General features: G+C 62.1%; 23 protein-coding genes and 1 tRNA gene (1 of these 24 running past the window's edge). 15 read left to right on the top strand and 9 right to left on the bottom strand.

Features of this window, described 5'->3' with window-relative positions:
* The 6 genes from AC24GY_RS25955 to AC24GY_RS25930 all read left to right on the top strand — a co-directional run.
* Window positions 1-365 carry the 3' portion of an NfeD family protein gene (locus AC24GY_RS25955; protein ID WP_487689003.1) on the top strand. It extends 106 nt beyond the left edge of the window, so 365 of the gene's 471 nt are visible here — the last part of the coding sequence; the start codon falls outside the window, past its left edge; it ends in the stop codon at window positions 363-365.
* Window positions 366-402: 37 nt separating this feature from the next.
* Complete coding sequence (gene floA, locus AC24GY_RS25950; protein ID WP_422316261.1) at window positions 403-1413, top strand: flotillin-like protein FloA; 1011 nt, start codon at window positions 403-405, stop codon at window positions 1411-1413.
* Between the two features lie 21 nt (window positions 1414-1434).
* On the top strand, window positions 1435-2082 hold the full coding sequence (locus AC24GY_RS25945; RefSeq protein WP_487689001.1) for a hypothetical protein: 648 nt from the start codon (window positions 1435-1437) through the stop codon (window positions 2080-2082).
* Between the two features lie 19 nt (window positions 2083-2101).
* Window positions 2102-2188: transfer RNA gene (locus AC24GY_RS25940), tRNA-Leu, on the top strand.
* A 435-nt stretch (window positions 2189-2623) separates the two neighbouring features.
* On the top strand, window positions 2624-29911 hold the full coding sequence (locus tag AC24GY_RS25935) for an autotransporter-associated beta strand repeat-containing protein (RefSeq protein WP_487688999.1): 27288 nt from the start codon (window positions 2624-2626) through the stop codon (window positions 29909-29911).
* Window positions 29912-30092: 181 nt separating this feature from the next.
* A complete protein-coding gene (locus AC24GY_RS25930; RefSeq protein WP_487688997.1) occupies window positions 30093-30995 on the top strand; it encodes a DUF4159 domain-containing protein in 903 nt (300 codons plus the stop codon).
* Window positions 30996-31388: 393 nt separating this feature from the next.
* On the opposite strand, the gene typA is transcribed toward AC24GY_RS25930, so the two are convergent.
* The 4 genes from typA to AC24GY_RS25910 form a co-directional block, all read right to left on the bottom strand.
* Entirely contained in the window at window positions 31389-33230 is a 1842-nt protein-coding gene (gene typA / locus AC24GY_RS25925; RefSeq protein ID WP_422316255.1) for a translational GTPase TypA, read from the bottom strand.
* 234 nt (window positions 33231-33464) lie between these two features.
* Window positions 33465-38450: a beta strand repeat-containing protein gene (locus AC24GY_RS25920; protein ID WP_487688995.1), complete on the bottom strand. Its 4986-nt coding sequence runs from the start codon at window positions 38448-38450 to the stop codon at window positions 33465-33467.
* A 1094-nt stretch (window positions 38451-39544) separates the two neighbouring features.
* Window positions 39545-40807: a glutamate racemase gene (locus AC24GY_RS25915; protein WP_487688993.1), complete on the bottom strand. Its 1263-nt coding sequence runs from the start codon at window positions 40805-40807 to the stop codon at window positions 39545-39547.
* A 64-nt stretch (window positions 40808-40871) separates the two neighbouring features.
* Window positions 40872-42296: a nucleoside recognition domain-containing protein gene (locus tag AC24GY_RS25910; RefSeq protein ID WP_422321605.1), complete on the bottom strand. Its 1425-nt coding sequence runs from the start codon at window positions 42294-42296 to the stop codon at window positions 40872-40874.
* A 98-nt stretch (window positions 42297-42394) separates the two neighbouring features.
* Between AC24GY_RS25910 and AC24GY_RS25905 the strand changes: the two genes are divergently transcribed.
* The 6 genes from AC24GY_RS25905 (at window position 42395) to AC24GY_RS25880 (ending at window position 47243) form a co-directional block, all read left to right on the top strand.
* Window positions 42395-43354 (top strand): MerR family transcriptional regulator, encoded by a 960-nt coding sequence (locus AC24GY_RS25905; protein ID WP_487688990.1) that lies wholly within the window; start codon window positions 42395-42397, stop codon window positions 43352-43354.
* A gap of 43 nt (window positions 43355-43397) precedes the next feature.
* Window positions 43398-44225, top strand: a complete 828-nt coding sequence (locus AC24GY_RS25900; protein WP_487688987.1) for a fumarylacetoacetate hydrolase family protein — start codon at window positions 43398-43400, stop codon at window positions 44223-44225.
* Between the two features lie 99 nt (window positions 44226-44324).
* A complete protein-coding gene (locus AC24GY_RS25895) occupies window positions 44325-45101 on the top strand; it encodes a hypothetical protein (protein ID WP_487688985.1) in 777 nt (258 codons plus the stop codon).
* Window positions 45102-45167: 66 nt separating this feature from the next.
* Window positions 45168-45353 carry a hypothetical protein gene (locus AC24GY_RS25890; RefSeq protein ID WP_422321601.1) on the top strand — a complete coding sequence of 62 codons (186 nt, stop codon included), beginning with the start codon at window positions 45168-45170 and terminating at the stop codon, window positions 45351-45353.
* Window positions 45338-45646: a type II toxin-antitoxin system RelE/ParE family toxin gene (locus AC24GY_RS25885; RefSeq protein ID WP_422321600.1), complete on the top strand. Its 309-nt coding sequence runs from the start codon at window positions 45338-45340 to the stop codon at window positions 45644-45646. Before AC24GY_RS25890 ends, AC24GY_RS25885 begins: the two co-directional genes overlap by 16 nt.
* Before the next feature lie 13 nt (window positions 45647-45659).
* Window positions 45660-47243 carry an aldehyde dehydrogenase (NADP(+)) gene (locus AC24GY_RS25880; RefSeq protein WP_487688980.1) on the top strand — a complete coding sequence of 528 codons (1584 nt, stop codon included), beginning with the start codon at window positions 45660-45662 and terminating at the stop codon, window positions 47241-47243.
* A gap of 176 nt (window positions 47244-47419) precedes the next feature.
* On the opposite strand, the gene AC24GY_RS25875 is transcribed toward AC24GY_RS25880, so the two are convergent.
* Window positions 47420-48925, bottom strand: coding sequence for an SEL1-like repeat protein (locus tag AC24GY_RS25875; RefSeq protein WP_487688977.1), 1506 nt, complete (start codon window positions 48923-48925; stop codon window positions 47420-47422).
* Window positions 48926-49140: 215 nt separating this feature from the next.
* Window positions 49141-50577, bottom strand: a complete 1437-nt coding sequence (locus AC24GY_RS25870) for an AAA family ATPase (RefSeq protein WP_487688974.1) — start codon at window positions 50575-50577, stop codon at window positions 49141-49143.
* 111 nt (window positions 50578-50688) lie between these two features.
* Here AC24GY_RS25870 and AC24GY_RS25865 point away from each other — a divergent pair, with 111 nt between their 5' ends.
* A complete protein-coding gene (locus tag AC24GY_RS25865) occupies window positions 50689-51411 on the top strand; it encodes a hypothetical protein (protein ID WP_487688971.1) in 723 nt (240 codons plus the stop codon).
* Window positions 51412-51490: 79 nt separating this feature from the next.
* Here AC24GY_RS25865 and AC24GY_RS25860 read toward each other — a convergent pair whose 3' ends face one another.
* The 3 genes from AC24GY_RS25860 to AC24GY_RS25850 all read right to left on the bottom strand — a co-directional run bounded on the left by AC24GY_RS25860 (window position 51491) and on the right by AC24GY_RS25850 (window position 54627).
* Complete coding sequence (locus AC24GY_RS25860) at window positions 51491-53884, bottom strand: DEAD/DEAH box helicase (protein ID WP_487688969.1); 2394 nt, start codon at window positions 53882-53884, stop codon at window positions 51491-51493.
* A gap of 144 nt (window positions 53885-54028) precedes the next feature.
* Window positions 54029-54349, bottom strand: coding sequence for a hypothetical protein (locus tag AC24GY_RS25855; protein WP_487688966.1), 321 nt, complete (start codon window positions 54347-54349; stop codon window positions 54029-54031).
* A complete protein-coding gene (locus AC24GY_RS25850; protein ID WP_487688963.1) occupies window positions 54346-54627 on the bottom strand; it encodes an addiction module protein in 282 nt (93 codons plus the stop codon). Before AC24GY_RS25850 ends, AC24GY_RS25855 begins: the two co-directional genes overlap by 4 nt.
* A gap of 275 nt (window positions 54628-54902) precedes the next feature.
* On the opposite strand from AC24GY_RS25850, the gene AC24GY_RS25845 reads away from it, so the two are divergent.
* Window positions 54903-56690 carry a 2-oxoacid:acceptor oxidoreductase subunit alpha gene (locus AC24GY_RS25845; protein ID WP_487688960.1) on the top strand — a complete coding sequence of 596 codons (1788 nt, stop codon included), beginning with the start codon at window positions 54903-54905 and terminating at the stop codon, window positions 56688-56690.
* Window positions 56691-56734: 44 nt separating this feature from the next.
* Window positions 56735-57643, top strand: coding sequence for a thiamine pyrophosphate-dependent enzyme (locus AC24GY_RS25840; RefSeq protein ID WP_487688957.1), 909 nt, complete (start codon window positions 56735-56737; stop codon window positions 57641-57643).
* Window positions 57644-57671 lie beyond the last annotated feature (28 nt).

Raw genomic sequence — 57671 nt, 5'->3', positions numbered from 1 at the left:
TCACCGCCATCTGGCTTGCCTTGATGTCAGAAGAGCTGATCGGCTGGACTTCCAACCAGCGTGTGGCGCTTGCGCTGGGCATCGTGGTGTTTGCCATGGCGGTCTTGATCGTCTGGCTGCGCTGGTTTGCCGTGAAGTTTTTCCGCCGTGCCCTGACCCTCACCACGAGCATTGACACCCCGCCTCCCGCCGGAGCTGCTCCAGGCAGCCAGGGAGTGGCGCTCACGGAGCTTCGCCCGCTGGGCCGTGCTGAAATTGACGGCCAGCGCTACGAGGTGCGTTGCCAGAACGGCCTCGCCGCCGCCGGCACTCGTGTGGAGGTGATCGCTGCCGAACCCGGCAATCTCCTGGTCCGCATCGTCTGAAACATTCTTTTGTCTTTAACCCTCATACCACCCGCTCATGTCCACTCTCGAAATATTCCTCATCGGCGCTGTCATCATCGTCGCGCTTGTCCTGTTCCTGATGGTTGCGAAGTTTTTCAATCTCTGGCTTCGTGCCCGCATCGCCAATGCGCCGGTCAGTTTTCCCACACTGCTGGCCATGTGGCTGCGGGGCGTGCCGAATGCCTTGATCGTCGATACCCGCATCACGGCTGCCAAGGCCGGCATCCCCATCGGCACGGACCAGCTGGAAGCGCACTTTCTGGCCGGTGGTGAAGTGACGCATGTGGTGCTCTCCTTGATCGCCTCCGACAAGGCCGGCATCCCGCTCGATTTCAACCGCGCCTGTGCCATCGACCTCGCTTGTAAAGGCACCAGTAAAACGGTGCTCGAAGCCGTGCGCACCAGCATCAATCCGAAGGTCATCGACTGCCCGCATCCCGACATGGGCCGCGGCGGCAAGATCGACGCTGTTGCCAAGGACGGCATCTCCCTGCGCGTCCGTGCGCGAGTAACCGTGCGTACGAACCTCGACCGCTTCGTCGGTGGTGCCACGGAGGAGACCGTCATCGCCCGTGTGGGTGAGGGCATCGTCACCTGCATTGGCTCCTCGTCCTCTTATAAGGACGTTCTCGAAAATCCTGACGCCATCTCCAAGCTCGTGCTGCACAAAGGCGTGGACGCCGGCACGGCCTTTGAAATCCTTTCCATCGACATTGCCGACATCGACGTGGGCGAAAACGTCGGTGCCAAGCTCCAGACCGAGCAGGCCGAGGCCGACAAGAAGATCGCGCAGGCCATGGCCGAAATGCGCCGCGCCGCCGCCGTGGCGCTGGAGCAGGAAATGTCCGCCCGCACCCAGGAAATGCGCGCACGCGTGGTGGAAGCCGAAGCCCAGGTGCCGCTGGCCATCGCAGAAGCCTTCCGCAATGGCCAGCTCGGCGTCATGGACTACGCCAAGTACAAAAACGTGCTCGCTGACACGGACATGCGCAGCAAGATCGCCGGGGAATCCTCCGGCGCCAAATAACCCCGCAGGCGCTTTTTGACCATGCATCCACTACTGCTGAGCAGCGATGTCGATCCTTTCCAGGTGGCGATCATTGTCATCGCGGTCTTGGCGGGCTTCGTGAAATGGCTGTGGGAGACCTGGCAGCAGAAGACCGGGGCGGTGCCAGCGCCGCCACCCGACCCCGAAGAGCAGCGCCTGCGCGAAGCCGCCTGGCGCAAGCAGACCGGGCAGTCATCGGCTGCTCCGCCACGCCCTGCACCCGTGGCGGCGCCGTCCGCCTGGGATGAACTGCGCAAGGCATGGAAAGAGCTCCAGGACGTGGCCAAATCCAGCCAGGCACCAGCGCAGCCCCGCCGACAGCCCCCCCCGGCGCAACGCCAGCAGCCTCAGCGCCCAGCGCCCCCCCTGCCGGCCCAGCGTCAGCAGCCCCAACGCCAGCATCCGCAGCAGCCCGCCCGCACTGCAGCACCCGTGGAAGTGCCCACGGTGGCCGCCGTCAAAACTCCCGCTGTGACGGCTGAACCGCCTGCAGTTGTCCTGTCCAAGCCCGCCGCTCCCGCCGGGTCCATTCTGGCCAGCTTGCGTCAGCTTCGCCAGGATCCCGCGCTCATGCGGCAGGCAATTTTGATGCAAGAGATACTTGGTCCGCCAAAAGCCTTGCAATCCTCCCGCGATTTAGCTATCTAAGGATCCTTCTTTGAGAAAGGCCGGCGTGGTGAAATTGGTAGACGCGCTAGACTCAAAATCTTGTATCCGTGAGGATGTGTCGGTTCGAGTCCGACCGCCGGTACCATCAAAGAAGAGAGGCTGAGGTGTGCGGGGAGCGACCCAAGGGGGGCAAGATGATCTGCACTCATTCGGACCAGAGGCTAAAATTCCTCCCCCGGTTTCCATAAATAAGGCCCACGCGTGTTCTGAAGAATTGGCACGGGTGCACAGGCGAATTGCAAAAAGGCACAAAAGTACCAAGGTGCACAAATAGCGTCTAATTAGCGGAATTCGGGGTCTTGGAGAACCGGGGATTGGATCAGCCTATGCTGAGGTGAGAGGCGCTCGTCCCCCCACTATGAAGCGCTTCTCTTCTGTTTTTTCCTGGCATGCTCATGCCTTGCACGGCTTAACACTGTTCAAGAAAAGAGGTGATTTGCACCGTCCAAGACCTTTGGATGCACGTCTATCTCCACTGGCTCGTTTGACTGGCATCTGCCTGTGCTTGCTGATTCCTCTCATGACGCTGCCAGTTCCATTGAACGCAGCGATCTTCGTTTGGGATCCCGCTCAAGATCTGACGGGCAGCGGCGGTGACGGCACCTGGGACCTGTCCACTCCCAGCTGGCTGACCGGCGGAGCCGACGACCTCTGGACGAATGACGGTGGCAACACGGCGTCCTTTCAGGGCACGGGTGGTCTGGTCACCTTGGCCACAGGAATCACCGCCGACGGGCTGAGCTTTGATGCGCCCGGTTACACGCTGGGCAGCAACGGCTCGGCGCAGGTGCTCACTCTTGGAGCAGGTGGGATTGTGGTGGGGTCCTCAAGCGGGACGATCACGATCGGAGACAGCAATCTGACTTTGGCGCTGGGGGCCGCCGGATCATTCACCAACAGCTCCAGCGGTCTGCTCTCCGTGGTGGGGAGCCTCAGCAACGGCGGCAATCTGCTCACTCTCGCCAACACATCCACCGGGGGCATGACGCTCAGCGGTGGCATCAGCGGAACGGGTGGTCTCACCGTCAACAGTTCGGGTGCGGGCATCGTGACACTTTCTGGTATCAATTCCTACACAGGAGCCACCAGCATACTGGCGGGTACTTTGAAAGCAGGAAGCGCCTACGCTCTCAGTTCGGGCTCGGCGCTGTCGCTGGCCAATGTTGCCGGAGCCACGCTGGATCTCAATGGCTTCAATCAATCCGTGGGCTCTCTCTCTGGCGGCGGTGCTCTGGGGGGCAATGTGGTGCTCGGCAATGGCGCAGTGCTCACGCTCGGTGGCGCGCTCACCTCGGCGGTGGGCGGTTATTCAGTGAATGCCAACATCGCCAACTCCAGCTCATGGAACACCTTTGCCGGCCTGCTGTCCGGCAGCGGTTCCATCGCGCTCACGGGAGGTGGCGTGGTTTACCTGACCAACAACAACAACAGCTACACTGGCTTTACCAACGTCCTCGGCGGCACCCTGGTCGTCAGCAACATGGGGCAGCTCGGGGCTTCCACCACCACGATCACGGTTTCAGGATTGAACAGCTCACTGGCTGGCGGTGCGCTGGTGGTTCAGGGCGGCACCACCGGCATGAACTTTACCCGCAATCTCAGTGTGGCCGGCTACGGCATCAGCGGTGCGAACAACAGCGCCGGTTATGCGTTGGTAAACATCGGCAACAACACTTACAGCGGCATCTTCACCTCGGCGTCGAACACTGAGACGCGTGTGGGGTCTGTCGCCGGCACCATGACGTTTAGCAATACGTCCACCATCAACATTGCAGGCAGCACTGACCTGATGGTCAATGGTTACGGCAATTTCCTCTTCAACGGTTTCGTGACCGGGGGGGCGGTGGGCGCGCTTTCTTTCTACCGCTGGAGCGGTGGTGGCCTGCTCGGGCAGGTGACCCTGGCCAATCCCTACAACAACTTCCTCGGTGCGGTGGAAGTGACAGGCTCGTTTCTGCGCGCCTACTCCCCGGGTGCCTTGGGCGCCGCCGTTGACAACAAATCCATGTATTCCTATGCCGGCACCTACGAGCTGCGCGTGGACCCAGGCAACACGGATTTCTCGAAGAAGACAGTTTCCTATGTCAGTGCCTCAGGCACCGCTATCTATGCAGGTCGCGCCGTGGGCGGCGTGGGCATCAATCAAACCGTCACCCTTGGTGGCGCTAGTGTGAACGGCGTCATCTCACCAGGTCTCAATGAAGCACTGACATCCACCAGCGCGCTCGTCACCACTTTCAACGGCAATGACGGCTATGGAATCACGATCGGATCCGGTGGGACGATCGCTTACGGCTTCTCTGCCACGACAGGCAACAACCACAGCTATACCAGCAACCTCAACGGCTTGCTCACCCTGAACACCAGTTTCCTCTCCCAGGACAGCTCAGCCACCCGCACCTACACCATCACTGCCAATGGTGATGTTCTGCTGACGGGCAATCTGATGAGCTCCGTGGGCAATGTGGATCAGATCTGGTCCAAGGCCGGGTACGGTGCACTGGCCATTCAAGGCACCGCCTCCACCAACGTCGGCGCGTTTAACATCACCAACGGCAGCGTATACGTCAATGCGCTGAGCGCGCTCAACGTCAACACCACCACGGGCACAGGCAGCGGCGGCATCCAGATCGGCAGCACCAGCACCAACGGCATTCTGAATTATCTGGGATCAGCCGCAGGCGGTGCCGGGGAAACTTCCAACAAGGCCGTCCTGCTCTCAGGCACGACAGGCGGCGCGGTCCTGTTTGCCAATCAGCAGCAGGCAGCGGCAAACACGGGCGCCACGGCACTCGTGCTCACCAGCAACATCGCCGCTCCGGGAGCGGGAGCCAAGACGCTCTACCTCGAAGGCTACAACAACACCCTCAACACTCCTGCGGTGATCAATCAGATCACCGGCGTCATTCTGGACAACGGCACTCTCGCGGCCAACCGGACATCATTGATCAAGGGCGGCTCCGGCACCTGGCTCTATGCGCCCACGGCCTCCTCCTATGTGGCCGCTGCGGTCGCTGCAGGTGCCACGGTGGCCACCAACAACACCACCTCCAGCGGCGGAACGGTGCTTAATTTTGCCAGCACCACCGGGCTGGCGGTCGGGCAGCAGGTTTTCGGCACCGGCATCGCTGCGGGGACTTATATCAGTGCGCTGACCACCAACACGGTCACGCTGAGCGTGGGCACTTCCGGATCCATCGCCAGCGGTGCCTCGATCGTCTTTGGTGGAGAGGCCTCATCGGCGTCCACCATTCCCACCATCACCACCAGCGGCGCCACGGCTTCTGGCAGCACCACGATCACGCTGGCCAGCACGGCGGGGCTCAATGTGGGGATGGTCGTCACCGCAGGTGCCGGACTTCCGGCGGGCGCTTCCATCACCGCGATCAACAGCACCACCAACACCATCACGCTCAGTGCCCCGACAACGGCCATCATCACCGCCTCCACCGCGCTGACCTTCAACGGCGCCGTCAATACCAATGTGGTCACCTTGACCAATGCTTCGGGCTTGGTCGTGGGACAAAGCGTGACAGGAACCAATGTGCCTGCCGGGACGATCATCACGGCCATCTACGGCAACAACATCGTGCTCAACAACACCCTCGCCGCCACCATTGGCGCGGGCAGAACGCTCTACTTCGGCAGTGTTGGGGCGGCCGGTGTGGCGCAGAGTTTCAGCGGCACGGTCACGGTGGCCGGAGGCACGTTGCAGGTCCAGCCCACCGCCGCCAGTGGCAGCGGCTCTGCACCGCTGACCAGCAGCAACAACCTGGTGTTCTCCACGGATGTGCTGACAGGAAACGGCTATGCTGGCGGAACTTTCCAAATGCTCGGATCAGCCGATGCAGGCACCACGGCGATGACCGTCGGGCAGCTCATCCCCACCGCAGGGCAGGGGAACATCATCACCACGGCCAATGGTGGCACGCCCACGCTCACCTTTGGCAGTGCCACCCCCATCGGCGCGCGCGGTGCGGGTGCGGTGCTGAACTTCAGTCCCGGCGCTGACACCTCCATCCGGTTCACCACATCGCCCACACTGGTCAACGGCATCATCGGTCTCACCACCAACAACGGCTTCGCCTACTACACCAATCCCACCACGAGCGCGGTGGACTTTGCCACCGTCACGGGCACCGGGCCGTACGTGGTTTCAGCCTACTCGGGTTATGTGGCCGGCCTGCCCGCCTCGCTCTCCACCGCCACCAGCACCTACTGGCTCAGCAGCGGCAGCGTCACCACCACGGCGGCGGAAACGATCAATGCGCTCAAGATCTCCGGCAATACCACGTTGACGCTCGGCGGCGTGCTGACGCTCGGCACGGCGGGCAGCACCAGCGGCGTGCTGTTTGACAACTCCACCGGCTCCGCAACGATCGGTGCGAGTGCCGCCGCCAATACTCTTGGCGGAGCAGGCAGTGAAATCATCGTCTACACCGGTGGCAGCACCAATGCCAACACCCTCACCATCCGTGCGGCCATCAGCAGCGGCGCAGGTTCGCTCACCAAAGCAGGCGCAGGCAAGCTGATCATCAGCGGGGCCAATGCCTTCACCGGCAACGTCAACATCGACGCCGGCACTCTGCAGCTTTCGGGTGCTACGGCCACGTTGGGCGCCATCACCACCGTTGGGAACATCACCGCCGTCCGTCAGGATGCCGTGCTGGATCTTAATGCCGCCGGCGCGGGCAATACCATCACGATCGGCGCGCTCACCGGTGCGGGCACCATCACCAACAGCGGTGGCGGCAGCAACGCGGCATCCACGCTGAACATCGGCACGTACAACGTCACCACCACGGCCAGCGCCACTTTCTCCGGCCTGCTCCAGGATGGTGCCGGTGTGCTCAATGTCACCAAAAACGGCTCGGGCACCCAGTATCTGAATCCTCTCAACGGCGCAGTCGCCAGCACCACTCCCACCGGTCAGACCTTGGGCAGCATCGGCTACAACACTTACAGCGGCGTGACCACCATCGCCCAGGGGACTCTGGCCGTGACGCTGCTGGCGGACTACGGCAGCGTCAGCAGCATCGGCACCGGCAGCGCTCAGGGAAATGCCGCCAGCCTCGTGCTCGGCAGTTCCGCAGGCACTGCGGTGGGCGTGCTTCAATATGTGGGCCAAAACAACAGCTCCTTCCTCACGACCATCCAGGCACCGTCCGTGCAGACGAACCGCCTGTTCACGCTGGCGGGCAATGGCGCTTTGGATTCCTCCGGTGGCTTCGGGAACTCCGCCGTCGGCACCGGCAACCTGAACCACGCGGCCATCTGGTTCACCAACACCGGCTCCATCGCCTTTTCCACTTCAGGAGCCAAGACACTGACGCTGCAGGGCTCCTCCACGGGAGACAATGAAATCGATCTGAAGCTCATCAACAACACCATCGACAGCACGGCGCTCAGCGTGACCAAGGCCGGCACGGGCTTGTGGATCCTCGGCAACACCGCCAACACCTACAGCGGTGCCACCACCATCTCGGCGGGCACCCTGCGCGCTCAGGATGCAGGCTCCACTCTCACGACCGCCACCACCATTTCCAATGCCACCGCCTCCACGGTGCTTGATCTCGCCAGCACGACCGGACTCGTGGTGGGCCAGACGGTTACAGGTTCCGGCATCGCCCCCGGCACCACGATTGTCAGCATCCTCGGCCCCTTGCAGATCCGCCTGAGCAGCGCAAACACCCTGGCCAGCGGTACGGCCCTGACCTTTGGCAATGTGGGCAGTCTTTCTGCCAACAGTAATCTGGTATTGGCAGGCGGCGTGTTGGAAACCTCCGGCACTTTCACCCGCAGTCTCGGCACCGGGGCCGGGCAGGTGCAGTGGCTGGCGGGCACCTCCAACGGCGGCTTTGCTGCATCAGGCTCACCGCTTGTCGTTGCCATCGGTGGCGTTTCCACACTCTCGACGCTGACTTTTGGCAGTTCCAGCTTCACCAACGGCACCTTGATGCTGGGCTCCGCCACCGCTCTCTCAGACACGACCATTCTGAACCCCATTGATCTTAATGGTGGCTCCAGAACCATCACTGTCACGGACAACGCCACCACCGCCGCAGACATCTACACGCTGGCCGGTAACATCAGCGGGGCCATCGGCAGCTCGCTGACCTTGTCCACGCCCGCCAGCACCATGTTCCTCATCAACGGGGCGAACACCTACACCGGCAACACCACCATCAGCGGAGGTGGTGCCTTTGCGGTTCAAAGCATCGGCGCAGGCGGCGCATCGAGTTCCTTTGGTGATGCCACAGGCCAGTTGAACCTCGGCAACGGCACCACCACCGGCGGTTATCTTCTCTACGTCGGCACTGGCGAAACGGTCACCCGCACCATCAATCTCAACACGACCACCGGAACCAACACCATCGACTCCAGCGGCAGCGGAGCCTTGAACATCACCAAAGTCGTCAATCTTGGCACTGGTACGAAGACCCTGACTCTGACGGGCGAAAGCCGTGACGCCAACATCATCACCTCCGTGCTGGCGGACAACGGTGGCGCTCTCGCGGTGAGCAAAGGAAACGGCGGTGTCTGGATTCTGAATGCCGCCAACACCTTCACCGGCGGCGTGACTGCCATTGACGGTTTCCTCGGCATTGGCCCCGGCTGGAGCACCATCTCCGCCACCAGCGCCAATCCGCTGGGAATGAGCGCCGGCACTCTGCTGACCTTGGGGGCCACTGGCGGGATGTTCACGCTGACCGCGGGCGGCACCACCATCGCCAGCACCGTTTCGCTCACCGGCACTTCCGGCATCAATTTCACCTTCAACGGCCTGAACTCCATTGCCTTCACCGGCACGACCATCATCAACCTGGGCGCAGCAGGCTCCATCTTCAACAACATTGCCCCCAGTGGCACTCTCACCTTCGGCGGTCCCTTCAGCGTCACCGCCAGTGCGGCGCTGACCATCGGCGGTACGGGGAGCACCATCTTCAATGCAGGACTGCCTTCCAACTATACCTCACTGCTGACTTTCAACACCCTCGGCAACGTCACTCTGAACGCTAGCAACGCACACACCGGCGGGGTGAGCTTGACACAGGGCAACGTCGTCGTGAACGCCAAGAATCCCTTCGGCACCGCAGCGGGCGCCTTCACCTTTACCGGAGGCACACTCAGCGCCGGATCTCTGGCGCTGACGGGAGCCAATGCCATCGTCAATCCAATGACCATCGCCTCTTCGGTGGCGGTGCTCTCCGGGAGCAATTCCATTGAGTTTGCCGGTGTCGTGGCTCTGGGAGCCAGCCGTGTGCTGACCAACAACATTGCCAGCGGTTCCTCCTTGATTCTGTCCGGCGGAATCACCAACACCGCCGCCTCCACACTGATCATCGCCGGTTCTGGCAATGCACTGATCAGCGGGGTTTATAACGCAGGCACGGGAGCCAACGCTCTCGCCTATTCGGGCACCGGCACGCTGACGCTGACCGCGACCAATCTCTACACCGGCGCGACTACGCTGAACGGCGGCACGACAGTCATCAGCGGTGCGGCCGGAGCCCTGAGCGCCACCTCCGCCATCACCGTGAATCCTTCCGCGACACTCACGCTGGACAACAGCGGATCCGCTCTGACCAACCGCCTGGCCAACCGTGCGCTGACGCTCGCCGGTGGCACGCTCAACTTCATCGGCAACAGCGCAGGATCCATCGAAGGTACGACAGGCACAACCGCAGGCATCTTGACCATGGGGGCCAGCGGCCAGAGCGCCATCAACATCACCAGCAACGGCGGCACGACCAAGCTGAACTTCTCCTCATTGACCGCCAGCGCCGGCAGCACGCTGGACGTCACTTCCAATGTGGCTCTCGGCACTGCCACCAATCAGGTGAACTTTGGCAGCTTGTTGAATACAAGCGCGGCCGCCGTGACAGGGACCACGCTCACCTTTGCCTCGACCACCGGCCTTGTCACTGGTCAGGCCGTGACGGGTGTCGGCATCTTGAACGGCACTACGATTGCAAGCCTTACCAGCACCACGGTCACGCTGAACCAGGCCGTGGCCGCCTCTGGCGTGGCCTCCGGCAGCGCGATCACTTTTGGTGTGCCTTCCTATGGAGCGATCACCACTTCCGCCAATTCACTGCTTCCGCGTATCACCATCGGCGGCACCTCCTGGGCCGCCATGGGCGCCAGTGGTCTCACCACCTTTACGAACTACAGCACGCCTACAGATGTCACCCTCGCCAGCCTCATCGCCACACCGACGGTCACGCTGCAGGTATCTGGCACCACCACCAATGCGCTCTACTCCGCCGGGGGTGCTCCGGGTGGACGCGTCCTCAATGCGCTCTCCATCAATGGCAGCGGCCTCACCGTTGGGGTGGGCAACGATGCGGCGACAGGTCTGGCCAGCGATCTCTCACTCACCCTGAGCAGCGGTGGCATTTTGGTGAACGGCGGCACGAACACGCTGAACGCCACACGCATCGTGCTCGCGCCGGTGAACGTCACCACCACCGTCAATCCCAGCACGACGGGTGGAGAGGCCATCATTCAAGTTGCCAGCGGCGCTACCTTGAATCTTGGCGGCACTCTCGTCGGCACTCTGATGACCAATCAAAATCTGGCAGGCACCAATTTCTTTCAGAACAGCGCGAGCCCCGTGGCCAGCGTGGCCACGGGTGGCCTGACCAAAGGACTCAGCGGGAACCTCAACATCACCGCCCGGCAGTTCTACACCGGGGCCACGATCCTCAACGGCGGCACCACGAAGCTCTCAGCCGGGAACAACACCTTGTTCGACAACGGCGGCGCACTGACGGTGAACTACGGAGCCACGCTCGATCTGAACGGCACAGTCCAATACGTTGGCAACTTCACCAGCAACGGCGGTGCGGTTCCAGGTGCCGGCGGTACAGTCACCAGCAGCAACGGTTCCGCCCTGCTGGTCACAAACGCCACCACCAGCATCTGGGCAGGCAGCATCACCGGCAGCGTGGCCAATGCCATCACCTTTGCCCGTGTCAACGGCGGCACGACCACGATGCTCTCGGCCAACAACTACTACGGTGCCACGATCATTCTCGGCGGCGGACTCACGCTCCAGGACAACGCCACGCTTGCGAACACATCTTCCATCACGTTGAACTATGCGAACCTCAGCCTGAACAACAACACCGGCCTGTTCATCAACAACAATGACCGCGTCAACGATGCCGCGTCGATCTTCATGAATGGTGGCAACCTCTTTCTCACCGGACGTGCCAACACCTACACTGCAGAGAGTCTGGGGGCGCTCACGGCGGCTTCTGGCGTCAACAACATCACCGTGGCGGTCGGTGGCACGGGGGTCTATACGAATGCGGATTTGGGTTTCGCCAGCATTACGCGCACTTCGAATGCCATCTTGAACTTCATCGGCACCACGCTGGGAGCTGATGGCTCGAACCCGCGCATCCTCGTCACCGACAGCGCCAGTCTCGGTTACAGCACCGCCACCGGCGTCATCGGTGCCTGGGCCATTGCCAATTCGGACACCTGGGCCGGCTACAATCCATCCATGGGCATCGGTGCGGTCGGGACCGTCGGCTATCAGGGCTACGCTGGTGGCTACATGTCCGGCGGCACCGTCACCACCACCACGGCGGTGGCCGGGGCCAATGTGCTGAACACCTACTCCGGCGGCACGCTCAATGGCTTTGGCGCGGGCAATGTGACCAACATTCTGAACGGCATCGCCGGCATCAATCAAGTGATCACCCTGCCTTCAGGCGGGGCCACCACGGACTACCTGCGCTTTGCCGGTGCCACTGAGAATGACCTGGCCTTCACCAGTGCGGACGATGTGCTCAACATCATCAAGGGGGGGCTCCTTCACAGCAACAGCGGCGTGGGCTCCACCATGATCGGCACGCCCGCCACCCGCGGCTTCCTGACCACCGGTGGCACGGACACCTCGGGCATCACCGAGCTCGTGGTATACAATACCAACAATGCGGTCACCGGTACGGGCGTCGCGGGAACCGGCACCGTGCTCAACAGCAATGTGGTCACCGTCGCTTCGACCACTGGCCTCTTTGCGGGCATGGCGCTCAGCGGCACGGGCATTCCCAACGGCTCTTACATCACCCAGGTGCTGAATGGCAACCAGTTGTCCATCAACTACAATGCCCTCTCCACCAGCGGCGGGCAGACCCTGACCTTTGTCTCCGACATGGTGATCAATTCCATCATTCAGGACAACGGCTTCGGGAGTGTGACGCGCCTGAACAAGGCAGGCACGGGCACCCTCACGCTCACTGCTGCAAACACTTACACCGGCGGCACAATCATCAATCAGGGCACCGTAAACCTCGCGGCCGCCACAGCAGGAACCATCGTGATTCCCGGGGGCGGACTCACGCTCGTGGGCAGCACCACCGGCGTCGCCGCCACCACGCTGAACGTTGGTGTCAGTGCTTCCGGCGGTAGTGCGGTCGGCATCGGCGGCCAGATCGATTCCAGCAACACGCTGACCATCATCGGCAGGTCCACGGTGAATCTGGCCGGCACGCAGACGCTGAACAGCCTCGTGTTCAACAACAACGGCGGTGAAGCCGCTCCCACCGTGACCACGGCCGCCACCATCCCCATCAGCGTGCTCAATCTGTCCAGCTCCGCTCCCATCACGGCGAGTTCGAGCAATCCCGCCACCGTGTCCATCATCAGTGTCGCATCCCTTGGTCTGGCTGCGGGCAACAACACCATCACGGTGAACCCCGTTCAGATTGCTGGCAGCACGATCACGCAGCTCACGGCGGCGCTCTCCATCACCTCGCCGATTGTTGGCATCGGCACCACCGGCGCGGGCGTCGGCATCACCAAGGCGGGCAACGGCCTGCTGCAATTGAGCGGTGCCAGCACCTTCGATGGCGGCGTGAACCTTTCCGCAGGCGGCATCGCCTTCGGTGGCAGTAGCATCACCGCCGGCCTGGGCGGTCCGGTGATCAGCGGCCCTCTCGGCACGGGCACCTTTACCATCGGCACCGGCACCTATCTGACTTCGACCGCAACCACCAACGTGATCTCCAACGCGCTGGTGCTGGGTGGCAATGATCTCAGCTACAAGGGGCCAAACGGTCTCACGCTCAACGGCTCCTTGACCCTCAATTCCGGCAACACCACCATCAATGTGGATGTGCCCGGCAGTTTCCTCACGCTGGGCGGTGTGATCACAGACAACGGCGGCGCGGGCGGCGGAACTTCGGGCATCATCAAGACCGGTCTCGGCACCCTGGCTTTGACCAACAACAACAGCTTCGGCGGCTCCATCATCGTCAACGAAGGCGTCATGGTTCTTGGCGGTGCCACTGGCAATGCTCCACTGCCTCTGGCCAATGCCAATGTCACCATTACCAGCAACGGCACACTCGCACTTGAGAACAATGGCCTCAGCAACAGCGGCCTCATTGTTTATCAGGGCCTGTCCATCACCGTCAATCCGAACTCCAACTATGCGAACCTCTTCGTCAGCAATGCCTCCAGCATCGGCGTGACCGTCTCCGGCAACGGCACCGGCAACGCCATCAAAATTCCGCAGCTCACCATGAGCGGCACTCAGGTGCTGAATCTCGCCAGCGCCAATGCCTACTCGATTATCTTCCAAAACGTCACCGACACCACGGGCGCTCCTCGCTTCAACGTCGCGGCTGGCACGACCGCCTACGTCTACGGCTACACGCCGGGAAACAAGCCGATCAACATCGGTCTGGGCTCCCTGTATTTCCCCGACATCGTGACTCAGGGGACAACGACCACCGTCGCCACCAATCCCATCGAGCTTTCCAGCTACAATGGCAGCAACTACTATCCGCTGCTGATTCAGGCTCCCGCAACCGCACCATCCTCCACGCCGACGGGCTACTCAGTCGGTGGCTTGAATGCGGCCTACAGCAGCCTGGCCGCCGCGCAGGGCGCTCTCAATGTCAACGTGGCGGGCATCGGCTTCTCGGGCACTGGCACCGTGAGTCAGATCAACGACGCAGGCATGAACAACCGTGCGACCGCGACCACGGCCTCAAACACCAACGGCATCATCACGCTTCAAGGTCTGCTGATGATCAACACGGCCGGCACCTACACCTTCCGCAGCGCCTCGGATGACGCCAGCGTGCTTTACATCGACGGGCAGCTGCTCATCAGCGACCTCGGACCTCATGCCGGACTCACCGAGGCCACGGGCAACGGTCAGATCACTCTGAGCAGCGGCTACCACACCATCACTTACACCGCCTACAACGCCACCAACTCCGGCTCCTACCGTCTGCTCTACGCAGGCGCTGACACCTCCGGGAATGGCGTCGGCAATACCGTGGCAGGCTCCACCGGCGGCTTCCAGTCCATTTCCTCCAGCAATCTGTATTATGCCGCGGCAGCACCGACTTCGGCCAACAGCTACAACTTTGCGGCGATCATCAACAACAACTACACCCTCGCCGCCGGCGCTTCGGCTACTATCGACACGCTGGCTTCACCGTTGGGCGCTGTGATCGCGCCGACTTCGGGCGCGGCCATGGTCTTGAACAACAACTCGATGCTCAACATCGTCAACGGCACCAACGGCATCCACGGTGCCGGATGGGTCGGCGTGGATGGAGACATCACGATTGGAAACGGCGTGGTCATCGCCACGACCAACACCGTCAGCCAGGGCGCGGGCACGCTCAATTTGATCGGCACCATCACTCATGCCGGCGGAGGCGCGGCCAATGCCATGTTCAAGGCTGGCACCGGCACATTGATCCTCGGTGGCAGCAACACCGGCTTTACCGGTGACCTCGTCATTCAGTCCGGCTTTGTTCAGCTCAACAACGCCGCAGCCCTGAGCACGGGAACCACGGCCAGCCTCGGTGGCACGCTCATTCGCAACGTCAACACCGCCACGACCTCCATGCCAGCCGTCGCCAGCGGTTCCACCACGCTCACGCTGGCAGGCGCAGACACCGCCAGCAATCTCTCCCTGCAGGTCGGCATGACCGTTTCCGGCGCAGGCATTCCCGTCGGCACCTACATCACCGCCATCAGCGGAACCACGGTGACCCTGTCCCAGGCCGCGACCACGAGCGCCTCCGGCACCTATTACTTCAATGCCTCAGGCATGCTCGATCTCAATGGCCAGAGCGCAGTGGCTGGCAATGTGACCATCAATGGCGCGGGTGCTCTCATCCCCTCGGCTTCCGCGACACCGACGGCCATTCTCGCCGCTGGCTCCAGCGGCGCGCTGTGGAACAGCAGCCCCACCGCCGCGAGCTTGAGTGGTACTCTCACTCTGGGCTCCAGCTCCACGGTCGGTGGCAATGGGGACCTCACGCTGAACTCCATCGTGGGAGGGAGCGGCAGAACCCTGACCAAACAGGGCACGAACACCCTGACTCTCAATGCCGGTAATGGATCCCAAGTTTTCAACACCAGCATCGCACTCGGCACGCTCAAGCTTGGCAATGCCGGAGCCCTCGGCGCTGCATCCAACACGCTCACCATAGCCAGCGGTGCCGTCCTCGACTTGAACGGCATCGCAGTGGCCAATGCCAACGCACTGACCATCACCGGCGTCGGCTACGGCGGCAGCGGCACGATCACAGGCTCTGGCACCGTCAGCTCTCTCGGCGCATTGATCAATACCTCCACCACGGCGGCCAGCTATGCAGGCATTGTCACACTGGGGGCCGCCACCAGCATCGGCACGAACTACATCAACTCGACCAGCGGCCTCGGCAGCACCACCTTTGGCGATCTCACGCTGGGCGCGCAGGTGACCGGCAGCGCCGTCCTGACAAAGGTGGGCGCGAACACGCTGAAGCTCACCGGCGTCACCGCCGCCTCCACCTTGACGGGGCTCACCGTGGCCATGGGCAAAGTGGTGATCTCCGGCACATCGACAACGGTTCTGGGAACAGCCACCACGGCCATCAGCATCAACGGCGGTCCGGTGTCCGGCCTCACCCCCTCTAACACGCTGCAGCTCGACTACGCCGGACTCGGCGCCACATCGGTGAACCGCCTCAATGCCCACGCCATCACCATGAACGGCGGCTCGCTGCTGCTCACGGCCAACACCGGCAACATCACGGCGCAGAATGAATCCCTGGGGGCCAACAGCCTGACCATTGCCGGCGGCTTCAATCTGATCACGCTGGATGTGAATGGCACCTCCACCCTGGCGCTTTCCACCACCGGCACGGGCACCATCACCCGTGCGGCCAACACGGGCACTGTGCTCGTTCGCGGTGCCGGTCTGGGCACCGCCACTCTTCTCACGCCTGGCAAGACCAACGTGGTGCTCGCCACCGCGCCCACGGCCATCGGTCAGGCGGGAGTCGCCGGCGCGAAAAACGCCGCCATCCTTCCTTGGATGATTGTGGATGACACGGGTAGCGGCGGCTCGGGCGTCAGCTTCGCCTTCAATGGATCGAATGGAATCCGTGCGCTGGCCTCGACCGAAATGGACACCACCTTCACCGCCTCCAATAACATCCTGCTCAACACGACGACGGCGCTCACCGCTGGCGCCGCCATCGCGGCTTACGCGGGCACGACAGCAACCGCCTACACCTCGACGGTGATCAATTCACTGACCTTCAGCACTGCGGTGAATCCGACACTGACGATCAATGCAGGCCGCAATATCGGACTCGATAGCGGGGGCATCCTTGCCACGGTGAGTGCCACGATTGGAACTGTGGGAGGCGGTTCCATCAATGGGGCCGGCGCTGCCGTCCGTGAAATGCTCATCTACACCGCAGGCAGCACCACCGTGCTGACCATCAATGCCGCTGTGGGCGGTATCATCGTTCCTTCGCCCAGCGGCCTGACCAAGAGCGGCAATGGAACCCTGATCCTGGGCGCGGCGCAGAACAACTACACCGGTCAGACTCGCATCAATCTGGGCACGCTGAAACTCGCCGCTCCGTCCGCGACTACGAACAGCCTCTTCTACCTTGCCACCACCGGCCCGACGATTTCCTCGCTCACCTCCACGTTGAATGCCAGCGCGCTCACCGTGAACGCAGGCGGCACCCTGGACCTGAATGGCAACACGCAGACCACCGGCAACTTCACCAGCGTGGGCGTGCTGCCCGGCGCAGGCGGGATCGTGACGAACTCCTCCACCACGGCCTCCACCCTCACTGTCGCCAGCAGCGTCGCATCTGATTGGGCGGGGCAGATCACCGGAGACGCCACGCACATCATCAACTTCGTCAAGACCGGTGCCTTCACGCTCTCCATGCGTGACAACAACAGCTACGCAGGCAGCACCACGATCCAAGGCAATGTGGTATCCTTGATCGATCAGGGCAGGCTCTCCGCCACCAGCGGCATCTTCATCCGCAATGCCGTCCTGCAGTGGAACGACACCGGCATCCAGGCCATGAGCAATCGCCTCGCCTCAGACGTGCCTCTCACCCTCGATGGCGGCGCCTTCCAGTTCATCAGCCGCAGCGGTACAGCGGGCTCTGCTTCCTTTGGAAATCTCACTTTGAACGGCGGGGCAAATGAACTGCGGCTGGATGTGGGCGCCAGCGCCGGGGCAGGGACGGGCATCGGCACGGCCACCTTGAACATCACCGGCAGCTTCTCACGCAGCCTCGGAGCCACGCTGAACTTCTATGCCGGCACCGGCACCATGGGGGACAATCCTTCCATTCTTATCACCAACGCACCCACTTTGACCAATGGCATCATCGGCGGCTGGGCCACCGTCATCGGGCTGGATTCCACCGTGGCCAGCACCACGGCCAATGCTGAGTTTGCCACCTACGATCCCGTCGCCGGCGTGCGCGGGCTCACCGCTGCCATGCAGACCACCAGCTTCGCCACCTCCACCAGCACCAGCAATCTGCGCTTTGGAGATACGGCCATCACCGTGCCGCTCGGCGGCGCCATCGTGAACACACTGACCTGGAACGGCCTCAGCACCACGCGCGCTCTTTCATTCGCCGCTGGCACCGACACGCTGACGCTCACCAGCGGCGGCCTGCTCGTCGGCACCAACAACGCTGCGACGTCGATCGGCAGCACGAGCGTTCGCGGCCAGCTCACCGCAGGCTCCGATCAGTCAGAACTCTTCCTGCATGTGGGAGCCAACGTTCTCACGGTGAACTCCGCCATCATCGACAACGGCGTGAGCGGCGGTTTGAACCTCGTCATGGATGGCATGAGCCAGAGCACCAGCACACCCACGCTGACACTCGCCGGAGCCAACACCTATCTGGGCACCGCTTATGTGAACGCCATGGTGGTGAACTTGAACAACCTCACTGGCGCGGGAAATGCCATCACCGGCAATCTGATCATCAGTGGTGGCAACAACAACGCCACGGACTCCATGCCCATTGCCAACGCCGCAGTCGTCAATCTGTCCTCGCAGCAGATCGCCGACACCGCCACCGTGACCGTGCGCGGAGGCGCGCAGTGGACGCTCAACGGCTTCAATGAAACCATCGGCAATCTGGTCTTCAACAGCCAGGGCGGTGGCACCGCAGGGAATGGCCCGATCGTTCTCACCGGCGCAGGCACTCTGACTCTCACGGGCGGCATCACTTCCACCAGTCTCGATGATGTGCGCGCGGTTCCTGCCCTGCTCGGTCTGCTCAGCCTCGCCAGCAGCACGACCGTCACGGTGGATCCTGTCACCAATGCCGCCGTGAACGGCAACAACCAGCTCGGCCTCACGATCAACAGCAACATCCTCTCCAGCGGCACGATCCTCAAAGCCGGCACCGGTGCACTTCAGTTTGGCGGTGTCAGTTATGTCTCGAACACCTTCGGTTTCACCGATGGCACCAGCGGTGTGATCGTCCTCGGCGCAAACTCCAACTATGGCAGCACCACGATCAATCTCGGCTACAGCGGCAACATCCTCGACATGCGCGGCCAGACCAATCTGCAAGTCGGCACCATCACCGGCGTCGCAGGATCCATTATCAAGAACTTCAGCGTGGCCACGGCGGGCACGCTCGTCACCGGCGACAGCACCGGCGGCACGTTCGCGGGAACGTTCAACAGCGACTACTTCACCACCGGCTCCACCGGTGGCGTGCTCAATGTGACCAAGATCGGCTCCGGCAACTGGGTGCTCACCGGCGACAGCAGCGCAGGCATCAGCGGCACTTTGCTGGTGAATGCCGGCACAGTCACGGTCAACGGCACCACTGGCAAGCTCGGCTTCGCGGTTGAAACTCTCTCGCAGGGCGGCGTGCTCACGCTGGACAACAGCGGCGCGGTCGCCAACGCAATCAGCAACCGCCTCGGTGGCGCAGTGGCGATCTCCGGCACCACCCGCATCCTGAATTTCCAGGGCGGCACGCTGAACTATCTGGGCAACAACAACGCGTCGCTCACCGAAACTCTCGGCACCATGACCCTCGTGGCAGGTCAGAGCCTCTTCAATCTCACGCCAAGCACGGGCGCCTATGGCACGACGGTGAACATCACGACCGTCACCGCCCAGAGCGCCACCAATACCGGCACGCTCGTTATTTCCACCACGGGCATCCTCGGCGGTGCTGCAGCCGGCACGGGCCGCGTCAATGTCTTCGCCACCACGCCTACTTTGGTGGGCAACATTCGTCCCGACATCATTGGCTCGGACAGCACCGGCACCGGCCTCGTCACTTCGGACACCAACGGCTTCCGTCTCCTCACCACAGCGGACACCGCGCTCGGTTACTTCGCGCCCACCGGCAGTTACCTCGGCACGGCCGCTCCCGGAGCCATCACCGCACTGGGCGGCACGGTCTCCAATGCCGCCGCCGGATCGAATGTCTTTGCCACTTCGCAAAATCTGAATCTCTACACATCGACCACCATCAACTCGCTGACCCTGAACAGCGGTGGTGGCGTGACCTCGACGGGTGGTGGCATCGCCGTGAACTACGCCACCAGTCTTGCCACCGGCACCATGCTCTTCAATGCCTCAGGCACGCTCAATACGCTGACACTGACCAGCGGGGCCATCGTTTCCAAAACGGGCAACGTCGGCTTCACCGGCGGTGCGCTCACTCAGGGCTCGGCTGGTCTCATCTTCCACACGCTGGACACACTCAATGTGAACTCCTACCTCTTTGGCAGCGGAGCGCTGGTGAAGGCAGACAGCGGCATCCTCAATCTGCAAAAATCCAGCCTTATCACTGGCGCAACGTTTGTGAATGCCGGTGAGCTCGATCTCACCAGCGGTGCCAACACCCTCCTCGTCATCCCGACCTCCACCATCGCCACGACAGCCGCACTCAACCTTAACGGCGGCACCGTGGATCTCAATGGCTTCAACCAGGCCATTGCTTCCCTGACACAGACCAACGGCAACACCCTTCCCGGAGGTGCTGGCACAGTGACCAACTCGGGCACGACAGCCACGCTTTACACCATTCCCAGCACGGCGACGACGACCTTCCTCGGCACGATTGCCGGAAACATCACCCTCGACAAATCAGGCGCGAACAATCTGGTGCTGACCAATGCGGATGGTCGCAACGCCAACATGACCACCAACATCCGCGGCGGCACGCTGACCCTGAAGGACAGCGGCACGGTCACCAATGGCGGTGCCTTCAACGTTTATAACTCCACGCTGACCTTGGACAACGCCGGCTTCTCTGCGCTGTCTTCGCGCACAGGTTCCTCCGTCATCAATCTGAACGGTGGCACGCTGACGTTTGCATCGAAGCAGGGCACGGATGCCATGAGCATTGCCGGCGCTCTCAATCTGGTCTCCGGTGGCAGCATCATCACCGCGAATCTTTTCGGTGCCAGCGCCACCGGCACTGGGTCTGCGGTTTGGACGCTCGCCAGCCTCAATCAAAGCGGCACCGCGACCGTCAACTTCACCGTGGGCGGTGGTACGCTCGGGGCTTCCGTCCTCGGCATGAATGGTCTCTCGCCCGCCTCGGCGTCGTCCAATTCCCAGATCATCCTCACTTCTGCACCGACTCTGGTGAATGGCATCATCGGCGGCTGGGCGGTCGTGGGCGGCGCAGACTTCGCCACCTATCGTTCCACCGTTGATCCTGTGACCGGAGCCATGGGCGTTGGAGCTCTGGGCCTCTCGCTCAATGGCACCAATCCGTTTGGCGCTTACTCCGCCAGTGCGCTCACCGCTGGTGTGGCCACCGACAACATCACCATCGCCGCGAGCGCCACCAACGTCACCAGTCGCACGATCAATTCTCTGCGCATCTCCGCCGTTTCCACCGTCACGCAGAGCACTTTGGGCGATGCGATCACCATCGCTTCAGGCGGTCTGCTCACCAACGGCGCTGCCAGCGTCATCGCCGGTGGGCGTCTCACCGCCGGAGCTCCCACCAACGCGAGCTCCACTCTTTACAATTACGGCAACAACACGGCCACCATCAACAGCGCCATCACCAACTACAGCAACAGCAACCTGCTCACGCTCGTGAAGTCCGGTGCCAGCACCACGACGCTCAATGTTCTGCCCACGGTGTGGACGACCGCAACCACCACCGGTTCGAACATCGTGACGGTGACAGGCACCGCCGGTCTGGCAATCGGGCAGGTGGTCAGTGCCGGTGTGGGGCAGACCGCAAGCGCGGTGATCATCGGCATCACGGATGCCACGCGCTATACCCTCAGTGCCAATGTCGTCACGGGCAGCACCACGGCCGCCAGCACACAGTTCTCTCTGCCCACCTCGCAGGTGTTGACGATTTCAAACAGCAGCTTCACCAGCAACACGATCACCGTTCCTGCCGGCAGCGTCATCTATCCCGGCATGAACGTGAGCCTCGCAGCCGCCGCTGCCGGTGGTGGTGCGCTCATCGCCACCACGGTGGCCAGCGTCTCGGGAAACACCGTGACGCTGAATGGTTCCTTCACGACATTGCCCACCAGCGCGGCCACGGTGCTGTTTGGTGCCATCGCTGCGGCAACCCCCACCAGCACACTCGCCAGCACCACCGCCGGTAGCAGTGTCGTGACGCTTTCTTCATCCACCAGCGGTCTCCACATCGGCGAGGTCATCACCGGCAATGCCAACATCCCGAATGGTGCGACCATCACTTCCATCACCAGTCCGACCACGTTCACCATTTCGACTGCCGCCACCGGCACCGGCAGCAGCGTGGCCACCACGATCACCACCGCAGCCACGGCTCCGACGGCACAGTCACTCACCGCGAGCACGGTTAATGGCAGCAACACCATCACTGTTCTAGGCACGCCTACCTTGTTCATCGGTCAGCCGGTGCAGGGGAATGGCATCCCTCAGGGAGCCACGGTCACCGGCATCGTTCAGGGCGCGGGCGTCACCATGGTCACCCTCTCCCAGAATGCCACAGCCACCGGTGCTGCGAATGAGTACTTCGGTCTGCAGCCCGTGGGCCTCACGGTAGCGGGAGCCACGCTCGCTTCCAGCGCCACGGTCACCGTGGCCAGCACTGCCGGTCTCGTTCCAGGGCAAAGTATCAGTGGCGCGGGCATCCCCATCGGGGCCACGGTCAGCAGCATCACCGACAGCACGCACTTTGTGCTCTCCGTTCCTGCGCTCATGACCGTCTCGTCCGCTCCGTTCACCATTGGTGCCGCGCTCAATCCCTCCAGCGGCAGCATCACCGGAGTGCAGGCCAGCACCACGGCAGGCTCTGCCATCGTCACGGTGGCCAGCACCAGTGGTCTCTATGTCGGCATGCCGGTCACTGGCAATCCCAGCATCCCCGCTGGTGAATTCATCACCGCCATCACCAGCGCCACCACCTTCACCATCACCACGGGCGTGGGCGTCACCGCCGGGACCAACGTGGCCACCACCATCGGTGCGCCTGCTGTGGGCGGTTATTCCAATTCCTACTCCGGCCCGACCATCGTGAATCAGGGCGCAGGCTCACTGACCTTGAGCGGCACTCTGGGCAGCGTCCAGGTGCCAGGAGATTTGATCCTCAACAACGGCAACGTCACGGAAACTCTCAATGGTCAGATCGCCTCCAGCAGCAATATCACCTTCAATGGCAACGGTGGCCTGCTGACCCTCGTCGGCACCAACACCTTCGCCTCCCTGACCTTCAATGGCACCGGCGGCACGCAGATCGCTACCAACATCACCGGCGGCACCTTTGTACTCAGCGGCACAACGAATGCCATCACAGCCGTGAACGACAACTACGGCGGCACGCCCACTCTCTCAAACGCCACCATCTGGGAGCTCGCGGCCCTGAACCGCACCATCACCACCTCCGGTCTCTCGCCGATCAATCTGATCTTGAACAATGTCATTCAGAACCTCATCGGCGGCACCAGCGCGGCGGCAGGCATCATCAAGGCGGGCTCAGGTTCGCTCGTGCTCGGCGGTGCCAGCACCTTCAATGGCGGCGTGCAGCTTAATGAGGGCACGCTCATCCTTGGCGCCAGCAGTTCGCTGACGGCGGCGGGTGTTCCGCTCATTCAGAGCAGCACCGGTCCGCTGGGCATCGGCACGCTGACGATCGCCGGTGGGACCACCCTGCAGTCCGGAGCCGCCATTCAGACCGTTTCCAACAACGTGACGGTCAATGGTGACTTCACCTTCGGCGGTATGGTGGCCGCCAATGGCGTGATCCTCAATGGTGCTGTCAATCTGGGAAGCACCACGCGCACCATCACTGTCAACAGCCCGCAGACCACCTCCACGCTTGGCGGCGCGATTTCCGGTTCTGCCGGACTAAGCAAGGCGGGCAACGGCATTTTGAAACTCAGCAGCGGTGGCAACAATTACACCGGCACGACAACAGTCAGCGGCGGTCTGCTCCAGATGGGTGTGGCCAATGCGCTTCCTCTCACCGGCGCTGTGTCTGTGGGTTCAGGCGGCGTCTTTGACATCGCCAGTGTGGCCACCACCATCGGCTCTCTCACGGGCTCTGGCCTTGTCACCGCCTCGGGCACGGCGACCCTTACCGTGGGCAATGGAGCGAGTGGCAGCTATCAGTTTGATGGCATCCTGGCGCAGGGCACTTCACTCGGACTCACCAAGATCGGCAACGGCACGCTGACTCTGACCAATCTGAACACCGCCACCGGCAACATGACCGTTTATCAGGGCGGAGTGACGCTCAATGGCGCCTTCGGCATGATCTCCTTTGCAAACACCGTGGCCTCCACCGGCACGCTGACCCTTGACAACACCTTGAGCAATCTGGCCAATCGTCTCGGTGGCAAGGCGCTGACCATTCAGGGCGGCACGGTGATTCTGAACGGCACCAACGTGGCCAGCACCAACACGGCTGAAACCATCGCCACTCTGACCGTCTCCAATGGCGGCGGCATTCTGACACTCAACGGCGGCACAGGCGGAAACACCAGCTTTGCCGCCACCGCGCTGACAGCAGAAGCCCTGACCAGCGGCGGCAGCCTGCTCATCCGCGGCCTGTCCACCACCACAGGAACTGGCCTGGCAAACATGACCACGGCCAGCGCTTTCAGTGCCACGGCCGGCGCGGCCATCACGGGTGTGACTCAAGGCGGCGGCGCCAATGGAACCACCACCATGACCATCCGCGCGGACATCATCGCTGACGCTTCCGCCACCGGCACGGGCACCGGCTTCCTCGTGAAAGACACCGGCACAGGCACCTACCTGCGCGCCATGGCCACCAGTGAACTGGCCTCCACGCTCACCAGCAGCCTGACCACCAACTTCGGCAACTTCAGCGCCACACAGACCTACAACTCTGCGACCTCGCTCAACAGCCTCACCTTGAACACCGCCTTTGGTATCACCTCCACCGGCGGTGGCCAGGCGGCCCAGGGCTCGGTCATTCAAAACTACACCAACACCGGCCTGCTCAGTTTGCTGACCCTCAACACTGGCGGCATCCTCGATACCTACGACGGCACCAGCACGATCAACGCTGGTTCCATCAACACCTCTGGAAACGTGCAGTTCCAAATCCACGTCACGGGCACCTCGGTCCTCAACATGAATGCCTTCCTGCTTGGCACCACCGGCGGTTTGGTCAAGGCGGATGGCGGCACGCTGAATCTGAACAACTCCGCCTACTACGCCGGTCCGACGACGATCAATGGCGGTGTGCTCAAGCTCAACAGCGGCTTCGCCAACACCCTTCTCGTCGCGCCCACGGCCACCGTGGCCACGCTGCAGAATCTCTTCGTCAATGCCGGCACGCTGGATCTCAATGGCAATGATCAGGCCGTGGCCAATCTGAGCAACAACAACACTGCTGGCGGCAGCGGTGGCTCAATCATCAGCGCGACCACGGCCAACCTCTTCACCTCCTCTGGCACTGCCACCACCTTTGGCGGTGTGATCGGCGGCGGCGCGGACAACAACGCCATCAATCTCTACAAGGCGGGCACTGGTTCCCTCACGCTCACCAGCGCCAACACCTACACCGGCACGACCAATGTGCAGGGCGGCTCCCTTGTGCTGCAGGACAGCGGCTCACTTGCCAGCACCGCGTTCACCGTCAGCGGTGCCACGCTCTCTCTCGTGAACAGCGGCCTCTCTGCCAGCAATAATCGCATCTCGAACACGGCGGCGATCACCCTGAACTCCGGCACCATCAACCTCACCGGAGCCAATCAATCATCCACCGCTGAAACCATCGGCACCGGCACGGGCGTGGCGCTCAATCAGGGCCTCAACACGATCACCGTCACCGCTCCTCTGGCCGCCACCAACAACACTGCGGCGCTGACTATCGACAACCTCACGCGCACCATCGGCACCGGCGCCGTTGCCGTGTTCAGTGGCACGACTCTTGGCCAGACCCTGCCCGGCAGCGCGCAGATCTTTGTGAACAGCCTCAATGGCAGCACGCTCGCCAGCGGCCTGCTCGGTGGCTGGGCCACGGTCGGCGCGACAGCCGCGACCAATGACAACTGGGCCACCAACGTCACCGCGCAGACGCTGACCGGAAACGTCGCAACGACCTTCAACAGCAACACCGTGACCCTCACCTCGGGGAACACCACCAACATGATCATCGGCCAGCAGATCACCGGCACGGCGATCCCCGTCGGCTCCTACATCACGGGCATCAGCAGCGCGACGGTGTTCACGATCTCGCAGAACGCCTCCGCGACCACCGCCACCGGCAATGCCACGCTCACCGCCGCAGGCATCTCCGCCCTGAACGCTGCGGCCTACACGGTCATCAGCACCACCGGCGCGCAAACTGCCACCACCGCCAGCGGCAACTACCAGTTCAGCGGGATCACCGCTGCGATCAACCTCGCCGCAGGTGGCAATACGGTGAACTCCCTGCAACTGACCGGGGCCGCCGCCGGAGCGCAGATTCTCGATCTGGGAGCCGGCAAACTGACCATCACTTCTGGTGGCATCATGCGCACCAGCGTCGGCACCACCGGAACAACAACCCTGCAAAACGGAACTCTCACCGCAGGCTCCGGCAACGGCACCGCTGCGGAACTGGACATCTATGCCAACAACACCGGCCTCATGACGCTTGCCTCCAATCTTGTCATCGCTGACAACGGCACCTACAGCGCAGGCGTCAGCGGAAACATGGTCACCCTCGTCAAATCCGGCACGGCGGGTCTCACCATCACCAGCGCCAGCAACAACACCTACACCGGCGGCACGGTGGTCAATGCCGGCACGCTGACCCTCAGCAACGCTAGCGCGAATGGCACCAGCAACGTTTCGATTTCCGCTGGTGCGGGCACGAACGGCAGCTCCACCCTCACGGGTTACAGCCTGGTCATCAACAACGGCGCAACGGTCACGGAAACGATCGCCAATCAGATCGCCCAGAGTGCCAGCGTGCTGATCAATGGCGGCGGCACGTTGACGATGTTCGGCACCAACACCCTCGCCAGCCTGACCTTCAATGGCAACGGCGGCACGGTCACACCGACGGTCGCCACGGCCACGCTGCTCAATCTCAGCGCCGCCAACGCCATCACCGTGACCAATGACAATCTCGCCAGCACACCGACCATCAGCGGCACGGGTTTGACGCTGACGAATGCGGCTCCCGTCATCACCGTGAATGGCCTCTCTCCCGAAGGCCTCATCATCTCCGCACCGCTCACCACCACGGGCGGTGGCACGATCAAAAAGCGCGGCACGGGCTCGCTCGTCCTCAGCGGCGCCACCGCCAATGTCTTGACCGGCGGCCTGAACATTGAGCAGGGCACGGTCATCTTCGACAACACCGCAGCCACCACACCTTACGGCTCAGGCGTCATCACCATCGGCTCCGGTACCACCATCCTGGCCGGGACTGCCGCGCGCAGCATTGGCAATGCCACCAGCGTCGTCGGAGACTTTACCTTCGGCGGCACGACCACCACGAACAATCTGACGCTCGTCAACACCATGACCCTCGCTGCCGGTGCTCACACCATCGCCGTCACCAGCCCGCAGGTCACCGCCACCATCAGCGGTCAGATCACCGGCGGCACAAACCTGACCAAGGCAGGCGCGGGTTTCTTGATCCTCAGCAGCACCAGCGGCTCCAACAACTACGGCGGCTCCACCACCGTCTCCGGCGGTATGCTGCAGCTGGGAGGCACGGGTGGTGTCATTCCAGATGCCTCGGCCCTCATCGTGGCCGCAGGTGCCGCGTTCGATCTCAATGGCAAGGCTGAAACCCTCGGCTCGCTCGCCGGAGACACCGCCACCACCGGCGGCATGATCACCAACTCCGTCGTCGGCACCTCGGCCACGCTGACCATCGGCGCAGACAACACCAGCACGACCTATGCGGGCATTCTTACCGACACCAAGGGCGGCACGAATGTCACCGGTAATCTGCTGCTGACCAAGACCGGCACCGGTCTGCAGACCCTCACCGGCGCCAATACCTACGCCGGGGCCACCACCATCGGTGGTACCGCAGGCGGCTTGCAGATTCAGAATACAAGCAGCAGCAGCACCTTCGCGACACTCGGCAATACCAGGATCACCGTCGGCTCCGGTGTCTCACTCATGGCCACCGTGGCCAGCGGCGCTCCTACCACGGTCATCAATATCGGCAGCACGACCATCACTACCGAAGGTGCCAGCCTGGTCCTGAGCGCAGGATCCACACTCGACATGCGCGACAATGCTCTCGGCACTTTCAACATCCTCGAAGGTTCCACCTTCGCGCTGACCGGCCTGACGGCGGCCGCCACCTCCAACCTCTTCTTTGACATCGGCAGCGTGTCCGCCGTCTCGGGCGTCTATGGCGGCGCTGACAAGATCACCGTCACCAAGAGCGCCGCCATCACCTCCGGTGCTACCATCAATCTCAACGCTGTCACTGGAGCCACGGGCATCACCACGGGCGTCATTCAGCTCATCACCGCAGGCAGCGGCTTCACCGGCACGGGCACCAACAACTTCACCCTCGCCAGTTCAACCCTCACACTCTCCGGCGCCTGGGGCAGCAAGACCTACAACCTGACACTCGAAGGCGCACAGAACACCACCACGCAGACCGCGCTGAACGTCTCCATTGTGGCTCCCACCACGGCCTACTGGTCCGGCGCTCTCGATGGCAGCTGGAGCACCAACAACGCCGGTGGCGTCACCAACTGGCGCACCGATGCCACCAGCGACGTGGACACCCAGGCCACACCGGATGCGACCACCAATGTGTTCTTCAACACCACCACTCCCGTGGCCTCCAATCTCACCACGAGCAACCTCACCTCCGCCACCTCCATCGCCAGCCTCACCTTCACCAGCTCCGCCACTGGCGCAGTGACCATCGGCAACAACGGCAATAGCTCCAACACCCTCACCATTGGCGCAGGCGGCATCACCCACAGCAGCAGCTCAGGAACCAGCACCCTCGGCATGAGCGTCATTCTCGGCGCCTCACAAACCTGGACCAACGACAGCACCAACGCCCTCGCCGTCAACGGCTCCACCATCACCGGAGAAGGCATGAACCTCACCGTGGCAGGCACCGGAGACACCACCATCGCAGCCGCAGTGCAGACAGTCGGGGGCGGTGTGACCAAACAAGACTCCGGCAATCTCATCCTCACCGCGACCAATACTTACTCGGGTGACACGCAGGTCACCGGAGGCAATCTGCAGGTCGGCTCAGGTGGCATCGGTTCGGCCTCTTCCTCCGCTGTCACGGTCTCAGGCACGGGCACCACGACCACCGTCTCTGGGGTTTCAGGCTCACCATTGACCACTTCCACTCTTTCGGCGAACCAGCTCGCCGCTCCCACGCTCTCCGGCACCGGGTCCGTCGGTTCGGTGACCTTGGGCAGCCTCTCGACTGTTGGCGTTCTCCGTCCGGGAGATGCAGCCGGCAGCACTCCCGGCACGCTCACCCTCACCGGGGCGCTCACGGTCAATTCCGGTTCGCAGATCCAGTTTGAAGTCACCTCCAGCAATCACAATGCTGTGACCCTGGACTCCGGCTGGAGCTCGGACGTGACGGCCGCCACTTACCTCGGCACGCACGCCACGGCTTTAGCTGGCACACCCGATTCCATCTACACCCAGTGGAACACCGTCAGCGGCACCTACAGCTCGCTCAGCCTCGCAGGCCAGACCGTGAGCCTCGGGGCCAGCGTCGGTGGCACTCCCACCGTCCTGATTCAGACCGCAGGAACTCCCACCATGGCCTTTGGAGACATCTTCAAGCTGATGGACTGGTCCTCCGTCGGCTCCGGCACCGCAGGCAGCATCGGCACCCCATCCGGCAGCTCCGCCTTCGACACCGCCAATGACCTGGTCCTTCCCGAGCTCACCTCCGGCCTCTTCTGGGACACCTCCGCCTTCGCCACCTACGGCATCGTCGTCATCGTCCCCGAACCCGGCCGCATGGTTCTCATGCTCTTCGGACTCACCGCCCTCTTCCTGCGCCGCCGCAGGGCTCATAACCTGCGCCGCTGAAAAAGATTCTGGAGGAGAGGGATCGTCCCGATCCCTCAACGCCCCGCCACCCCCCAGCCCTCCGCACCTCCTCAAACATTCTCCCAAACCAGGGGATCAAAACAATCCCCTCCGTCAGACAAGATCCCCCCGATGAAAAAGAAGTGCGCAGGAGTCAGTGACGAGTCACGTTATCAGACTCATGCGAAAACCTCGTGCCACCCCCGTTCTTCTCCTCACCCTGGCTTTGCTAGGCTGCGTCGTTTGGGCGGTTGAGCAGGGCAGGGAAGGCGGGCGTCCCACCCAGTTCGGCGTCAAGGATGGCAGTGTGCCCGAAGATCCGCGCGACACTCGTCGCGGCCAGGAGGAGGGTTACCCCACCTGGCCGGTGAGCAAAGAACTGCCCAACGACACCTTCACCTTTGCCCGCATTCGCTACAATTCGATGAGCCACGGCGGGCGCGGCTGGGGCAGGGGAAATCGCAAATGGTCCACGGACTATCCCGATTCCGACATGAACATGTCCTATCGCCTTCAGCAGCTCACCTCGCTGCAGGTGAATCCGAACGGGGCCATTGTCGACATCGATCCCGAGCAGTTTCGCCACTTCCCCTTCCTCTACATGATCGAGGTTGGCGACATCGACATCACCGATGACGAAGCCAAGACCATGCGCGAGTACATGCTCAACGGCGGCTTCATCATGGTCGACGATTTCTGGGGCACGCGTGAGTGGGACAACTTCGAAGTCGCTCTCAAGCAAATCTTCCCCGACCGCAAAATGGAGGAGATCCCCTTGGAGCACGAAATCTTCCACATGGTCTTCCCCATCAAAGTGAAGCCGCAGATCCCGCACATCCGCTTCGCCGAGTACGTGATCAGTGAAGGCATCACCTATGAGTTCGACAAGCCCGGCTCCGAGCACGTCCACTATCGCGGCTACTTCGATGACAAACGCCGCCTCATGATGGTCATCTGCTGGAACACCGACACCGGCGAAGGCTGGGAGCAGGAAGGCAGCGATCCCTGGTACTTCCGCGAATTTTCTGAGAAGTATGCGTACCCGCTGGGGATTAACATCATCTTCTACGCGCTGACGCATTGAGATAAAGCGCTGTAAATAATTTTGTGTCTGGTCAACCAGGGTGGCTAAAGCGGGACTCCCTCTCCCCGCCCCTGACATGCGACGACAACGAAACTTTTTCTTCGGGGAGAGGGCAGGGGTGAGGGGACGACACGTGCCTTTCGACAGCTTGGGATGCCCCTCACCCTACCTCTCCCCGAAGAACCTCTTGAGTATTGCACCATCAGCGGCGGGGAGAGGGGAGCCGCTTTGTGGCCAAAGCGATGTTATGTGACAAGGAGGCTATACAATAGTTTAAAGCACTCTATTGAAGTTTGCACTTCTAGCTGTCGTCCAAACACAATGAAGCCCGACAAACACAAGGTCGGTCGGGCTTCAAAGAATTGAGGATGCAGAGCGAACTCTGGCGGGCGGTTACGCCGCGCCTTCGAGCTGGGCTTCGCTCTTCTTCTTCTCGCGCTGACGCTGGCTGCTGTCGAGGATGCGCTTGCGCAGGCGGATGCTCTTCGGTGTGCACTCGGCGAGTTCATCGGGGGCGATGTACTCAATGGCGCGCTCCAGGCTGAAGCGGACCGGTGGGGAAAGCGCGATGGCCTTGGTGCCGCCGGCTTCACGGAAGTTCGTCAGGTTCTTGCTGCGCGTCGGGTTCACCGGCAGATCGTCTGCACGTGGGTTTTCACCGATGAGCATGCCGTCATAGACGAGTTCACCCGGGCCGATGAAGAGCTTGCCGCGGATCTGGATCGTATCCAGAGCGTAGCTGGTGGCTTCGCCGCCTTCGGTGCTGACGAGAGTGCCCGTGGAGCGCGTCTGCATCGGTCCGGCATGCGGGGCGTACTCCTTGAAGAGATGGCTGTGAATGCCGTGACCGCTGGAAAGGTTCATCAGTTCAAACTCAAAGCCGATCAGGCCACGAGTCGGCACCACGGCCTGCAGGGTGGTGCGTCCGGCGTGGGCGCTCATGTCCTCCAGCTTGCCTTTGCGCTCGTTGATGCACTTCATGATCGGGCCGAGGTATTCATCCGGCACGTCAAGGAACAGAGTTTCAAACGGCTCGCACAGCACGTCGTTGATGCGCTTCATGATCACCATCGGGCGGGAGACGAGCACTTCGAAGCCTTCACGGCGCATCTGCTCAACAAGCACGGCGATCTGCATCGCACCACGCGCGCTGACATCAAAAATGCCGGCGGTGTCGGTGTCCTTGACGCTGATCGTCACGTTCATCTTTTGCTCGCGGTCCAAGCGGTCGCGGATCTTGCGGGAGGTCACGTGTTCGCCTTCGCGTCCGGCCAGCGGGCCGTCATTCACCGCGAACTGCATGACGATGGTCGGAGGGTCGATGGCAACGAAGGGCAGGGCGGGGGCGTCAGGGGATCCTGCCACGGTCTGGCCGATGTCCACGTCTTCAAAGCCTGAGATGCCCACGATGTCGCCAGCGGTGCCTTCCACGGAGTCACTGGTGGTCAGCGTGGTGTATTGGAAGACCTTGGTCACCTTGACCAGCTTGGCCTTTTCTTCCGGCGTCTTGCCGAGGAGGTAAACGCGATCGCCCAGCTTCACGCTGCCGCGGGTCACTTTGCCGATGGCCACACGGCCCACGAAATTGTCCCAGTCGATGTTTGAGACCAGCATTTCAAAGCTGCCTTCGACTTCCGCCTTCGGCGCCGGGATGTGCTCCACGATCTTGCCCAGCAGGAAGGTCATGTCATGCTGCTCGCCCGTTGGGGAATCCGTCACCCAGCCGGCGCGTGCGCTGCCGTAGAGGAAGGCCGCATTGAACTGCTCTTCCGTGGCGTCCAGCTCAAGGAACAGTTCGAGAACCTTGTCATGAACTTTCTTCGGCTCGATGTTCGGGCGGTCCATCTTGTTGATGAGCACGATGGGCTTGATGCCCTGCTCCAGCGCCTTCTTCAACACGAAACGCGTCTGCGCCTGCGGGCCGTCATAGGCGTCCACCACGAGCATCACGCCGTCCACCATCTTCATCACGCGCTCCACTTCGCCGCCGAAGTCGGCATGGCCGGGAGTATCAACGATGTTGATGATGTGGTCGTTCCAATGAACGGAGGTGTTCTTCGCCTTGATGGTGATGCCCTTTTCCTTTTCGAGATCCATGGAATCCATCGCGCGTTCGGCAATGGCTTGGTTTTCGCGGAAATTGCCACTGGAGCGCAGCAGGCCGTCAACGAGCGTGGTTTTGCCGTGATCGACGTGGGCAATGATGGCGATGTTGCGAATTTTATCAGGGGTCATGGGCAGTTTTGAGGGAAGGGGGGTCGAGAGAATAGCAGCCCCAGAGCCATAGGCAACCACTTCGCTGCACCCGTTTTGTCGCTTTTGAAAGATCGGGGGCGGGTTTGGGGGGCTTTAGGGTCCGGTTTTCGCCCAAAAAATCAAGCTGCGCCGGGATGGCTGCGGCGATTCCGTACGGTCACCGCGCCTGCCCTGAAGAGTATTTTTCGCAGCCCGGGCATTTGAAAAATAGCTTCAGCGGCGGCGTCTTGCCACGAGCAGCGCCAGGCTCAGCCCCAGCAGCAGCGCCCGGGAAGGCTCGGGAGCATTGGCCACCACGATGGAGAGATCCCCCGCGCTGGTGAAGGCGCTGAAGTCCCAGGCAAAGCCGGTGCCGGTGAGGTCTGGCAGGATCAGCCCGGCAGGGGTGTCGCCGTTGCCATACACCAGACCGGTGTAGTTGTAGCGGCTGTCAAACGTCGGCGCAGCTCCCAGTCCGGACCAGTCCAGCAGATGGAAGGTTGCCGTGGCAGTCGGAGTGAAGGCTTCGGCGGTGATGGTGAGGTTCCCGTTGAAATTGACGGTCGTGCTCCCCGTGCCGGTGATCTGCAGCATGTCCGAGACGCCGCCGGGATTGATGCCGAGGACGATCGTGCTGCCCGCCTGGAAGTCGATGCTGCCTGATCCTGCGGTGGGCGTGAAATGCAGTGTGCCGTAGCTGCTTTGCGCCGTGCTGTCTCCCGCTTGAACGGTGGACCCGCTCGCTGCGGTGAAGCTGCTGCCTTGCACATACCCGGTGCCCAGCAGCATGCTGCCTGATTGCACGCTGACCGCACCGGTCCCGGTCTGGCCTGCGCCGTTCGCGCCGACCTGCAGCGCTCCGCCGTTCACCACAGTCGCGCCGGTGTAGGTGTTGGTGCCTGTCAAGGTGGTGGTGCCCGTGCCCACTTTCGTCAGGCCATACTCACCGGAGATGACGGCATTCACCGTCAGGTTCCCGCTGCCACCGATGCTGGAGTCGGATGCCAGTGCCACCGAGGTGACGTTCGCCGTGGCAGTCGCAGTGCCGCCCGTGACAGTGACCGTCGGCGCACTGCTGTAACCGCTGCCGCTGTCCGTGAGATCGACTCCGTTGAGCACGAAGTTTCCATCCACCACCGTGGCTGCCGCGCCTGTGCCGCCGCTGATGCTCACCGTCGGCAGCGAGGTATAACCCGTGCCCCCGTTGATCACATTGAGCCCCACGATGGTGAAATGCGTGCTGTTGCCAGAGCCGGTGGGATCGGTTCCTTGAGACAGCACCGTGCCGCCGGTGAACTTGATCGTGGGCGTGCCGGTAAAACCGCTGCCTGCTGTCAGCAGCGTGATGCTGGTCACCTTGCCGTTGGCGTCGAGGTTGGCCGTGGCCGTGGCCCCGTTGGAAAGCGTGACCGTCGGCGCGGAGCTGTACGTCGTGGTGCCCGACGTGACCGTGTACGAGGCCGTGGTGACGCCCATGTTTGCCGTGACCACCGCACCCGTGCCCCCGCCGCCCGAGACGGTGACCACCGGCGCAAGCACATAGCCGCTGCCGCCTGCGGTGAGGTTCAGGCTGGAAGCGGAAAGCCCCAGCAGCGCCGTGGCTGTGGCGTTTGTTCCCGTCGTCGGTGCATCCAGGCTCACCGTCGCTCCCACGGACCATCCTGTCGTGGTGGCTGAGGGCAGGGTTAACGAAGCAATGCCGCTGCCGATGCTGGCCGCAGTGTCGCTGTTGTTCACCAGCGCCCCGCCGTTGCTCACGCCCGTGCCATTAAGGGTGATCACGCCCTGCACATTGGACTGCCCGTTCAGGTCCAGTGTGGCACCAGCGTTTACCACAGTGCCTGCCGCGCTCGTGGCCAAAGTGGCGCCGTTGTTGCCCAGTGCTGCGGCATTGCCCAGGGCCAGTGTGCCCTGCGCCACGGTGGTCCCGCCTGTGTGGTTGTTCGCTCCACTGAGCACAATGGTTCCTGCGCCATTCTTGATGAAGCCCAGGTTGTTGTTCGCGCCCGTGTTGTTGGTGCCCACACCGCCCAGCGTGCCGCTGTAGGTCTGTGTGCCTGAAGACACGTTGATGTTGAGCAGACTCGTGCTCGTGCTGCTGCCGCCGAGCACCGAGTTATCCGTGCCTGTGCCTGAGGTGTCGAGTCCGGCGATGCTCTGGGAAAAGCCGTTGAGCTGCAGGATGCCGGAGTTGCTGCCGCTGCCCAGCGTCACGCTCGTGCCGGTCGGCAGGCGGTCATTGCCCAGGTTCAGGATCAGCATGCCTGCCTCCACGTTGGTGGCTCCGGAGTAGGTGTTGTTGGCACCGCTCAGGATCAGATTGCCCAGCCCCCCTTTGATCAAAGCTCCCGTGCCGCTGACGCTGCCACTGAGTGTGAGGACGGAGAGGCTGCCTGCCACGCTGGTGCTGCCGCTGCGGTTGCCATTGTCCACCTCAATGAGCGAATCGCTCTGCAGCACGATCTCATTGCCGATGGTGGTCCGGGGATCCAGCAGCGCGGTGCCGACGGTTTGGTCAGACACCCGCAGCGCGCCGTTGCCACCCAGCCCGCGCCCATTGAGCATGATGCGTCCGCCGCTCGCGATGTTGAAGGTGGCGGTGCTATCATCCTCGACGCCCCAGGTCGCGCCGCTGGCCACGGTGACCGAGGCTGCGGAAGTGAGCTGCGAACTGTTGGAGTAGATCGCGGCGTTGTTGATGTAGATGTTCCCCGTGAAGGTGCTGACAGACGAGCCGGTGGTGAATCCGCCTCCGCCCGTCACCGTGAGATTCCCGCTGCCTGAGAGCGCTGCACCAGAGAGCCCCTGCACCGTGGCAAAGCTCAAGGTGCCACCTGCCGGACCGATGTAGATGCTGTGGGCTGCGGCCGTGGGCGTGGAAAACGAAAGGTTGCCGGTGGTCTGCTTCAGGGTGCCGCCATTCAGAGTGATGGCAGTCGTGGCCGCGCCCAGATTTCCATTCGCACTCACCGCCACCGTGGCTCCATTGTTGATGACAAGACTGCCGGTGAAAGTGTTGGTGGCGGTCAGTGTGACCGTGCCAGAACCAGACACCGTCAATCCGCTGCCGCTGATGACCGAGTGGATGGTCAGCGGACCTGAGCTGCTTTGCTGATTGACGATCACTTCGCCCGTGCTGCTGGTCAGTGTGCCTCGTGTGGTCGAGCTGCCGATGCTGGTGGCTCCCGCTGTGCTGGCAATAAGAATGCCGCCGCTTTCCAGTGTCAGCGTGCCGGGCGTGGTGGCATTGAAAGTCAAAGCCCCGCCGCTGGTGAAGCGCAGCGTGTTCGTGGTGGCTCCTCCGCTGGCCAGCGCGGTGCTGCCGCTCAGGCTCGTGGCCAGGCCGCTGCCAAAGGACGTGGTGTAGCTGTCTGCCGCCAGCGCCGTGATGTTTCCCGCGCCGTCATTCACCGCCCAGTCATCGAGCTTGTAGGTGGCATAGCCGCCCAGGATGCCGCTGGCCGTGTTTGCTGTCGTGGTCGTGATGCTGGCCACTCCCGTGCCGGTGTTGACGGTGGAAAAATCCACCGTGGCTCCCGTGTTGCGCGTGATCGCCCCCAGATCGAGCGTGGCGTTTTGATCCGTGCCACTGGTCACATTGATCTGCCCGCTGCCGCCCAGTGGAGTGGTGCTGTTGCCCAGTGTGAGACCAGTCACCGTCTGCGTGGAGGCCGCCGTGCTGCTGCCGCTGAGGCTGAGTGATCCGCCTGTCAGTGTCAGCTCCGCTGTGCTGCTGAGCTTGGCATTGTTGGAAACAGAATGGTCCAGCAGCAGCGTGCCACCGCTGACGGTCGTGCCACCCGTGAAGGTGTTGCCACCGCCCTGCAAAACCACCGTGCCCCCCCCGGTGACGGTGAGCGTATCCGTGGTGCCCGTGGCCGAGACCGCGCGCAGCAGGTTGCCGGAGATCTGCACCGTGCCACCGCTGGCTGAGTAAAGCGTCAGCCCCTTGGCCGCAGCACTGCCGCTGCCCAGCGTGATGCTGCCGCTGTAGGTCACTGTGCCGGAGGTGTTGAGCCCGCCCACCGTGGTGGTGCCGGTGTTGCCGGATTGCAGGATGATGTTGCGACCGATCGTCACTCCCTCGGTGTCCATCAGCAGCCTGGCTGAAACAGCGCCGCTCGTGTTGCCCACCAGGACGAAGGTGGAGGCATTGCCCAATGCACCGGCGCTGCCGCTCGGAGCATTGGCCGAGACGATCAGGGTGCCGCCCAGTACGGAAGTCGTGCCGGTGTAGTTGCTCGCGGAGCCCGAGAGCACCAGTGTCTGCGTGCCTGCGGAGACCGCAAGAGCACCCGATCCCGTCAGTTTCCCGGAGAAGACATAATAACCGGCCAGCGAGGTGGTGATGCTGCCGTTTGATGTCATGGCGATGGTCCCTGCACCGGCGATGGCGCCCATGCCTTCGCCGTTGCCGTTGAAGTCAAACGTTGCTCCGCTTTGGACAGTCAATATCGCGGCACCCCCAAAAAGGTCACCACCCGCGTTGCCGGAAAAGCGCACCGTGCCGGTTCCTCCAATGTTGAGGTGAAAAGGATTGGTCCCGGTCCCCATGGTGGAGGCAAAGTTGCCCACGTTGAAACTGCCCGTCGCACTGTTGTTGTTGATCAAGTTCAGCACGAAGCCACCGCCATTCACGCCGCCAGTGTTGGCGTAGGTGACCGCATCCGCCAGCGTGATCGTGCCGGTGCCGCTGTTGATGAAGGTCTGCTTGGTGCCGTTGTTGTAGGTCTGGTTGCCATTGAAAAGCAGCGTGCCGGAGCCCGAGTTCGTCACCGCCGTCTCGCCGCTCCAGGTCATCGGCGCAGAAATCGTGGCGTTCCCCGCGCCCGTGAGCGCCAGCGTGGGCAGCACCGTGTTGCCATTGAGCGGATTGACCACGTTGAGCGCATTGCCTGCGAGCGTGACCGTGCCTGCGCTGTTGTTAAACAGCAGCCGGTTGAACTGAAACGTCCCGCTCAGGTCATTCGTCGCGGTGTAGCTGGAGCTGCCGCTGAAAGTCAGCGCCGCCGAGTAGCCGCTCACGGGCGTTGTGGCCGGCAGCCAGCTGGCCGCGTTGCTCCAGTTGTCAGCGCCTGTGTTCCAGACAGATGACTGCGCCCTGATCTCAGCGGCGCATAAAACAGCGGCCAAACCTGTGCACCAGAAGAGCCAGGTTTGAAGTTTGCGGCGGTTCGCGGGCGTGGACTTCCAAGCCCGGGTGAGGGGGGATTTTTTCATGGGGGATGATGCCGCGTGCGGTTCCGATCTTGGGGGTCAAGACTCGAAGCCAGCATTGAGGGGGATTTGCGGCGCGCCTACATCGCGATTCCAAGGATGTACTCAAACAACAAGATCGTCACAATGGCCCGCCGCATAAGCGTTTGCGCTTCAACAGTTTCGGCATTCAACCAAAGCCAGGCCGTTGCGACTGTGAACTCATGCATCAGGCAATCGGCGAAACGCATTTCCGAAAAGTTCGCCGGGAGTCTTAGAGTGCTAGTACACCCACGGGAAGTTATCTTAGCCGTTGATCACCCAGGGTCAGGGTCACGAGGGCCAAAATGGGGTCATTTGGCCCTCATGGCCCTTCGCGGGTTCAGGGTCACAGGGTCACGACCTATATATAGGTCGTGACCCTGTGACCCTGAACCCTACCACTCTGATGGGAATTGAAACTCACCACCGGTGCCCCGCTGCCATCACTGATTTCACTTCCCGCTGGGCGTTGCGGGATCGTCATGATCTCTCGGTTTGGAGTTTCGGAAATGTGCGGGGCGCACGCAAAAACCAGTGGCATCAAACATCATTTCATTAACTTCCGTCATGGACACTTCGCTCAAAGACTTCCTCATGAGTCAGCCTCCCGGCTCCGATCTCGACCGGGAACAAATCGAATTCCTGCTGGCGGACGCCTGGCCATCTTTACGCGGTTCGCGCGCAGGTGGCATGCAGGCGCACAAGATCCGGGGACGCACGGAAGGGTTGTGCTGGAACCCGCCGCAGCTGACTTTCGAAATCGAACGCCACGGCGGCACGGTGAATGGCTCCACTCGTGCCGAGATGCAGCAGTGGTGTGTGGACGTTGCGGCTCATGCCGCAGAGATCGTTTCCACCCGCAGACGCCAGCTCCACGCCATGGCCAGCAGAGTGAACGTCAAACAGCCCGCCGCGATCATTGCGGAGGCCATCCTAAAAAATCAGGAGTCCGCCTCGCTCAAAAGATATCCGGATGGCCGCGTGAAGGTCTGGATCAGCGCACTCTTCCCGCACGGAGATGACTTCAAACAGACCGTGTCCGGCCGACGGAAGCGATTCCGCGCCGCGCCGTCACCTCACTTCCCCATGCTCTTCCACACCGCAGGCAGTCTCTCCCTCACCAGCTTCGCGCTGTTCACCGGAATCAGCTCTGCCGTCAGCGGTACGTTCTTCGTGTCTTCAAAGTCCAGGTGGCCCGGGCTGCGCGAGTACTTGTAGTCCTTGTCCAGGCTGCCATCGCCGGAGAGCTGGATGCCCACTTCCTCCACACGCGGCACGGAGAGGTAGAACTGCCCTTGTTCGAGGACGCATTTCTCTCCCGCCTTCAGTCGCAGCTTCGCCTGCGCCAGTTCGCGAAACAACTCACGGGCCGTCGCTTCAGCAGGATTCACAAAGGTGCGCTGCTCGGCGATGAGATCACGAAATGCAGCGTCCTGACGCAGCGCGGTGAATGCCGAGTCGATCTCCTCCTGCGCCAGCGGGTAGTGCGTGCAGCCCAGCACAATGGTTTGCAGCGGCGCGGTGGGCTTCTCTGCCCGATAGGCCTCCGCCAAAGCGCGTGCTTCCTTCATCGCGTAGGCCGACACCGAATCCGGAAACGCCGCATCTCCTTCGATCGCCCCCGCCAGCGTGGCGCTGCCCTGCTGCGCGATCACCGGTACGCTCTGCCCTGCGCGTCCCAGCGTGCTGGCGATGGTGCGCGGATACACCTTGCTCGCGCAGGTGCCGATGGTGGCCAGCACGCCGATGCCCCCGGTGCCCTTGGATTCCAAAACACCGCGCGCTCCCGCCTCCACCACGCCCAACACGATCACCGGCACCTTCCATGCCGCCATGGCCTTGCGGACCTCTTCGAGCCCATAAGCCGTGGCCGTGTTGCAGGCGATGACGATGGCCTTCACCGGCGGCTTGTCATACTTCGGTTCGCCGCCCTTGGCAGGCCACACGCGGCGACCCAGCAGAAAGACCGCATCCTTCACGATCAGCTCGCGCAGGTAGTCCGTGCGGTTCACCGCAGAGTAGTTGCCGTAGGGCATGTTCGCCTGGTCCCCGAAATAGATGAAGCGCTCTTCCGCAAAGTCCGGCACCCCATCCGCCCCCGGCTGCAGCGTGTCATTATGAAAAGCGTCCAGCTTTAGCAGCGCCTCCAGCACCGTGAGTCCGCCGATGCCGGAATCAAACACGCCAATGGGCAGATGGCGCGTGGCCTCGGCATCGTTCCAAGCGCTGGCATCGAAAGTGAAAGCAGCTTTGCCATCGGCATGGGCCCGCGCGTGTTCGACAAGATCTGCGGCGTGAACTGCGACGGCGAGCAGGAGCAACGCGGTGAGGATTTTCATGGGAAAGAGTCGAAGAGGGCGGAAACGTACGCAGCATGCATGCCAATTCATGGCACGTGTAGCCTCAGGTAAACGCAAACAGCAGCCGCCCAAAGAACACGGCGGCCACCATGCCGATGAAGTCAGCGGTGAGCCCGGCCACAAGAGCATGGCGGAAGCGGCGGATGCCCACGCTGCCGAAATACACGGTCAGCACGTAAAAAGTCGTCTCGGTGGAGCCATACAGGATGCCTGCGGTGAATTTCACCATCTCGCTCAAATCTGGCCGTGTGAGGATCTCATTGAGGATGCCCTGCGCGCCGGATCCGCTGAGCGGGCGCATGAGTGCAAGCGAGAGGAGTTCCACCGGGAAGCCGAGCATGTTCAGCAAGGGGGCCAGCAGGTATTCCAGCAGTTGAAACGCCCCCGACTCTCGCAGAATCGCCAGCACTGCCAGCATGGCCACGAGGTAGGGCATGATGCGCACCGCCACCTGAAAGCCCTCCTTCGCACCATCCACAAATTCTTCATACACCTTCACCCCGCGTGCCCAGGCCACGCTCACGGCGAGGATCAGGATGGCCGGAATGGCAAGGCCGGAGGCCCCATCCATCACACGACGCCACACGGGCGGCTCCACCTTCGTCTGCGTCGCTGCAGCGGCTTTCGCCTCCTCCTTTTTCAAGGCCAGCGTCTTCTCCGCCTCGGCTTTGCGCTGGGCAGATTTCGCCAGCACGGTGGAAAGTCCCGTTTGATCCAGCACCGTCTGCCGCCAGGAGGGCGGGCCGAGTTCCAATGCGGAGACGCCGATGAACAGCGTGCCCAGCAGCGTGAGCCAAAACTTCGCCTTGGTGGAGATACCCGCAGGTTTGACGGCCGTGCTCTGGGTTTCAGAAATGAATTCATCCGGCTGCGCCACAAATCCCGGCAGCCGCTGGAAACTCTTTGCCGCGATCACCGCCGCAACCGACGCGCAGGCCGTCGCAAGAATGGTGGGGACGATGACGCGAAAACTGTGGCTGACCCCGGCGGCGTTGAGAAAATTCATCGCCGTCATCGGGATCAGCGTGAAGGCCCCGGTGTTCAGGGCCAGAAAGGTGATCATCGCATTGCTGGCGCTCTGCTTGTGCGGGTTCAGCTCCTGCAGGTGCCCCATGGCCTTCAGCCCCAGCGGCGTCGCGTTGTTGGAGAGGCCCAGCATGTTGGCAGAAAGGTTCATCACCATGGCGCTCATGGCCGGGTGGCCCGTGGGCACATCGGGGAAAAGGCGGCGGAGCAGGGGAGAGAGCAGGCGCACCACGGCCTCCAGCACGCCCGCCTTTTCCAGCAGGCGCAGCACCCCCAGCCAGAACATCATCATGCCCGCCAGCGGCAGGGCGATGCCCATGACGGCCTTTTCAGCGCCTTTCATCGCGGCGTCGATGACACTGGCGTCTCCAGAAACGCGGCCGACCAGGCCGGCGACGAGAAGTCCGATGAAAAGTAGGGTGGCCCAGATGTAGTTCAGCATGTCGTAGTGGAAAATGTGACAACGTAGTAGCCAGATGCGGCAGCAATGCGTAAACGTTTCTGCGCCAGCCTCAAGTGGCAACTCCCATACATTTGTTCATGCCTTGTCCTATCCAGCTCGCCAGCAAGCTCAGCGGCCTCAGCCAGCATGTGATCCGCATCTGGGAGAGGCGCTACAGCGCCCTGAGCCCCAGCCGTACCGACACGAACCGCCGCATGTACTGCGACGAAGCTGTGAAACGGCTGAAACTGCTGAAAATTCTCACGGAAAATGGCCACCGCATCGGCGGTGTGGCACGGCTCTCCACGGCGGAGCTGGAGGAGCTGGCCCAGGGCACCGTGCCCGTTGCACAGCCCGTATCTGCCCTCCCCGCAGATCCCACCGCGCCTGTTCCCGCAGAAGATTTCACGCCGCAGAGTCCGCCGATGGAGCCCGCGCAGTACGTTGACGACGCCATCGCCGCTTCCAAGCGCTACGATTGCGAGGGCCTGCGCCAGGTGCTTTTGCAGGCGCGCATGCAGCTTGGCCAGCGTGGCATGCTGCATCAGGTCATCTGCCCGTTGATCATCCAGGTGGGCAACAGCTGGCAGCTCGGGGCGCTGCGCCCGAGCCACGAACACATCGCCACGGCGATCATCCGCGAGCTGCTTCTCACCCCCGTGCCCGGCAGTCAGACGCCTCTGAATGCGCCGGAGCTCGTGGTGGCCACCCCTGCGGGGGAAGTGCACGAACTGGGAGCTTTGATCGTCGCCGCCTCCGCGCGGGATCTGGGCTGGTACGTGACCTACCTCGGCCCCAACTTGCCCGTGGAAGAGATCGCCGCATGCGCCATCGCCCGGCATGCCACGGCGGTGGCTCTGAGCGTGGTGTATCCTGAAGGCTGCTCCGTCATCGTGGAAAAACTGCGCCGCATGCGCGAACTGCTGCCCTCTGCCATGCGCCTTATCGTAGGCGGTCGTGCCGCTGAAAGCTACCGTGCGGTGCTGCCTGACATCGCTGTTCAATGGGTCAGCTGCCTGCACGGCTTGGACGAAGCTTTATGCAAGAATCAGGCGTGAGCCAAGTTGCATGAGGGCTGACTTTCTCTAGTTTCCTTTTCTCATGCTTTTATACCGCACCTCCACCGGCAATTTCATTCAGACCTCAAGTGCCTGGCACGCCGTTCCTGAAAAGAACTGGGATGCGCTGCTGGAAATCGTGGGCCTCTCCGCTTATCTCTCACAGATTGCCTCGACAACACCTGTGGTGGAAGCCCCCGCATCGGAAACCATCCTGGCTCCCATCGTCTCTCAGGAAGTGTGGGCCGCAGGGGTCACCTACTTCCGCAGCCGCACCGCGCGGATGGAAGAAAGCAAAGACGCAGGCGGCGGCAGTTTTTATGACCGCGTGTATGCGGCTGAGCGCCCGGAGATCTTCTTCAAAGCCACCCCCCAGCGCGTCGCCCATCCGGGGCAGGCCATGCATCTGCGCAGCGACTCCAAATGGATGGTGCCCGAGCCCGAGCTCACCCTCTGCATCAACAGCCGTGGCGACATCATCGGCTACACCGTGGGCAATGACCTTTCCTGCCGTGACATCGAAGGCGAAAACCCGCTCTACCTGCCGCAGGCCAAGTGCTTCAAACTCTGCGCCGCTCTCGGCCCCGCCATCCTGATTCAAAACGAACCACCCGCGCCCACGACCCGCATTCATTTGCAGATCGATCGCGCTGGCGTGGCTGCCTTCGAAGGTGAAACCACCGTCTCCCAGCTCAAGCGCACCCCCGTCGAGCTCGCAGGCTTCCTCTTCCGCGACAACACCTTTCCCACCGGCACCTTCCTCATGACCGGCACCGGCATCGTTCCCGGAGATGAATTCACCCTGCAAAGCGGCGACCTCATCAGCATCACCATCGACGGCATCGGCACCTTGGTGAATCCGATGGCCTAAGGTCACACTCATGGAATGGCGGCAGTGCGTCGCCATTCCCTTCATGGGGTTCGAATTTGAATATTTGATTTAAGGCCGCGTCTGAGGTCATGCGCTGCCATGAAACCTCACGCCCTTCTCCTGATCTTCGTCGCTGCATGGCTGGCGAGTTGTGCGGCTGACCCCACTCTGGCCGTCAGCAACACCTTGGGCAGGCATGATCTACGGGGCAAAACTCTCGCCGTGGGTGGTTTGACGGCTCAGGAGGTGATGGTGTATCCGGGGCGGACGGAAGAAGGCCTCATTCTGCAAGAGGCAGAGAAAGCGCTGCAGCACAGGCTGCGGCGTTCACGGGTGCTCACCATGGAGGCCGCGCGTGGTGCGGTCGGGTTTCCGCCGTCCAAGTTCAGCGCGGGTGTGCCCATCGTTCTGGGCAGCAAGCTCAGTCCGGGCTTCATCCGCAAAGCGCATGCGGAGGGCCTGCACTACCTGCTGTGGATCGATCTGCGCGACAATTCGGTGGATCACTCCAGCAGGAAGTACAAGGATACCCGAACCGTCTATTCATCATGTTCCTGCGGTAAGATCGGCGACAAAACCTGCCGCACGGGCTCTTGCTGCAGCGGCTGCTCCAGCTCCTGTCGGAGTAGCACCACGGTGACCGTGTATTCCGCGAGTGAATTCGCCACACGCAGCATCGCGGCCAGTTACACATTGCTGGACACGGCCTCAGGCAAGACGGTCTGGCAGGCCGAATCCCTGCGGTCCGATTCGAATGTGAACACCGCCACTTCCGAGTCCGGCTTGCCCATGCCGCCGAGTGTGCCGCTGCCGCCCACGGAATCGCAGATCATGAAACGGATGACCACCTGTGCTATTGCTCGGCTGCCGAAGTGACGGGGGAGCAAAACCGGAGGCATGAATTTGTATTGCCGTGCTACGTAAATCAGGCAGGTTGGAGCTATGAGCAATCGCCAGATCGCCATCGACCTCCTTGAGAAACTTCCGGAAGACATGTCGCTTAAGGACATGGCCCGTGAGATTGAGTTCGTGGCCGGGATTCGTGAGGGCTTTGACCAGTTGGAACGCGGTGAAGGCATTCCCATTGAGAACGTGCGTGAACTGATGTCGTCATGGATTGTCGGGTGATCGTCTCGCCGCGTGCGCTGCTCGATTTGAAGGAGATCGTTCGCTACATTTCCATGGACAATCCGCCCGCCGCCCGTCGCTTTGGCGAAAAACTGGTCTGTGCCGCCGAGTCCCTCGCGCAGATGCCTGAGCGGGGGCGCATCGTTCCAGAGCTGGATGACGGCATCACAAGGGAGATCGTTGTCTATCCCTATCGGATTGTTTATCGCTACGACAAAAACGAAAACACCGTCGGCATCGCACGCTTCTGGCATGGCGCACGAATGCTGGACGAAACCGCATTTCTCTTTTAGAGACTCCCCAACCATGACACTCACTGGATATCACTACATCGCGGGCCGCGAGGCGGCTCCCCACGGCCACCTTTTTCACGCCTTCAATCCCACCACCGGCGGCCAGCTTGAGCCTGCGTTTGGCGATGCCACGCACCGCGAGGCCGATGAGGCCATGCAGGCGGCTGACGGTGCCTTTGACGCTCTTCGTTTCGCCACACCGGAAACTCGTGCGACTTTGCTCGACACCATCGCCGATGAAATCACCGCCTTGGGCGATGCGCTGATCGAGCGCGCCCACGCCGAGTGCGCGCTGCCGGTGGCGCGCCTCACCGGCGAGCGTGGTCGTGCGATCGGCCAGCTCAAGCTCTTCGCGGCTTTGATCCGTGAAGGCTCCTGGGCCAATGCCTGCGTGGACCATGCGCTTCCTGACCGCCAGCCGCTGCCAAAGCCGGATGTGCGCCGCGTGATGATGCCCATCGGCCCCGTCGTGGTGTTCGGTGCCAGCAATTTCCCTTTCGCCATCGGCGTCATCGGCACGGATTCCGTTTGTGCCCTGGCATCTGGCTGCCCAGTCGTCGTCAAAGGCCACCCTGCGCATCCTGGCACCTGCGAGATGCTCGCACGTGCGGTCCTGAACGCCTTGCATAAGGTGGGCCTGCCAGCGGGCTGCTTCTCCCTGCTGCATGGCAAGTGCAATGACATCGGCACCACGCTGACCAAGCACCCTCTCACTCAGGCCGTCGCCTTCACCGGCTCCCTGCGCGGTGGTCGTGCGCTGATGGACGTGGCCGCCGCCCGTCCGCATCCGATTCCAGTCTATGCCGAAATGGGTTCGGTGAATCCGGTCTTCGTGCTGCCCGGGGCGCTCAAGGAGCGTGCCTCGAAAATCGCTGAAGGCTATGTGGGTTCCGTGACGATGGGCGTGGGTCAGTTCTGCACGAATCCCGCCGTCGTTCTCGGCCTGAAGAGTGACGAACTGAACCAGTTCATCAGCAACGCTGCCGCCCTCGCGGCCAAAGTGGCCCCGCAGACGATGCTGCATCGCGGCATCTGCGAAGCCTACGACGCTGGTACCGCCGTGTGGCAGACGGTGGATGGTCTGGAGCTTGCCGGTCAGTCCGAAAGTCCGCCCTCTGAAACCGCCTCCCAGGCGGCCTGCCGCATCTTCACCACGACGATCGACGTGCTGGAAGCCAACGAAGAGCTGCGCCGCGAGGTCTTTGGCCCGTGCTCCATCATCACCCAATGCGCCACGCTCGAAGACATGCTGCGCTATGCAAACAGCCTCGAAGGCCAGCTCACCGCCACCCTGCAGGGCACCGAGCAGGATCTGCGCGATTTCGCCCCGCTCATCCGTGTGCTGGAGCGCAAGGTGGGGCGCATCATCTTCAATGGTTTCCCCACCGGCATCGAAGTCTGCCCCTCCATGCACCACGGCGGTCCGTATCCCGCCGCCAGCCACAGCTTCTTCACCAGCATCGGCACCGGCAGCATCTACCGCTTCGTGCGTCCCGTCTGCTACCAGGGTTTTCCGGAAGAGGCGCTGCCTGAGCTGCTCAAAGACGCCAATCCTCGCGGTGCCATGCGCATTGTGGATGGGGTGATGACGCGGTAGTGGGTGTGAGCGTTTGGTCCTTTGTACGTAGTTCGGGCTTTAGCCCGTCCGGGAATTCCAGAACGGGCTAAAGTCCGAACTACGTACGAAGAGCTGCTGAGTTTCGGCTAATGCCCGGAGCCCCTCCACCGCTTCTTCTTCCCATTTCGAAGCGGCGCATGCCGTGGCAGCAACGATCAGGGTTTCTGCTCCCAGGCTTTTGCCAGTGCTTCAGCCTCCTTGAGCTGCGCGGGTGTCATGCCGAGCTCAAGTGTGGCCTGATGCTTGTCGGCCGCATCATGGCCCTGAATGGCCGCGAGGTGGATCCACATCCAGGCTAGAACGAGATCTTTTTCCACGCCCTCGCCTTTTTCGTACTGAAGGCTCAGCGAAAACTGCGCCTGGGCATGCCCTTGCTCCGCCGCTTTGCGCCACCACCTCACAGCGTCGGCGTCATCTATGGCCACGCCATCGCCATTGTGGTAGCACAGCCCCAGATTGAACTGTGCAGTGGCATTTTTCTGAGCTGCCGCTTTGCGCCACCAGCTTAGGGCCTGGGAGTCATCCTGCGGAACACCCGTGCCATTGTGGTAGCAAAATGCCAGGTCCATCTGTCCATAGGCATCTCCCTGATTTGCCGCCTGGCGGTACAGACTCAAGGCCTGGGCCACATCCTGGGGCACTCCGGTGCCGTCGCGGTAGCAATCTCCCAGATTGCTCTGCGCACGGGCAAGTCCCTGCTCCGCAGCTAAACGGAGCCACTTCGCGGCCTGTGCGTCATCCTTCGTGACGCCTTTGCCTTCGGCGTAACATGCTGCCAGATGAAACTGCGCCATGTCCTGTCCTTGATCCGCCGCTTTGCGGAACCATTTCACCGCCTCGGCGGCATCCTTGTTTACGGCAGTGCCTTGGGCATAACATTCGCCTATTTTGCACTGCGCGAAGGCCAGACCCCGATCTGCCGCCATGCGGGTCCATTTCACGGCCTCGGTTTCATCCCTGGCCACGCCGGTCCCTAGAAAATAACAGGAGCCCAAATGGCCCTGGGCGTTGGCAAACCCTTGGTCCGCTGCTTTGCGAAGCCATTGAACGGCCTCGCCTGCATCCTTGGAAACGCCGGTGCCTTGGGTGTAGCACGTTGCCAGGCTGAACTGGGCCTCGGCCAGTCCTTGGTTCGCAGCTTTGCGGAACCATTTCACGGCTTCGGCGTAGTTCCGAGCCACACCCGCACCATTGTGATAGAGCATTCCCACATTGAACTGTGCCTCGACAATGCCTTGATCCGCCGCCTGGCGAAACAGCTTCAGGGCTTCGGCATCGTTCTTGGGCATTCCCATGCCATCACGATGACACACTCCCAGATTGAACTGCGCCCGGGCATGTCCCTGACTCGCAGCTTTGCGGAGCCACCTCGCGGCCTCCACGTCATCTCTGGCCACTCCTGAGCCCTGAAAATAGGCAAGGCCCAGTACACTCTGTGCTTCGGCATTGCCCTGTTCCGCCGCCTTGCGCCACCAGGAGACAGCTGCCGCCAGATCCTGCGGCAGGCGCGCGCCGTCCTTGTAAATACTGCCCAGCTCAAATTGAGCCGCTGCATCACCCTTTTCAGCTTGGATGCGCGTTTCGTCGAGCGTTGCCGCAAGTGGATGGACTGCTGAAAAACCCAGACAGGCGAGGAAGAGCACGAAGTCGCGAGTGGTCATTCACCCCACAAGCTAGCATTTCCCTCCTCTTGCAAGGATGATTTTCATGGGGGATCCATAGGCTATAAGCCTCTGTGATTTTGCTTGAAGCGACACCTTGCGAAGCGGGAAATCAAAAACTGCGGCTGAATCCAAACGCTAATGGAGCGTACGCTCAGGAACCCGTGGGCAATGCGCCTTGACCCCTTGACCATCTATGACGGCGAGCAGCGCCCCTACCTCTCCTTCTTCGTATTCGAAGGCGCGTTGAGAAACTTGCGCATGTCATTGAAGATGCTGTTCGGCCCCTCCTGCGACTGCGCATGAGTGCGCACGCCTTCAAACCATTCCGCGGTGCTTGGCGAGTGCGCTTTGGCCACGGCGAGCAGAAGCTCAAGCGTGATCGGCACAGGCTGGCCGGTGTGAATGGCGGCGGAAAGGGCGAGTTCGGCGGCGCGGTCAAAGACCCACTTCAAATCAGCACCGGAGAAGCCGTTGGTGGCTTCGATGAGTTCCGTGTTGTCGAATTCGGCAATGGGCTTGTCCTTGGCCAGCAGTTCAATGATCTGCGCACGCGCGGGTGCATCCGGTGGAGCGACGAAGATGGCCTGGTCAAAACGACCGGGGCGGCGGAAGGCGGGATCAAGCGCCCATGGCTGATTTGTGGCACCGATGACAAGGATGCGCTGGTTCTCACTGCGGATGCCGTCCATCTCGTGCAGGAACTGATTCACCAGATTGCGCATCTGGCTTTCGCGGATCTGGCGGCGATCCATGGCGAGGGAGTCGATGTCATCAAAGACGAGCACGCAGGGCGCGTTGGCGCGGGCGGTCTCGAAGATCTGATGCAGGTTGCGCTCGGTGCTGCCGAAGTAGGGATCAAAGATCTCATGCAGACCGACGGAAAGGTAGTTGCAGGGCACTTCACCCGCGACGGCGCGGAGAATCAGCGTCTTGCCGCAGCCGGGCGGGCCGTAAATGAGGATGCCGCCGCCGGTTTTACGACCGTAGGCTTTGTATAGATCGGGAAACTGCAGCGGGTAGGTGATCTTGAGGCGGATCTCCTCCTTCAGCTCTTCCATGCCGCCGACATCGGCAAAGGTCACGTTGCCACGCTCGGGATCACCCGGGGCATAGAAGGTCTCGGGGCGCCAGTCATAGGGCGGGTCATCGAAGGGATCTTCGAAGAATTCGTCCTGATCGGGGCCGCCGGCGATTTGCGGTTCCTGATTGGGAGGTTCTGGTGCCGGGGCAGGGGCGGTTTTGCGGGCATCACGCGCGGTACGGCCAAGCTCACGCTCAAGGGCGGGATCGCTCATGGTGCCGTCGATCTGCGCGGCGCGGTCAAAATGCTCGATGGCTTTGGGGCGGTCGCCCTCGCTCAGATACACACGGCTCAGCAGCAGGTGGGCCTGGGCGTTGGTGGGCTCCAGAAAAATCACGCGCTCGGCACGCACGGCGGCCCCTGAGGTGTCTCCCTCCATGAACAAAACTTTGGCGATGCCCAGCATGGCGTCGGTCTGGTCAGGGTCCTGTTCCAGGGCACGGGTGAAGACCTCACGCGCCTCGTCCAGATGCAGTTCTTCCAGACACGCACGACCGTAGAGCAGCAACAACGACAGATTGTTCGGTGACTGGGTCAGGGCGTCGCGGAGTGCGGTGGAGTTTGGCATGGGTTTAATGATAGACCACCGCCGGGGTGATCCTGCTGAGATTTAAGAGCGCACGAAGCATGCCGCCAATGATTTCTTGGTACAACTCAAGCCCTGCAGACCGGCTGACACGTGGTGGGTGAAGCCAGTTGGCGGAACTTGAAGTTTGCCTGTGACGATCCATTTTCTTTGGGGTTACTGCCTTGGATGAAGATGAAAATGAGTTGCTTGTTTTTACTGACCCTGGGGATGACTCTGCCGGCTGCGGCGGAAGATCGTAAAGGGGACCCTCTGCACTCGCCGACCCTTGTACTCTGCCTTAGACCATTACGGCTGGCGGAGCGGCCGGGACTCTCGGAAGCGGTGGAAAGCGTGAAACGCCTCAACTCATTTTCCCAGACGCAGGAAGGCCTGTCCAAGCGCGCCATTGATGCGCTGGTGTTCATATTCAAAGACCTCTTCCTCAAGGAGCAGGAACTCACCGCCGCAGAGAATGCCCTGGCAAAAGCCGAACGGAAGGCCCTGAGCCAGGAGCAGCTGGCCGAGCGCACGGAGACCATTGGCAGCCCGCTCAGTGGGCCGAACCCCCAACTTGCTGTGATCTATCGCAAAGAGGCGGCGGACCTCCGGGGGCAGGCGACTCGAAGGCATGAGGCGGCACTCAAAGCGCTGAAGGAAAAAATCACCGCCTACAATGTGTCGGTGGGCTATTTCCAAAGCCAGGGATGCACTGAGGTGGTGATTGCGCTGGCGAGCTCGCTGTTCGCCGTGGTTGACCGCCACCTGCCGGAGTTTGACTTCAAACCCACCGTGTCACGAGAGTGGATTGAGCAGCAGAGGCGGGTTCAAGCATAGTGAAAAGAGAAGGACCCAGGCGCACCGTCATCTGACAGGTCGCATGGGTCCTTAAAAGAGCCTCAAGGGCTGTTAGCGGTTACCACTTCTTCTTGAAGCCGCCACCGCCGCCATAGGGGCGCTTGGGTGGGCCGCCGAAGCCGCCTCCACCACCGCCGCCTGCATCTTCACGACGTGGGCCGTCGTCACCACCGCCACCGTAGCCGGGGCTTGGTCCTTCGCCTTCACGCTGCTGCCAGGGTTTGCTGCCGAAGCCGGGCTTCTTGAAGCCGCCGCCACCAAAGCCGGGCTTTTTAAAGCCGCCGCCACCGCCTTGGTATCCGCCGCCGCCGCCACCACCGTAGCCTTTGAAGCCAGTGCCTGGGCCGCCGCCTTTGTTGAAGCCACCGCCACCGTAGCCGCCTTTGTTAAAGCCGCCACCGCCGCCGCCGAAGCCGGGTTTCTTAATGAAGCCGCCGCCACCGCCGAAGCGCTTGGGGCGAATGCCGCTGATGTCGTCCGGACGGTCCGCGTGGTCCATGCGCACGTCACGGCCGCGCAGCTGTGCGCCTTTGACGCCTTCGAGCACGGATTCCACGGAGTCTCCGGGGACTTCGACGAAACTGCATTTCTCCAGCACGTCGATGGCACCAATACTGCCAGGGGTCAGGTCTTGAATGGTGTTGTAAAGCATGCCGGCGATGTCCTGCGGACGTACCTGATCCATGCCACCCACGTTGATGAAGAGACGCACCATGCCGGAGCGCGGGCCTTTCTGCACGTAGCTGCTCTGCTTGCGCGGCACGCGTTCTTCCTCGTGGTCGGTGTCGAATTCGTTGTCAAACTTGGCCGGGCGTACCGCCGGAGCGGCTGCCTGATGATTCGTCGGGCCGGAGTCCTCTTCGGCACCGGACTCCTCACGCTGGGCGGGGGCGGCGGCTGGAGCTGCGGCGGTGTTTTCCACCGGAGCGGAGCCTTCGGCCGGAGCTTCCGTGCCCTCAGCGGCTGGCGCTGGGGTTTCGGCAGAGCCTTCGGTCACTGCGGCTGCCGGGGCAGGGGCTGCCTGCGGGGCTTGGGCGGCGACGGACTGCGGAGTCGGTCTTGGCGCAGGCGCAGTGGCCTGCGCGCGGGGCTTGAAGTCACGCTGCGGATAGTCGGGCTTCCGGCCTGCGCGGTCTTCCACGATCTGCTCGGTCTCGCGCACCTGGTCTTTCATGAGCAGGTCCATGAGCGCGCTGGCGATCTCCGTGGGGGAGAAGCCGATGTCCAGCAGGCGCTGGATGCTGTGCTCGTGGTTGGCATAGCTGGCACCTTCCAGCACAGCTTTGACCTTGTCGAAGGTCTTGTCCACGCGCGTGGCTTCCAGCTCTTCCTGGGAGGGCACCTTGGCGCGCTCCACGCGGATGTTGATGAAGCGCTGAATGCGCTGCATCAGGTAAATTTCACGTCCGGCCACGAGGCTGAAAGCCTTGCCGCTGCGTCCGGCACGGCCTGTGCGGCCGATGCGGTGAACGTAGTCTTCCGCGTCATACGGGAGCTCCAGATTGACGATGAGATCGATGTCGTTCACGTCCAGACCACGGGCGGCCACGTCGGTAGCAACGAGGACTTCCACGTTGCCGCTGCGGAAGTTGCGCATCACGCGCTCACGCATCGTCTGATTGATATCCCCATGCAGGCGGTCGGCGGCGTAGCCACGGGCCACGAGGGCGTCGGTGGCGTCGTCCACGGCACGCTTGGTGTTGGCGAAAACGATCGTGAGGCGCGGGGCCTCGATGTCGATGACGCGGCAGAGCACTTCCAGCTTGGAGCGGCCCTGCACTTCGTAGTAGCGCTGCTCCACGGTGGCCACGGTCAGCGCCTTCTGCTGGATGGTGATCGTCGCGGCGTTGGTCGTGTAGTTCTCCACGAGGCGGCGGATGCGCGGCTCAAAGGTGGCGGAGAAGAAGATGGTCTGGCGCTCTTTCGGCACGGCGGCCATCAGGCGGTCGATGTCGTCGCTGAAGCCCATGTCCAGCATTTCATCGGCTTCATCAAAGACGAGCATCTTGAGGGCGTCGAACTTGATCAGCCCGCGCTCCATGAAGTCAAGAATACGACCGGGGGTGCCGACGACGATCTGGGAGCCGCTCTGCAAAGCGCGGATCTGGCGGTCATACGAAGCGCCGCCGTACACTGGCGTGGCGCGCACGCCTTCCTTGAAGGAGGCCAGCTTGTGGATTTCCGCGCAGACCTGCATGGCCAGCTCGCGGGTGGGGCAGAGGATCAGAGCCTGTACAGCGCGCTTGGTGCCATCGACGCCTTGCACCACGGGAATGCCAAAGGCCATCGTTTTGCCGGAGCCGGTCTGGCTCTGGCCCACGACGTCACGTCCGGTGATCGCCACAGGAATAGCTTCAGCCTGGATGGGGGAGGGTTGCTCGAAGCCGAGTGATTTAACGGCTTCAAGAAGCTCGGGCGAAATTCCCAATTCAGGGAAGGTGTGGGTACTCATAAAAACAGAAACGAAACGTATCCCTCAGAATTTGAGGGGTGTCATACTGGCACCTATAGGGGGAGATAGCAAGGTGTTTGATCTTGAGGCCCCCGGGGAGAGGGCGGGGGAGGCTGCCGGGGGTGAGTCTGTGTTGACGGGGGATCAGAAAAGCTCCCTGGCTTCACCAATCCGCCTACGCAAGTAATAAGGGCGACGCTTGGCATGTGCGACGGCGAGGATCACCACCTTCTGCCGCCAGATTGTGTAGGCGATGTAATATTCGCCAAAACGTGGATTCAAATTGGCTCTGCGAACGGTCTTGCGACGGATGGTGTAGAGCAGCGGGTTTTCACAAATCGCATGGCGATGCTGGAGATAATGCCATTCAAACGCAATCACCAGCTCCTCATCAATGCCGCCGAAGTACTCCAGCAATTCATCATGTTCCTGCTGGGCAGACGGATGAATGTTCCATTCCGTCATGGCCTGTAAACAGGACGCTCGATTCCCAATTTGGCAAACACGGCATCCGAACGACGTTCAGACTCCTCAGCAGTGAGAAGCTGGACGGTGCCATTTTCAATCTCCTGCACACGGGTATCAAGCTCAGCGTCCCACTCGGCCTCGATCAAGGCTTCTTCGTCTGCCTGATCGTCCTCAGTAAGCTGAAAATCACGCCGAAGCTCCTGAAAAAGCTCTCTCGCCTCGTCCGGGGCGAGGCTGTCGATGGCCTTTTTGATGTGTTCGACGGCGGCTGTCATGGTTTGATTCTATCGTAATCCACAGGATTTGTCGAGTGGCTGAGTCACGCAGTGAGCCTCTCATAAGGAACGAGAAGGCCACAAGGCATGGATCACGCCAACCCCGCAACGAAGATCCAGGGCTCACACCTCCAGCATGCACCTTTTCCCCGTCTGCCACGCGCCCGCCACCGCAGAAAAAAGCCATTCTCCAGCATGGACGGCTGCAAAAGCCCTTCTAGAATCGCGTTTCCTCAGCCAACCAATCTGCGGGCGTGCATGCCCGTACCCCAACCATGTCCACCGCTTCCGCTCCTTCGTCGTCATCTCCCACCTCCCTGCGCAACGCCGTCATCCGCCTCGCGGGCAATTCCCAGGACGGCATTCAGTCCATCGGCGGTTTCCTGGCGCGTCTGGCCGGTCGCACGGCGCAGGAAGTGATGACCTACATGACCATCCCTTCCACGATCTCGGGCGGTCCTTCCATTTTCCAGGTGCATCTGGGCTCCGGCGAGGTGCTGCATGAGGGCGACGAAGCCGACGTGCTCGTGGCCTTTTACAAGCACAGCTACGAAAACCACATCTCCGCCCTGCGCGATGGCGGCATCTGCTTCTACGACACCGCGGACATGGGCCCGGAAGACGTGAAAAACGAGCGCGGCATCGTCCACATCGGCGTGCCCTTCACCTCCGCCACCGTGGAGGCCGTGGGCGGCTCCACGCGCGACCGCGGCAAGAACATGTTCGTGCTCGGCATGGTCTGCGCCGTCTTCAATCTCGACAAGGAAAAGCTCGTGGGCATCGTCAGCCGCCAGTTTGGCCGCAAGGACGAAAGCGTGCTGCGCAATGCGCTGCTGGCCTTTGACGCCGGCTTTGCCTACCAGGTGGGCGACGTGGAAAAATTTGCCTTCGTGCCCGGGGAAGCCCATGGCGCGCACCGCATCAGCGCCGATGGCAACCAGATGCTCACGCTCGGTCTCATCGCCGCCGGGGTGCGCTACGGCTCCGCCTATCCCATCACCCCGTGGTCTTCGATCATGGAAACACTGCGCGTCGAACTGCCGAAGTATGGCGGCCTCTACGTGCAGGCCGAAGACGAGCTCGCCGCTGTGGCCATGACCATCGGTGCTGCTTTTGCCGGACACCTTGCCATCACCGGCAGTTCCGGCCCCGGCCTCAGTCTGAAGATGGAGGCACTGGGCTACGCCAGCATGGCGGAAATCCCCCTCATCGTGGTGAACGTGCAGCGCGGCGGCCCTTCCACCGGCCTGCCCACCAGCGTGGAGCAGTCCGACCTTATGCAGGCCATCTACGGCAGCCATGGCGACAGCCCGCGCATCGTGCTGGCACCGAAGGACGTGGAAGACTGCTTCTACATCGCCCTGGAGGCTGGCAAGCTGGCCAAGAAATATTCCTGCCCCGTCATCATCCTGAGCGATCAGGCCCTGAGCAGCCGCATCGAGGCCTTTGAAGAGCCTGACCTCGACAAGCACTGGGTGGAACCCACCCTCGACATCTCCACCCGCCCCGAGGGCTTCAAGCCTTATCCGCTCGATTCCATCACACAGCACGCACCTCCCGGCTCCAAGATGGCAGGCGGCAAGTACCCTGTTTCCACCGGTCTTGAGCACGACGAAATGGGCCACCCGAGCGGCAGCCCCAAGATGCACACCTTGATGACCAACAAGCGCCGCAACAAGCTGGTGCAGCTTTCCAAGGAACTCCCGCTGCCCGTCATCCACGGCGACCAGACCGGCGACGTCCTCGTCATCGGCTGGGGCAGCACCTACGGCCCCATCAAGGAAAGCGTGGACCGCATGCGCAGCGAAGGCCACAAAGTGGGCGCCCTGCACCTGCGCCACCTGCACCCCATGCCGGACGGTCTGGACGGCCTCTTCAAGAAGTTCAAGCACGTCGTCTGCGTGGAGATGAACGACTCCGGCCTCTACGGCTACGGCCAGCTGGCCACCCTGCTGCGCGCCAGCCTCGCGGACCCGCGCATCCAGTCCGTGTGCAAAACCGACGGCCTCGCCTTCCGCATCCGCGAGATCGTCACCGGCGTGGAAAAAATCATGAGCGCCTAGTCCGGACCCGCAGCACTTCCAACCTTTTCATTTTTCAAATCATCATGTCCTCCGCCCTCGTCACTCCTGCAGCTCCTGCCACGGAGAAGCTCACTAAGAAAGCCCTCACCGCCGACCATCCCACGTGGTGCCCCGGCTGCGGCGACTTCGCCGTGCTGAACATCTTCTACCGCGTGCTGGAGAAGCTCCAATACCCGCATGAAAACATCGTCTGCGTAGCTGGCATCGGCTGCTCCAGCCGCTTCCCGTATTTCATGAACACGCACGGCATCCATTTCATCCATGGCCGTGCGCTGCCGCTGGCCACCGGCATCTCCCTGAGCCGTCCGGACGTGCACGTCTTTGTCTTCGGCGGTGACGGCGACGGCTTCTCCATCGGCGGCAATCACCTCAACCACGCCGCGCGCAAAAACATCAAGCTCACCTACGTCATCATGGACAACTTCGTCTATGGCCTGACCAAGAAGCAGACCAGCCCCACGAGCCCCATCGGCTTCAAGAGCAAGACCGATCCCACCGGCAGCATCGATCGTCCGATCAACCCCATGCGCCAGCTCCTCGCCAGCGGCGCCACCTTCATCGCCCGCACGCATGCCGCGCAGGTGAAGCACATGGAGGCCATGTTTGAGCGCGCCATTTTGCACGATGGCTTCAGCGTCGTCGAGTGCCTCAGCGAGTGCGTCATGTTCTACGCCGGTGCTTTTGACGACAGCACACCCCGCAAAGGCGGCACCTTTGACACCATCGACGAAACGCAGCACGACGTCACCAACGACGTGGCCGCCTACCAGATGGCCGAAAACCTCGCCCCCGGAAAATTCGGCGTCTACTACCAAGTCAACCGCCCCACGAAAAACGCCCTCGAGCAGAAGTGGATCGACGACACCCAGTCCAAGCTCGGCGGCGTCTCGCAGAAAGACATGCTGAAGAAGCGCTTTGAAGCGATGCGGTAGGAGCAGCCTTGGGTGCGCGGGCCTCCGA

This window comes from Prosthecobacter sp. Pr1 (genome assembly GCF_057652315.1).
This window is presented reverse-complemented; position numbering and strand designations above follow the sequence as displayed.

Coding starts and splice junctions, on each gene's coding strand:
- floA (WP_422316261.1), top strand. CDS start 403: ATGTCCACTCTCGAAATATTCCTCATCGGCGCTGTCATCATCGTCGCG.
- AC24GY_RS25945 (WP_487689001.1), top strand. CDS start 1,435: ATGCATCCACTACTGCTGAGCAGCGATGTCGATCCTTTCCAGGTGGCG.
- AC24GY_RS25935 (WP_487688999.1), top strand. CDS start 2,624: ATGACGCTGCCAGTTCCATTGAACGCAGCGATCTTCGTTTGGGATCCC.
- AC24GY_RS25930 (WP_487688997.1), top strand. CDS start 30,093: ATGCGAAAACCTCGTGCCACCCCCGTTCTTCTCCTCACCCTGGCTTTG.
- typA (WP_422316255.1), bottom strand. CDS start 33,230: ATGACCCCTGATAAAATTCGCAACATCGCCATCATTGCCCACGTCGAT.
- AC24GY_RS25920 (WP_487688995.1), bottom strand. CDS start 38,450: ATGAAAAAATCCCCCCTCACCCGGGCTTGGAAGTCCACGCCCGCGAAC.
- AC24GY_RS25915 (WP_487688993.1), bottom strand. CDS start 40,807: ATGAAAATCCTCACCGCGTTGCTCCTGCTCGCCGTCGCAGTTCACGCC.
- AC24GY_RS25910 (WP_422321605.1), bottom strand. CDS start 42,296: ATGCTGAACTACATCTGGGCCACCCTACTTTTCATCGGACTTCTCGTC.
- AC24GY_RS25905 (WP_487688990.1), top strand. CDS start 42,395: ATGCCTTGTCCTATCCAGCTCGCCAGCAAGCTCAGCGGCCTCAGCCAG.
- AC24GY_RS25900 (WP_487688987.1), top strand. CDS start 43,398: ATGCTTTTATACCGCACCTCCACCGGCAATTTCATTCAGACCTCAAGT.
- AC24GY_RS25895 (WP_487688985.1), top strand. CDS start 44,325: ATGAAACCTCACGCCCTTCTCCTGATCTTCGTCGCTGCATGGCTGGCG.
- AC24GY_RS25890 (WP_422321601.1), top strand. CDS start 45,168: ATGAGCAATCGCCAGATCGCCATCGACCTCCTTGAGAAACTTCCGGAA.
- AC24GY_RS25885 (WP_422321600.1), top strand. CDS start 45,338: ATGGATTGTCGGGTGATCGTCTCGCCGCGTGCGCTGCTCGATTTGAAG.
- AC24GY_RS25880 (WP_487688980.1), top strand. CDS start 45,660: ATGACACTCACTGGATATCACTACATCGCGGGCCGCGAGGCGGCTCCC.
- AC24GY_RS25875 (WP_487688977.1), bottom strand. CDS start 48,925: ATGACCACTCGCGACTTCGTGCTCTTCCTCGCCTGTCTGGGTTTTTCA.
- AC24GY_RS25870 (WP_487688974.1), bottom strand. CDS start 50,577: ATGCCAAACTCCACCGCACTCCGCGACGCCCTGACCCAGTCACCGAAC.
- AC24GY_RS25860 (WP_487688969.1), bottom strand. CDS start 53,884: ATGAGTACCCACACCTTCCCTGAATTGGGAATTTCGCCCGAGCTTCTT.
- AC24GY_RS25855 (WP_487688966.1), bottom strand. CDS start 54,349: ATGACGGAATGGAACATTCATCCGTCTGCCCAGCAGGAACATGATGAA.
- AC24GY_RS25850 (WP_487688963.1), bottom strand. CDS start 54,627: ATGACAGCCGCCGTCGAACACATCAAAAAGGCCATCGACAGCCTCGCC.
- AC24GY_RS25845 (WP_487688960.1), top strand. CDS start 54,903: ATGTCCACCGCTTCCGCTCCTTCGTCGTCATCTCCCACCTCCCTGCGC.
- AC24GY_RS25840 (WP_487688957.1), top strand. CDS start 56,735: ATGTCCTCCGCCCTCGTCACTCCTGCAGCTCCTGCCACGGAGAAGCTC.